Here is a 57,443-nt window from a genome sequence, read left to right on the forward strand (position 1 = left end):
TACGCGACGCTGCGGCGCAAGCTGTTCTGGAACGAAGGCACGGAATGACCCCCCCCCGTTGCGGCTTCGCCGCTCCCCCCCCGGGGGGCGCCGCTGGCGGCCCGGCAGAGCCGGATCCGCGGCGGCTGCTTGTGGGCCGCGGGATCGTGCGTCGCGGGTGCGGCCTTCGCGGCATGGTCGGCTGACATGCTGCGCCGCATTGCCCTGCGCGACTTCGTCATCGTCGAGTCGCTCGACCTCGACTGGCACGCCGGCTTCACCGCGCTGACCGGCGAGACCGGCGCCGGCAAGTCGATCCTGATCGACGCGCTGCAGCTCGCGCTCGGCCAGCGCGCCGATGCCGCGGTGGTGCGCGAAGGCGCGGTGCGCGCCGAGATCGCCGCCGAGTTCGATGCGCCCGCCTCGCTGCAGGCCTGGCTGGCCGACGCCGGCTTCACCGAGCCCGACGAGACCGCCGACGCGCTGCTGCTGCGCCGCAACGTCGATGCGCATGGCAAGAGCCGCGCATGGATCCAGGGCCGCCCGGCGACGCTGGCGCAGTTGCGCGAGGCGGCCGATCACCTGGTCGACATCCACGGCCAGCATGCGTGGCAGAGCCTGACGCGGCCCGACGCGGTGCGCGCGCTGCTCGACGGCTACGCGGGCATCGACACCGGCGCCTTGGCGCAGGCCTGGGCCGGCTGGCGCGACGCACTCGCCGCGCTGAACGACGCGCGCTCGCGGCAATCGGGACTCGATGCCGAACGCGAGCGACTGCAATGGCAGATCGGCGAGCTCGACAAGCTCGCGCCTGGCGATCAGGAGTGGCCCGAGCTGAACGCGGAGCAGCGCCGACTCAGCCACGCGCAGGCGATCCTCGATGCGGTGCATCGCGCGCGACGCAGCTTGAGCGATGCCGATGGCGACGCCGATGGAAGCGGCCAAGGCGCGGCCGATGCGCAGCTGGCCGAGGCGATCGAGGCGCTCGACGCGGTCGTCGAGCACGACGCCGAACTGGCCGCGCCGCTCGAGGTGCTGCGCAGCGCGCAGGCGCAGATCGAGGACGCCGCGCACACCCTTGCCCTGCGGCTGCGCGGCGACGGGCCCGACCCGGCCCGGCTCGCCGCGCTCGATGAACGGCTCGCGACCTGGCTCGCTCTCGCGCGGCGCTTCCGGCGCACGCCGGAAGAGCTGCCGGCGCTGCTCGGCGCCTGGCGCGCCGAGCTGGCGCAACTGGAGGCCGCGACCGATCTCGACGCGCTCGAAGGCGCCGAGCGCAAGCAACGCAAGCTCTTCGAGGCCGCCGCGCGCGCCGTGTCCTCGCAGCGCCGCGGCGCGGCACCCAAGCTCGCCGCCGCGGTGACGGCCGCGATGCAGCAACTCGGCATGGCCGGCGGGCGCTTCGAGATCGCGCTCGACGCGCTGGCCGAGCCGCAACGCCATGGCCTCGAGGCGATCGAGTTCCGCGTCGCCGGCCACGCCGGCAGCACGCCGCGCGCGCTGGCGAAGGTGGCGTCGGGCGGCGAGCTGTCGCGCATCGCGCTCGCGATCGCGGTCACCACCAGCCAGCGCAAGACGGCCACCGACGAGGTCGCCGCCTCGACGCTGATCTTCGACGAGATCGATGCCGGCGTCGGCGGCCAGGTCGCCGATGCCGTCGGCCGGCTGATGCGCCGCCTCGGCCGCGAGCGGCAGGTGCTGTGCGTGACCCACCTGCCGCAGGTCGCCGCCTGCGCCGACCACCACTGCCGCGTGCGCAAGCTCACCACGGCCGGTCGCACGACGAGCGGTGTCGAGACGCTCGACGCCGACGCGCGCGCCGAGGAAGTCGCGCGCATGCTCGGCGGCGACGCCAGCCGCGACACCAGCCTTGCGCATGCGCGCGCACTGATCGAGGCCGCGGCCCGTGGCGGTGGCGACACGGCGGCGGCGCCTGCCGAGCCACGCCGACGCCGCGCCTGAAGTGGCACGCGCGCCCCACGAGAGCCGACCATGACCGCAACCGTCGCAGCCACGCCGCGCGAGGTCGTGCTCGTCACCGGCATCTCCGGCTCGGGCAAGTCGGTCGCGCTGCATGCGCTCGAGGACGCCGGCTTCTACTGCGTGGACAACCTGCCACCCGAGCTGCTGCTCGAGTTCCTGCGGCTCGAACGGCTGCGCGAGGACGGCGCGGCGCGCCGCATCGCGGTCGCGGTCGATGTGCGCTCGGCCGGCTCGCTGCCGCATCTGCTGCCCCTGATGTCGCAGCTCGGCGCCGAAGGCGTGCGGGTGCGCTCGATCTTTCTCGACGCGAGCACCGAGGCGCTGCAGCGCCGCTTCTCCGAAACGCGGCGCCGCCATCCCCTGAGCGCGCAGGCGCTGCAGTCGCGCCCCGGTGTGCTCGACGAAGGCGACGCGCGCCGCGCGCTGACCGATGCGATCGAGCTGGAACGCGAGCTGCTGGCCGACCTGCGCGAGGCCTCGACGCTGATCGACACCAGCGAGCTGCGTCCCGCGCAACTGCGCGTGTGGGTACGCCAGCTCGTGCGCGCGCCCGGCGGCTCGCTGACGCTGGTGTTCGAGAGCTTCGCGTTCAAGCACGGCGTGCCGCTCGACGCCGACCTGGTGTTCGACGTGCGCGTGCTGCCGAATCCGCACTACGTGCCCGAGCTGCGCCCGCTGAACGGCCGCGACGCGCCGGTGATGGCCTACCTCGAGCAGCAGCCCGAGGTGCTGGAAATGCTCGGCCAGATCGAGGCCTTCCTCGCACGCTGGTTGCCCGCCTACGAGCAGGATCAGCGCGCCTACCTGACGGTGGCGATCGGCTGCACCGGCGGGCAGCACCGCTCGGTGTACTTCGTCGAGCAGCTGGCGCGGCGTTTCGGCGCTCGCGCGGCGGCGCTGGTGCGTCACCGGGAACTCGACGAGCGCTGAATGACGACCATCCCGTTGCGGTTTTGCCGCTTCGCCCTCCAGGGGCGCCGCTGGCGGACCGGCAGAGCCGGATCCGCGGCGGCTGCTCGCTTGGGCCTGGGCTGGGCTCGCGGCTAGCCAGGCTGTCATGAACCCTGCCGTCCACGCCTTCGACGCGCCCAGCTTCGAGCTGCCGCTGTTCCCGCTGCAGTCGGTGCTGTTCCCTGGCGGACTGCTGGGCCTGAAGGTCTTCGAGGCACGCTACCTCGACCTGGTCGGCCGCTGCCTGCGCGAGAGCGAGCCCTTCGGGGTCGTGGCGCTGAAGTCGGGCTCGGAGGTCAAGGGCGGCTCGAACACGGCCGAGCGGCTCGAGACGATCGGCTGCCTCGCCGAGCTGATCGACGTCGACGGCGACCAGCCCGGCATCCTGCAGGTGCGCTGCCGCGGCACGCAGCGCTTCTCGATCGCGCAGCTGCGCCAGGAGCCGAACCACCTGTGGGTCGCCGAAGCCAGGCTCCTCGCGGCCGACGAGCCGGCGCTGCCGAGCGAGGAGCTGACCGGCTCCGCCCGCGGCCTCGCCAACGCGATCGCCACCTTGAAGCAGCAGGGCTCGACGCCCTTCCTGGAGCCCTACCGCTTCGACGACGCCGGCTGGCTCGCGAACCGCTGGTGCGAGATCCTGCCGATCCCGCTGGCGGCCAAGCAGAAGCTGATGGAGCTGCCCGACGCGCTGGTGCGGCTGAAGCTGGTCGACGACTTCCTGCGCAGCAAGGGCGTCGTCGCCTAGGCGTCGGCCCCGGCGGGGGCCCGCTGCGCGACTTCGGGCACGGCCGGCCGTTGCAGCGCGTGCTTGGGCCTACAGCGGCGGCGCGGGCGGTCGATAAGCTGCCGCGGACCCCCGCGTGCGCCTCCCATGACCGCCGCCCAGCCCCTTCCTTCCCCGTCGGACGACGATGCCGAGCGCGCGCTGCGCGTGGCGCGCCATCGCGTCGCCACGGTGCTCGAAGCCACCGGCGCCGGCCTGTGGCAGTGGAACGCGAGCACCGGCGAGGTCGGCTTCAACGAAGCGCTCGCGGCCATCCTCGGCTACACGCTGGCGGAGCTGCTGCCGCAGGGCCTCGCCGGCATCGTCAAGCTCACGCATCCCGACGATCGGGCGGTGGCCCGCCAAGCGCTGCTGCGGCATTTCAAGAGCGGCGGGCCGCACGCGCAGGTCGATCTGCGCATGCTCCACAAGCGCGGGCACTGGGTGTGGGTGCTGCTGCACGGCCGCGTGATGAGCCACAGCGCCGACGGCCGGGCGGAGTGGGTCTACGGCGTGCAGCTGGACATCACCGAGCGCGTCGAGCAGCGCCGCGCGCTCGAAGCGGCGCGCGAGCGGCTCGCGAGCGCCGCGGCCAGCGGCGGCATCGGCATCTGGGGCTACGACATCGCGACCCGGGTGTTCGAGTTCGACCGCTGGGTCTGCCGCGCCTACGGCCTGGAGGGAGAGTCGGCGCGCATGCCGCTCGACGCCTGGCTGAGCCACGTGCATCCGGACGACCGCGAGCGCCTGCGGCACGGCTCGCGCAGCGGCATCACCGAGGGCCGCGATTACGAGACCGAATTCCGCATCGTCCGGGCCGACGGCCGCGTGCGCCACCTGCGTGCGACCGGCCGCTTGCAGTACGACGCCGCCGGCCGGCCCGAGCGCATCGACGGCGCGAACTGGGACGTGACCGAGGTGCGCGAACTGACCGCGCAGCTGAACCACCAGAACGAGCTGCTGCGGGTGACGCTGCATTCGATCGGCGACGCCGTCGTCACCACCGACGCCGAAGGCCGCATCAACTGGCTCAACCCGACCGCCGAGCGCATGACCGGCTGGTCCGCCGCCGACGCGCGGCAGCGCCCGCTGTTCGAGGTGGTGCGGCTGATCGACGAAGGCAGCGGCCGGCTCGTCACCGCGCTGCAGGCCGAGCCCGGCGAATCCGGCGAGCCCGAGACCACGGCCGCCGCCGGACGCCGGCCGCTGCAGCTGGTCTCGCGCGACGGTCGCGAGTACGGCATCAAGGAAACCGCTTCCTCGATCCGCGACGCGGCCGGCGCCTCGATCGGCATGGTGCTCGTGCTGCACGACGTGACCGAGCAGCGCCGGCTCGCCAACGAGATGATCCACCGCGCCTCCCACGACGCGCTGACCGGCCTCATCAACCGCACCGAGTTCGAGGCCCGGCTCGCGCGGGTGCTGCAGCGGCGCAGCGAGCCGCAGGAGCACGCGCTGCTGTTCCTCGACCTCGACCAGTTCAAGCTGGTCAACGACGCCTGCGGCCACGCGGTGGGCGACGAGCTGCTGCGCCAGGTGAGCCGCATGCTGAAGCAGGCGATCCGCTCGCGCGACACGCTCGCGCGCCTGGGCGGCGACGAGTTCGGCATCCTGCTCGAGCACTGCACCGTGGAGCAGGCGCAGCGCGTCGCGCAGAAGATCTGCGACCGCATGGACGACTTCCGCTTCGTGCACGAGCAGCGGCGCTTCCGCCTCGGCACCAGCATCGGCCTCGTGCCGCTGACCGCGCACGACTGGGCCACGCCCGACGCGCTGCTGCAGGCCGCCGACACCTCCTGTTACGCCGCCAAGGAAGCCGGCCGCAACCGCGTGCACCTGTGGTTCGACGCCGACCGTCAGGTGCGCCTGCGCCGCGGCGACACCAACTGGGCGACGCGGCTCGAGCAGGCCGTCGACGAAGACCAGTTCGTGCTGTACGCGCAGCGCATCGGCGCGGCCTGCTCGTCGCCGCGCGGCGTCTATGCCGAAGCGCTGATCCGGCTGCGCGACGGCGACGGCGGCCTGATCGCGCCGGGCGCCTTCCTCGGCGCGGCCGAGCGCTTCCGGCTTTCGGCGCGCATCGATCGCTGGGTGCTCGGCCGCTCGCTGGAGCACCTGGCGGGCTTGCCGACGCTCGAAGGCATCGACACGCTGAGCATCAACCTCTCGGGCCAGTCGGTCGGCGACCGCGCCTTCCACCGCCATGCGCAGGCACTGCTCAGCGCGGCCGGGCCGGCGGTGTGCCGGCGCGTGTGCCTCGAGATCACCGAGACCGCGGCCGTCACCAACCTCGCCGACGCCTCGCAATTCATCGAGGAGGTGCGCGCCTTGGGCGTGCGCATCGCGCTCGACGACTTCGGCGCCGGCGCCTCGTCGTTCGGCTACCTCAAGTCGCTGAAGATCGACCTGCTGAAGATCGACGGCCAGTTCATCCGCGACCTGCTCGACGATCCGCTCGACGACGTGGCGGTGCGCTGCTTCGTCGACGTGGCGCGCGTGGTGGGCGTCAAGACCGTGGCGGAATTCGTCGACCGCCGCGAGGTGCTCGACCGGCTCTACGACCTGGGCGTCGACTACGCGCAGGGCTTCCTGCTGCACAAGCCGGAGCCGATCGAGAACGTGCTCGGTCGCGCGCTGGACACCGCGCAGCGCCCCGCCTGGGCCGCCGTGCAGACGCCGTCCGTCGAGGAGCCCGACGACCGGCCGGCCACCGACCTCGCGCCGCTCGACGAGCAGGACGGCGACGGGCCGCTGTCGCCGTCGTTCACGATGCTGTCGCTGGGCCGGGACTAGGCAGCTCGCTCCGGCGCAACCTCGTCGCCGGCCACTGGCCTGGCCTCAGCTGACAGGCCGTGCCGCCCCGACGAAGCACAGCACGAACCGCACCAGTGGTCCGGCTTGACGTCGCCAAGACACAGGACAACTACGGCTGTTGACGCCATTCACGATGCTGTCGCCGGCTCGAGTCGAGATGCCGTAACCAGCACCGGAGAGCATTAGGTGCCCCGTCCTGCGCACACGGTGGAACGCGCGTCAGCTTCACTTCGAGCATCAGGCGATTCCGGAAGATCCGAACGCGCATCCCCGTGCAGCGTCGTGCCGGCGCGCTCGAAGGCCACAGCTCGCTGCTGCCTCACGTCAAAAATCGCAATGTGCGAGGTGGTGCTGCTGACCACAAAGCCTCTTGCCAAGCACTCCTCACCCTTGCGCAACTCGACGCATCCGGCGGCGATCGAGGGCTGTTTGCAACCGCCGAGGAACATCGCGGTATCGCGCAGTGCGGCGTCGCGCCCCGCCGTTATGCCTAGCGCGGCCGGTGGTTTCAGCAAAGCCAACGCCGCGTACAGAAAAAGCGGAATGGCCGCGGATACGGCCAAGATGATCATTCCCGCCTGCACGAGTCGACGCAAAGCTGCGTTACCCAACGGCCGCCACTCCTTCTTGGAAAGAGATCGATCCAGATACTCGACAAGCTCGCGGACAAGGAAGGCGTATAGCCAGAGCGCCACGATGGCCGGCACGATGAACCAAAGGTTGGTTTTCAATGAGTCCAAGCCAACGCTGAATCGCCCCATCAACGTGAAGTAGCCATTGATGACCAGCGCGTCCACTGTCTGTGGGAACAATCCGGCATCGAGTCGAAGCGTCTGCAGATAGACGCGATGTGAGACGTCTCCCAAGAAATGAAGCAACAGCCCGCCCAACGTCACCAGAGCGGCGGCGGCAAGCTTCAACCAAGTTCCTTGCGAACGATCCGACACCGCCGGTGCCGAGACCTCACGTCGCATCCGCCTCCGTGCCCGCTTGGCACTCAACAGGGCCGTTCCTTGTTGTTGCAAAGGGCGCATGCTGCCTGTCTTCATCTCGACAGCACCGGCGCAAGCGCCGCGCCGGTGTGCGTGCCGGCCGAAACGATCTGCTCGGGCGTGCCGGCGCCGACCACCCGGCCGCCGCCGGCGCCGCCTTCCGGCCCGAGGTCGATGACCCAGTCGGCCTCGGCGATCACGTCGAGGTCGTGTTCGATCACGACGACGCTGTGGCCGCCGTCGACCAGCCGGTGCAGCACGCGGATCAGCCGCTCGACGTCGGCCATGTGCAGACCGACCGTCGGCTCGTCGAGCACGTAGAGCGTGTGCGGCGGCTTCTGGCCGCGGCGCGTCACGTCGTCGCGGACCTTGCTGAGCTCGGTGACGAGCTTGATGCGCTGCGCTTCGCCGCCGCTCAAGGTCGGCGAAGGCTGGCCGAGCGTGAGGTAGCCCAGCCCCACGTCCTTCAGCAGCTGCAGCGGATGCGCGATGGAGGGCATCGACGCGAAGAACTCGACCGCCTCGTCCACTTCCATCTGCAGCACGTCGCCGATGCTCCTGCCGCGCCAGGTGACGGCAAGCGTCTCGGGGTTGAAGCGGGCGCCGTGGCAGAGGTCGCAGGGCACCTTCACGTCGGGCAGGAAGGCCATCTCGATCGTGCGGACCCCTTGGCCCTCGCAGCCGGGGCAGCGGCCCTCGCCGGTGTTGAACGAGAAGCGCGCTGCGGCGTAGCCGCGCGCCTTGGCTTCGAGCGTCTCGGTGTAGAGCCGCCGGATCGCGTCCCAGAAGCCGATGTAGGTGGCGGGGCAGGAGCGCGGCGTCTTGCCGATCGGCGTCTGATCGACTTCGAGCACGCGGTCGATCGCCGCGAAGCCTTCAACCGCTTCGCAGCCGGTCCACGGCAACGCCTTCTTGCCGGCCAGCTGATCGCGGCCGGCCTTCGTCTGCTTCAGCGCCGCGGCCGTCTGCACGTTGGCGAGCAGCACGTCGCGCGCCAGCGTGCTCTTGCCGGAGCCGCTGACGCCGGTCACCGCGACCAAACGCTGCAGCGGCAGGCCCACGTCGAGGCCGCGCAGGTTGTGCAGCCTGGCGCCGCGCAGGGTGAGCCAGTTGCCGGCGCCCTCGCCGTCGTCGCGCGCGCGCTTGAAGCTCACCGCGCGCCGCGGTTGCAGCGGGTGCAGCAGCGGCTTGTCAAGGAAGCGGCCGGTCAGCGAATCGGGGTTCGCGCGCAGCACCTCGGCCGTGCCCTCGGCGACCAGCCGGCCGCCGCGCTTGCCGGCGCCGGGACCGATGTCGATGATGTGGTCGGCGCGGCGGATGGTGTCCTCGTCGTGCTCGACGACCACCAGCGTGTTGCCCTGCGCGCCCAGCGTCTCGAGCGCGTCGAGCAGCACGCGGTTGTCGCGCGGGTGCAGGCCGATCGTCGGCTCGTCGAGCACGTAGCAGACGCCCTGCAGGTTCGAGCCGAGCTGGGCGGCGAGGCGGATGCGCTGGGCCTCGCCGCCGGACAGCGTCGGCGCGGCGCGGTCGAGCGTCAGGTAGCCGAGGCCCACCTGTTCGAGGAAGGCGAGGCGCGACTTGATCTCGGCGATCACGTCGCGCGCGATGGTCGCCTCGCGGCCGTCGAGCTTCTGGCTTTCGATCCAGCGGCGCGCTTCGTTCACCGGGCGCGCGGCCACCGCCGCGATCGACTGCTCGCCGGACATGGGCTCTCCCGCCGTCGCCGCCCGACCACCGTGACCGCCGAAACGGACCGCGAGCGACACCGGATTCAGCCGCGCGCCGCAGCAGGTCGTGCACGGCGCGCCTTCGTCGACGTCCTCGACCTCCGGCTCGGCGAAGCTGCGCTCGCGCCCGCCGTTGTCCTCGGCCGGGCCGGAATCGTCGAGCGCGCGGCGCTGCTCGCGCGTGAGCGTGAGGCCGGTGCCGACGCAGTCCGTGCACCAGCCGTGCTTGCTGTTGTACGAGAACATGCGTGGATCGAGCTCGGGATAGCTGGTGCCGCACTGCGGGCAGGCGCGCTTGGTCGAGAACACCTTGACGCGGCCGATGCGGTGCGTCGCGGCGCCGCTGGCCATCGCGCCTTCAAGGCCGTCGAGCGGCGCGAGCAGGTGCACGACGCCCTTGCCGGCCTCGAGCGCCCTCGCGAGCAGCTCGCGCAGCTCGGCCTCGCGTTCGGGCGCGACGACCAGGTCGCCGACCGGCAGCTCCAGCGTGTGCTCCTTGAAGCGGTCCAGCCGCGGCCAGGGCGCGACCTTGACGAACTCGCCGTCGACGCGCAGGTGCGTGTGCCCGCGCTGCGCGGCCCACTTGGCGAGGTCGGTGTAGACGCCCTTGCGGTTGACCACCAGCGGCGCGAGCAGGCCGATGTGCCGGCCCTTGTAGTCGGCGATCAGCTGCGCGGCGATCGACTCCGGCGTCTGCGGCTTCACCGCGACGCTCGCGTCGGGCGTGCACTTCGGGCAGTACTGCGTGCCGAGCTTGACGTAGAGCAGGCGCAGGAAGTGGTAGACCTCGGTGGTGGTCGCGACCGTGCTCTTGCGGCCGCCGCGCGACAGCCGCTGCTCGATCGCGACCGTCGGCGGGATGCCGTAGACCGCGTCGACCTCCGGCCGGCCCGCCGGCTGCACGATGCTGCGGGCGTAGGCGTTGAGGCTTTCGAGGTAGCGGCGCTGGCCCTCGTTGAACAGGATGTCGAAGGCGAGCGTGCTCTTGCCCGAGCCCGAGACGCCGGTGACGACGCTGAACTTGCCGCGCGGGATGTCCACGCTCAGGCCCTTCAGGTTGTGCTCGTGCGCGTTGACGATGCGGATCGACTCGTCGACCGCCGTGCGCTCGCGGCGTGCCTTGACCAGGACGGACTGCAGCGGCGCGCCTTCTTCCACCCGCAGGCCGCCCTCGCCCAGCGAACGTTCGTAGTCGCGCAGCGCCGCGCCGGTGTGCGAGGTGGGATGGCTCTTCACGTCGTCCGGCGTGCCGTCGCACACCAGCTCGCCGCCGGCGTCGCCGCCCTCGGGGCCGAGGTCGACGATCCAGTCGCTCGCGCGGATCACGTCGAGGTTGTGCTCGATCACGACGATCGAGTGGCCCGCTTCGAGCAGCCAGCGGAAGGCGCGCATCAGCTTGGCGATGTCGTCGAAGTGCAGGCCGGTGGTCGGCTCGTCGAACAGGAACAGCGTGCCCTTCTTCGCGACCGCCTGCCGCATCGTCGCCGCGCTGCGCCCGGCATCGGCGAGGAAACCGGCGAGCTTGAGCCGCTGCGCCTCGCCGCCGGAGAGCGTCGGCACCGGCTGGCCGAGCTTGACGTAGTCGAGCCCAACGTCGGCCAGCGGCTGCAGCGCACGCACCACCTCGCGGTCGTCGGCGAACAGGCGCACCGCGTCGGCGATGGTCAGCTCGAGCACGTCGTTCACGTCGAGCTGCCGGCCGCCGCGCGGGATCTTCACTTCGAGCAGCTCGGCGCGAAAGCGCTTGCCGTCGCAGTCGGGGCAGCGCAGGTACACGTCGGAGAGGAACTGCATCTCGACGTGCTCGAAGCCCGAGCCGCCGCAGGTCGGGCAGCGGCCGTCGCCGGCGTTGAAGCTGAACATGCCGGCGCCGTAGCCGCGCTGCCTCGCCAGGGCCGAGTCCGCGAAGATCGCGCGCAGCGCGTCGAAGGCGCCGACGTAGCTCGCCGGGTTCGAGCGCGCGGTCTTGCCGATCGGGGACTGATCGACGAACACCGCATCGCTCAGCCAGTCGGCACCGAGCAGGCGGTCGTGCGCGCCCGGCGTCTCGGTCGCCTTGCCGAAGTGGCGCGACAAGGCCGGGAACAGCAGGTCCTGCATCAGCGTGCTCTTGCCGGAGCCCGAGACGCCGGTCACGCACACCAGCCGCTGCAGCGGGAACTCGACCGTCACGTTCTTCAGGTTGTGCTCGCGGGCGCCTTCGACGATGAGGCGCGGCGTGCCGTCGGTCACCGGGCGCTTCATGCCCAGGCCGATCGAGCGGCGCGCGCCGAGGTAGGCGCCGGTCATCGTGTCGGCGCGCTTGAGCTCTTCCGGCGTGCCGTCGAAGACGATGCGCCCGCCCTGCGTGCCGGGGCCGGGGCCCATGTCGATCACGCGGTCGGCGCCCAGCATCACCGCCGGGTCGTGCTCGACGACGACCAGCGTGTTGCCCGCGTCGCGCAGCCGGTGCATCGCGCGGTTGATGCGGTCCATGTCGCGCGGGTGCAGCCCGATGCTGGGCTCGTCGAGCACGAACAGCGTGTTGACCAGCGAGGTGCCGAGCGCGGTCGTCAGGTTGATGCGCTGCACCTCGCCGCCGCTGAGCGTGCGGCTCTGGCGGTCGAGCGTCAGGTAGCCGATGCCGACGTCGCACAGGTACCGAAGCCGCGTGCGCACCTCGTCGAGCAGCAGCTGCAGCGCGTCGTCGAGCATCGTGCTCGGCAGCGTCAGCGCATCGAGAAAGCGGCGCAGCTTGTCGATCGGCAGCAGCATCAGGTCGTGCAGGCTGAGGCCGGGCAGCGCTTCGAGCCGCTCGCGCGACCAGCCCGCGCCGGCGGGCATGAAGCGCTTGGAAGCAGGCAGCACGTCGTCGGCGCCCTGCTTCGTGCCGATGCGCCACAGCATCGATTCGAGCTTCAGCCGCGCGCCGCCGCACACGGTGCAGGGCGTGTAGCTGCGGTACTTGGACAAGAGCACGCGGATGTGCATCTTGTAGGCCTTGCTCTCCAGGTATTCGAAGAAGCGCCGGATGCCGTACCACTGCTCGTTCCACTTCCCCTTCCAGTTCGGCGTGCCGTCGATCACCCACGCGCGCTGCGCCTCGGTGAGCTGGCTCCAGGCGGTGTCGCGCGGGATGCCGGCTTCGCCGCCGTACTTGATCAGGTCGTCCTGGCACTCCTTCCACGCGGGCGTCTGCAGCGGCTTGATCGCGCCGCCGCGCAGCGTCTTGCGAACATCGGGGATCACGAGGCCCCAGTCGACGCCGATCACGCGGCCGAAACCGCGGCAGGTCTCGCAGGCGCCGTAGGCGGAGTTGAAGCTGAACATCGACGGCGTCGGGTGCGCGTAGCGCAGTTCGCTGTCGGGGCTGTGCAGGCCCTGGCTGTAGCGCCACAGCTGCGGCTCGTTCTCGTCCTGCAGCGCGTAGACGTTGACGCGCCCGCCGCCGCGCTTGAAGGCGACTTCGAGCGCCTCGATCACGCGCGCCTTGTCGGTGCCTTCGAAGCGGAAGCGGTCGGCCACCACGTCGAGCAGCGCGCGCGGCCCTGTCGGCGTCGCCACTTCGCGCTTGGCCTGCACCCGCGTGTAGCCGCTCGCGGCGAGCCACTGCTCGATCTGCTCGTCGCTCGTGTTGGCGGGCAGCTCGACCGGGAAGGTCACGACGAGGCGCGGGCCGCCTTCGGCCACGCTGCGATCGGCGAGGTCGCGGTAGACCGTCTCGGGATCGTCCTCGCGCACCGGCTTGCCGGTCTCGCGGTCGAACAGCTGCGCGGCGCGCGCGAACAGCAGCTTCAGGTGATCGTTCAGCTCGGTCATCGTGCCGACCGTGCTGCGCGAAGTGCGCACCGGGTTGGTCTGGTCGATCGCGATGGCCGGCGGCACACCTTCGACGTGATCGACCTGCGGGCGGTCCATCCGGTCGAGGAACTGGCGCGCGTAGGCGCTGAAGGTCTCGACGTAGCGGCGCTGGCCTTCCGCGTAAAGCGTGTCGAACACGAGGCTCGACTTGCCCGAGCCGCTCGGCCCGGTCACCACCGTCAGCTCTCCGGTGTACAGGTCGAGGTCGAGGTTCTTGAGGTTGTGCTGGCGTGCGCCGCGGATGCGGATCGCACCGCGACCGCGCGGGCCGTGCTGCATGGAAGGTGTCCCCGGGGTGAGGGCGAAGATTCTGGCAGCGCGCCGGGCGCGAGCATGAAAAAAGGGCACCGGCCTTCGCAGGCGGGTGCCCCCGTGAACGGCCGGCCGGCGCCGGCTCGAGGCGGCCTACTGCGAGGCCGCCGAAGCCGGTGCCGAGGCCGCTGCCGAGGCGGGCGCCGCCGCCGCGGGCGCGCTGGCCCCGTGGGACGTCATGTCACCGTGCTTCTCGCCGGACAGGTCGGCCTTGTCGCCGGCCTTGAAGATCACGAACAGGGAGATCGCGGCGAACACGGCGAACGCGATGATCAGCTTCAGCATGCTGGCTCAGTCCTTTGCATAGATGTCGACGTCCTTCGTCTCGCGGATGAACAGCATCCCGATGACGAAGGTGCCGGCGGCGACGATGACCGGGTACCACAGGCCGTAGAAGATGTCGCCCGTGGCCGCGACCATCGCGAAGGCCGTCGTCGGCAGCAGGCCGCCGAACCAGCCGTTGCCAATGTGGTACGGCAGGCTCATCGAGGTGTAGCGGATGCGCGTCGGGAACAGCTCGACCAGCATCGCCGCGATCGGGCCGTAGACCATCGTCACCAGGATGACGAGGAACACGAGGATCGCGAGCACGAGCGGCTTGTTGAGCCCCTCGTCGGTCGCCTTCACCGTGAGGTTGGCGGCCTTGGCGGTGTCGCCGACTTGCTTCTTGAAGTCGGCGATGGCCTTCGCCGATTCAGGCGCGAAGGCGTTCTTCTTCTCGTTGAGCATCGCGTTGGGCGGGATGATCTCCGTCGTGCCCATCGTGACCTTGGTCGGCGTACCGGCCGGTGCCGCGACGTTCTCGTACGGGATGTACAGCTGCGTCAGCGCGCGCTTGGCCTGGTCGCACGAGGTGGTGAAGTTGATCTCGCGCGCGATCGGGCTGCCCTGGAACGAGCAGGTCGCCGGATCGGCCGTCACGACGACCTTGGTCGCCTGCTGCGCCGAGACCAGCGCCGGGTTCGCGGCCTTCAGCAGCATCGGGAACGCCGTGAAGTAGGTCAGCGCGGCGATCAGGCAGCCGGCCATGATGATCGGCTTGCGGCCGATCTTGTCCGACAGCGCGCCGAACACGATGAAGAACGGCGTGCCGATGATCAGCGAGGCCGCGATCAGCAGGTTGGCCGTGGTCGTGTCGACCTTCGCGATCGTGGTCAGGAAGAACAGCGCGTAGAACTGGCCCGTGTACCAGACCACCGCCTGGCCGGCCGTGAGGCCGAGCAGCGCGAGGATCACGATCTTCAGGTTCTTCCACTGGCCGAAGCTCTCGGTCAGCGGCGCCTTCGAGGTCTTGCCCTCGGCCTTCATGCGCTGGAACGCCGGCGATTCGTTCAGCGACAGCCGGATCCACACCGAGATGCCGAGCAGCACGATCGACAGCAGGAAGGGGATGCGCCAGCCCCAGTCGCCGAAGGCGGCCTCGCCGATGCTCAGGCGCACGCCCAGGATCACCAGCAGCGACAGGAACAGGCCGAGCGTCGCGGTGGTCTGGATCCACGCGGTGTACGCGCCGCGCTTGCCGTGCGGCGCATGCTCGGCGACATAGGTCGCGGCGCCGCCGTACTCGCCGCCGAGCGCGAGGCCCTGCAGGATGCGCAGGCTCACCAGGATGATCGGCGCGGCGATGCCGATCGATGCGTAGTTGGGCAGCAGGCCGACGATGAACGTCGCCAAGCCCATGATCAGGATCGTGACCAGGAAGGTGTACTTGCGGCCGATCATGTCGCCGAGCCGGCCGAACACGATGGCGCCGAACGGTCGCACCAGGAAGCCGGCCGCGAAGGCCAGCAACGCGAAGATGTAGGCCGAGGTCGGGTCGAGCCCCGCGAAGAACTGCTTGGCGATGATCGCGGCGAGCGATCCGTACAAGTAGAAGTCGTACCACTCGAAGACGGTTCCGAGCGACGAGGCGAAGATGACCTTCTTCTCCTCGCCGGTCATCGGGCGCACTGCCTCGTTTGCGTGCGCCGGCATCGTTGCAGCCATGGGCTCTCCTCTTTGAACGCGGGTTCACGGCGCCCTCGCGCCGCCGGAGCGAACGGTGACGACTCGCGCTGACTCGCCGCTGACGACCGCGGGCTTGCGAACCTAGTGGCAACCCTTAAGGCCGGGCGACACCGCGCGGCGGATTTCGATGCGAGTCCAGACCTCACGCCGCGCCGCGTCGTCGAGCTTGGACCAGGCGGCGATCTCGTCGATCGTGCGCTGGCAGCCCAGGCACAGGCCGCTGGCCGCATCCATCCGGCAGACGTCGACGCAGGGCGAGGCGACGCCTCGCGGCGCTGGCGGCCGGACGGGCCCGGCGTCGCTCATGCCGCCGCGGCCGGTTCGGCCGCGCGTCGCTTCGCGAGCACCGCGTTCGAAACGCGCGAAATCGGCTTGCGCCCGAGCACGCCGCCGATGAAGGCGGCCGCGTCGACGAGCGCGTCGAGATCGACGCCGCTTTCGATGCCCAGGCCGTCGAGCATGAAGACGAGGTCCTCGGTCGCGACGTTGCCGGTCGCGCCCTTCGCGTAAGGGCAGCCGCCGAGGCCGCCGACGCTGGCGTCGAACACCTGCACGCCCATCTCGAGGCTGGCGTAGACGTTGGCCAGCGCCTGGCCGTAGGTGTCGTGGAAATGGCCGCTCACCTCCGCGAGCGGGAAGTGCGCGAGCGCCGCCTCCATCGCCGCCTGCACGCGCCTCGGCGTGCCGACGCCGATGGTGTCGGCGACGCCGACGTGCTGCACGCCGATGCCGCGCATCGCCTGCGCGACGCGGCCGACCCGCTCGGGCGCGATCTCGCCTTCGTAGGGGCAGCCGAGCGCGCAGGAGATCGAACCGCGCACCTTCAGCCCTGCCGCGCGCGCCGCCTGCACCACCGGCGCGAAGCGCTCGATCGATTCGTCGATGCCGCAGTTGATGTTGCGCCGGCTGAAGGCCTCGCTCGCGGCGCCGAACACGACGATCTCGGCCGGACGCTCGTGCAGCGGCAAGGCCAGCACCGCCTGCAGCCCCTTCAGGTTCGGCACCAGCGCGCCGTGCACCACGCCGGCCGGCCGGGCGATGCCGCGCAGCACCTGGGCGCCGTCGGCCATCTGCGGCACCCACTTCGCGCTGACGAAGCTGGCAACCTCGATCGCCCGCAGCCCGGCCGCCTGCAGCCGGCGCACCAGTTCGATCTTGTGCGCGGTCGACACCTGCGCCGCTTCGTTCTGCAGGCCGTCGCGCGGGCCCACGTCGACCAGGCTGACCTTGCTCGGGATCATCGTTTGCCCTTGGATGAAGTCACGCGATGCGCGTCGGCATCGCCGCGTCGCGACCGGCATCCCCCGAGGGCGGGAAGACCGGCCCGGCACGCCGCTTCGATGATGCCGCCGCACGAAAGGGCTCGCCATGCTGTCCGCCATCCACCGCCTGCAACTCGCCGCCCGCATCCACCTCGCGCTGCGGCAGCGGCGCGGCGAGCGCATCGAGGTGCCGAGGATGCTGCGCGAGCCCGGCTATGCGCGCGAGGTGATCGAGCGCTGCCACGACTGCGCCGACTTCCCGCTCGCCGCCCTGGCCGACGCCTTCGGCGACACGCTGGCCGCCGGGGACGCGCAGCGCGAACTGGATCGCGCCGCCGTCGCCACCCGCGCGGCGCTCGCCTGCATCGAGCCCGGCCGCGAAGGCGCGGTGATCGTGCGCGGCGACGCGCGCCCGCCGGCCGCCGCCTGACGAGCCGCGGTTCACGGCGCGATCTCGAACTCGATCAGCGCCTCGCCCTCGCCGACCTGTTCGCCCGGCGCGAAGCGCAGCGCCTTCACCGTGCCGTCGCCGGGCGCGGCGAGGGTGTGCTCCATCTTCATCGCCTCCATCACCGCGAGCGGCTGGCCGCGCTTGACGGCCTCGCCGGCCTCCGCCAGGTAGGCGACGAGCTTGCCGGGCATCGGCGCGGTGACACCGCCGCCGTGCGCGGCGTGCTCGACCTCGGCGGCGAGCGGGTCGATCGCCTGCACCTGCATGGCCGCGCCGTCGGCAAACACCGCCAGGCCGCCTTCGACCGGATGGACGGCGATCGTGCTCGCGCGGCCGTCGAGGCGCAGCGCGTGGCGGCCGTCGCCGAGCGAAGCGACTTCGAAGCGATGGTGGAGCGCGGGCTGCCCCTGCGGCGCGAGCTGCAGGCTCATCGAGCCGTCGCGTCGCTGCTGCAGCGCCGCGTCGACGGCATGGCCGCCGATCGCCAGGCGCACCCGCCGCGTTGCCGCGCCGTGCAGACGGAAGCCGTCGCTGCGCGACCACGGGTCGGCGCCGCCCGCATCGCTGCGCTCGCCGGCTAGCGCCTGCGCGAACCAGGCTGCCGCGCCGAGCACCGGCGAGGCGGCCGGCGCGGCGAACAGGGCGTCGCGCTCGCGTTCGATCAGGCCGGTGTCGAGGTCGGCGCCGGCGAACGACGCGCTGTTCACGACGCGGCGCAGGAACGCCACGTTGGTGTGCGGGCCGGCGACGCGGGTGGCCGCCAGCGCCGCGTCGAGCCGCGCCAGCGCCTGCGCGCGGTTCTCGCCCCAGACGATCAGCTTGGCGATCATCGGGTCGTAGTGCGGCGTGATCGCGTCGCCTTCCTCGACGCCGGCGTCGACCCGGACCGGCGCGGGCGCCGGCACGGCTTGTCGATACGGCACCGGCGCGGCGTCGTGCAAGCCCTCGCCGCCGGCGTGGCGCGCGAACGCGACATGCGCCGGCCAGCGCAGCAGCTGCAGCGTGCCGGTCGAAGGCAGGAAGCCGGCCTCGGGATGCTCGGCACAGACGCGCGCCTCGATCGCGTGGCCGCGCATTGCCGGCGGCTCGTCGCCCAGCGGCAGCGGCTCGCCGGAAGCGACGCGCAACTGCCACTCGACCAGATCGAGCCCGGTGATCGCCTCGGTGACCGGGTGCTCCACCTGAAGCCGGGTGTTCATCTCCATGAAGTAGAAGCGCCCGTCCTGCTCCGCGATGAACTCGACGGTGCCCGCGCCGACGTAGCCGACCGCCCGCGCGGCCGCGACCGCCGCGGCGCCCATCTCGCGGCGCCGCGCCTCGGTCATCCCGGGTGCGGGCGCTTCCTCGAGCACTTTCTGGTGCCGCCGCTGCACCGAGCAGTCGCGCTCGAACAGGTGGACGCAGCGACCGTGGCTGTCGGCGAACACCTGGATCTCGATGTGCCGCGGGCGCTTCACGTAGCGCTCGACCAGCACCGCGTCGTTGCCGAAGCTCGCGGCGGCCTCGCGCCGGCAGGAAGCGAGCGCGGCGGCGAAATCGCCGGCGGCCTCGACCACCCGCATGCCCTTGCCGCCGCCGCCGGCGCTGGCCTTGATGAGCACCGGGTAGCCGATGCGCGCGGCCTCGCTCGCGAGCAGCGCGTCGTCCTGCGCGGCGCCGTGGTAGCCGGGCACCAGCGGCACGCCGGCGGCCTGCATCAGCCGCTTCGACTCGGCCTTCAGGCCCATCGCGCGGATCGCGCCCGGCGGCGGGCCGACGAAGACGATGCCGGCCTCGGCGCAGGCCTGCGCGAAGCCGTCGTTCTCGCTGAGGAAGCCGTAGCCGGGGTGCACCGCCTGCGCGCCGCTGGCACGCGCGGCTTCGAGGATCGCGTCGGCGCGCAGGTAGCTCTCGCGCGGCGACGCGGGGCCGATGCGCAGCGCCTCGTCGCACAGGCGCACGTGCCGCGCGTTCGCATCGGCGTCCGAGAACACCGCGACGGTCGCGATGCCGAGCCGGCGCGCGGTGGTGGCGACGCGGCAGGCGATCTCGCCGCGGTTCGCGATCAACAACTTCCTGAACATTCAGACTCCCGCAGGCGACGTGCCGCCGAACATCATGCGCAGCCGCGCAAGCACGCGCCTGAGGAACTTCGCGAGCAGCCAGATCAGCAGCAGCATCGCGACGAAGCCGAGGCTCACCGCCGCGATCGCGGCGACCGGGTGCTCCCAGGCCAGCCACAGCATCGAAGGCACCGCCAGGTCGCCGGCGAGCGACAGCCCGACGTTCGACAGCGGCTCCGGCGAGGTGTTGGCCGCCGCGCGCGTGGTCGCCTTCGCGGCGTGGCTGGTGGCGGCCAGCGTGCCGCCGAGCAGCGCCGCGACCGTCGCGGCCGTCGCGTGGTCGGCCCCGAACACCGCCGCGGCGAGCGCCGCGCCGGCGGGAATGCGCACCACCGTGTGCACCAGGTCCCACAGCGAATCGAGGCCGGGGATCTTGTCGGCGAAGAACTCGACGAACAGCATGAAGCCGCTGGCGACCAGCATCGCCGGGTGCTGCAGCACTTCCAGCCCCGCCGGCAGATCGACCCAGCCGGCGTAGCCCGCGAGGCCGGTGATCGCGAGCACCGCGTACAGCCGCAGGCCGCTGGCCCAGCCGAGCGCGGCGGCCAGCGCGATCAGCTGGGTGGTGTCGAGCGGCTGCAGCGGATCCATCGGTGGCTCAAGCCGTCCAGCGCGGCTTCGTCTTGCCGAGGAAGGCCTGCACGCCGTGGCGGCCGTCGTCCGAGGCGCGCGCGTCGGCGATGGATTCGGCGGTGCGCCCGATCAAGGCCTCGTCGATCGGCGCCTGGCCCACGTCGTCCAGCAGGCGCTTGCAGGCGGCGAGCGCCTCGGGGCTCGCGGCGAGGAAGTGATCGACGAAGCCCTGCACGACGGCATCCAGCCGCTCGGGCCTGGCCGTCTCGTGCACGAGGCCGATGCGCAGCGCCGTGGCCGCGTCGAAGCGCTCGGCGGTCAGCACGTAGCGCTGCGCCGCATGCCGGCCCATCGCGCGCACGACGTAGGGCGCGATCGTCGCGGGGACCAGGCCGAGCTTGACCTCGCTCAGGCAGAACCGCGCACCCTCGGCCGCGACCGCGATGTCGCAGGCCGCGAGCAGCCCCATGCCCCCGGCGTAGGCGTCGCCCTGGACGCGGGCGATCGTCGGCTTGCGGCAGGTGGCGACGCTGCGCAGCATCTCGGCGAGCGCGGCGGCGTCGGCGAGGTTCTCTTCGCGCGAGTAGCCGGCCATGCGGCGCATCCAGTTCAGGTCGGCGCCGGCGCAGAAGGCCGGGCCGTCGGCAGCCAGCACGACCACACGCACCGAGGGCTCGGTGTCGAGCGCGCGGAAGGTGCCGGCGAGCTCGACGATCAAGGCGTCGTCGAAGGCGTTGCGCAGCTCGGGCCGCGCGAGCGTCACGCGGGCGACGGGCCCGGCTGTCTCGACGCGAAGCAGGGTCGTCGTTGCCATCCGCGGGTGCTCCTCAGGCTTCGATGGCGCTGCGGCGCACGGCGCCAGCGGCGCGCGCCGGGCAAATCGCAGCCGGCAGCCGCGACGGATCCGGCTCTGCCGGCCCGTTCGGGGCGCCTCCTGGAGAGGGAGCGGCGAAGCCGCAATGGGGGTGGTGCATATCAATACCGCTTCGCGGCCTCGTCGAGCATCACTTCGGTCGCGCCGCCGCCGATGGCGAGGATGCGCGCGTCGCGCCAGAGCCGTTCGATCGCGGTGCCGCGCACGTACCCGCTGCCGCCGTGGAACTGCTGGCAGGCCTGCACGACCTCGCCCACGAGTTCGCCGGTCAGGGCCTTGAGCATCGAGACGTCCTGCACCACGTCGCGGCCCCGGGCCGCAAGCCAGGCGCAGTGGTAGAGGTAGGCGCGCGCGGCGCGGGTCTTCGCGTCGAGCATCGCGAGGCGCTGGCGGATCGCCTGCTTGTCCCACAGCGTCGCGCCGAAAGCCTGGCGCGCGCGGACCCAGTCGAGCGTCAGGCGCAGCGCCTGCTGCGCGTGGCCGATGGCCATCGCGCCGAGCGCGATGCGCTCGGTCTGGAAGTTCTGCATCACCGCGCGGAAGCCGTGGCCTTCCTCGCCCAGCAGGTTGGCCGCCGGGATGCGGCAGCCTTCGAAGGCGAGCTCGGCGGTGTCGGAGCACAACCAGCCGGTCTTCTCCAGCGCACGATCGACCTGGAAGCCCGGCGTGCCCTTCTCGACGATGAACATCGAGATCGCATGCCGCGCGGCCCCGGTGCGCGCGGCGACGAAATACAGATCGCCATGCACGCCGTTGGTGATGAAGAGCTTGCGGCCGTCGAGCACCCAGTGCTCGCCGTCGCGGCGGGCGGTGGTGCGCAGGCCGGCGACGTCGGAGCCGGCGCCCGGCTCGGTGATCGCGACCGCGGTGATCGTCTCGCCGCGCGTGATGCCGGGCATGTACCGGGCCCGCTGCGCCGGCGTGCCGGCGTGCTGCAAGTGCGGGCTCGCCATGTCGGTGTGCACGAGCACGGTGATGACGAAGCCGCCGTAGGTCGACTGGCTCAGCGCTTCGGCGAACACCAGGTTCGTCAGCGCATCGGCGCCTGCGCCGCCGTGCTCGCTCGCGTGCATCAGCCCGAGCAGGCCGGCCGCGCCCATCTTCCGCAGCACCTCGCGCGGCACCTTGCCCTCGCGCTCCCAGGCTTCGGCATGCGGCTCGACCTCGCGCGCGAGGAAGCGCGCGACCTGCTCGCGCAGCAGCTCGTGCTCGGGCGTGAGGTAGATCGACTCGGCGCCCATCACATGCGAAACACGCCGAAGCGCGGGCTCTCGGGGATCGGTGCGTTGAGGCTCGCGCTGATCGCGAGCGCGAGCACGCGCCGCGTGTCGGCCGGGTCGATCACGCCGTCGTCCCACAGGCGCGCGCTGGCGTAGTACGGATGCGCCTGGTGCGCGAACTGATCGAGGATGGGCTGTTTGAACGCCGCCTCCTGCTCGGCGCTCCACGTGCCGCCCCGGGCCTCGATGCCGTCGCGCCGCACGGTGGCGAGCACGCTCGCGGCCTGCTCGCCGCCCATCACGCCGATGCGGGCGTTCGGCCACATCCACAGGAAGCGCGGGCTGTAGGCGCGGCCGCACATGCCGTAGTTCCCGGCGCCGAAGCTGCCGCCGAGGATCACGGTGAACTTGGGCACCGTCGCGGTGGCCACGGCCGTCACCATCTTGGCGCCGTGCTTCGCGATGCCCTCGCTCTCGACCTTGCGGCCGACCATGAAGCCGGTGATGTTCTGCAGGAAGACGAGCGGCACGCGGCGCTGGCAGCACAGCTCGATGAAGTGCGCGCCCTTCATCGCCGAGTCGGAGAACAGGATGCCGTTGTTCGCGACGATGCCCACCGGCTGGCCCTCGATGTGCGCGAAGCCGGTCACCAGCGTCGGCCCGAAGCGGGCTTTGAACTCGTCGAAGTCGGAGCCGTCGACGATGCGCGCGATGACCTCGCGCACGTCGTAGGGCTTGCGGGTGTCAGTCGGGATCACGCCATGCAGCTCGGCCGGGTCGTACACCGGCGGCCGGCTCTCGCGCAGCGCGAGCGGCTGCGGCTTGCGCCGGTTCAGGTGGCCGACGATCTGCCGCGCGATCGCGAGCGCATGGCCGTCGTCGCGCGCGAGGTGGTCGGCCACGCCCGACAGCCGCGTGTGCACGTCGCCGCCGCCGAGGTCTTCGGCGCTCACCACCTCGCCGGTCGCGGCCTTCACCAGCGGCGGGCCGCCCAGGAAGATGGTGCCCTGCCTGGCGACGATCACCGTCTCGTCGCTCATCGCCGGCACGTAGGCGCCGCCGGCGGTGCACGAACCCATCACCACCGCGATCTGCGGGATGCCCTGCGCGGACATGTTGGCCTGGTTGAAGAAGATCCGGCCGAAGTGGTCGCGGTCGGGGAACACCTCGTCCTGGTTCGGCAGGTTGGCGCCGCCCGAGTCGACGAGGTAGACGCAGGGCAGGCGGTTCTGCTCGGCGATCTCCTGCGCACGCAGGTGCTTCTTCACCGTGAGGGGGTAGTAGGTGCCGCCCTTCACCGTCGCGTCGTTGCACACGACCATGCATTCGACGCCGGCGATGCGGCCGATGCCTGCGATCACGCCGGCCGAGGGCGCGGTGTCGCTGCCGTCGGCCTCGGTGTAGACGCCGAGCGCGGCGAGCGGCGCGATCTCGAGAAACGCCGAGCCGGGATCGAGCAGGCCTTCGACGCGGTCACGCGGCAGCAGCTTGCCGCGCGCGAGGTGCCTGGCGCGGGCCGACTCGCCGCCGCCTTGGGCGATCTTGGCGAGGCGAGCGTGCAGGTCGTCGACCATCGCGCGCATCGCGGCGGCGCTGGCCTTGAAGTCGTCGGTGCGGGCGTCGAGCTTGGTGGCCAGCGTGGGCATCGTGTCTCCGTGTCGGGACCGCTGAACGAACGCCGATGCGCAGCCGCTTGTGACGGCATGATCGGGCGCGGAATTCTAGGAGCCGCGCCCGGCCCGGCATCTGCGCGATGACCCGAAGGCGCGGCGGCCGACGACGCAAGAAGAAGGGTGCCGGCGGCACCCCTCGTTGCCCGAGTCTGCGCGTTTCAGTGCGGCACGGCCTCGACGGCGGAAGCCATCGGCGCGAGCGGCCACGGCCCGACTTCGAGCGCCGCGCCCGCGGCCTTGCGCCGCTCGATCTCCAGCTCGAGCAGCTGGTTCTCCAGGCACAGCCGCTGCGCCTGCAGCCGCAGCCGCTCGACGCGCACGCTCTCCTCGGCCATGCGCCCGGGCTCGCACGAAGCGCAGTGCGCGAGTTCGGCCTCGTAGACCGTGCCGTCGGTCGGCACCGTGATCTGGCGGCCGTCGCGCACGTCCTTGCCGTCCTTCAGCAGATCCTTCAGCAGCGCGAGCAGCTGCTTGCGCAGCGCCTCGGGCAGGCCGGCGGTGTCGGCCACGTCGCGCCAGGGTCCGGCGTCGCCGAGGCGCCATTCGGTCGACACGATGCGCGAATGCGCCTCGTAGACCTCGTTGACCCGGCGCACGTAGTAGGTGACCGCGTAGCAGTGGTTGTGGTTGCTCAGCTCGCGTGCGGTGGTGTTGAGGTGCTCCTGTTCCTCGAAGCTGCTGACGACGAGCGAGCGCTCCGCCTCCATCGCCTGCGACGCGGTGATCGCGAGCTGCGAGAACTGCTCGGACGCGGTGCGCACCGAGCCGCCGCTCGCGACGGTGGTTTCCGACTCGACGCCGGACTCGCCCTTGACCGTCGGCGCGCCGAGGAAGCCGGCCAGCCCGCCGCCGGCCGCGATGGAGGTGTCCGCATGCGCGCGGATCTCGACGAGCGTGTCCATGTAGGCCGAGCTCGCCGTCGAGCGGCGGCTTTGCGACAGCGCCGACAGCGTCTGGCGCATCGAGGTGTGCACCGACACGCGCTGCGTCTCGGCGCGCGTGCGGCGGAAGCGGTCGTACTCGTAGAGCTTGACCTTCTCGCCGGGCAGCAGCGTCGTCGTGTAGAGCAGCGGCCCCTGCTGGCGGCCGACGAGTCTCAGGCAGTGCTCGTAGCTCACGCGCAGGCGCAGGCGCTGGCGATCGTTGGCGGCGGTGTTGGCCGCCGGGACGGCGCTGCCGCCGTCGAAGATGCGCGCCTCGTAGAAGACCATGCAGCGGTCGAAGGCCAGCCAGGGCACCGGCGCCGGGCCGCGGCATGCGGCGGGCGTCTCTTGCTCGCACCGGCCGCCGCAGCCGCCGCAGGCGGCGTCGTCGCATGCGCAGCCGGTCTTGCAGGCTTCGAGCAGCGTGCGCTCGACATTGACGCGGCCGTAGCCGACCTCTTCATGCCAGGTGCCGCTGGGCTTGCCGGCGACGCTGGCATACGGGTAGAGCGCCGGCGAGATCTTGTCGCAGCTGCGCTCGATCAGGCTGCGCGCTTCGACGGCGTCCATCGAAGGCCGCAGCGACAGCAGCAGTGCGCCCAGTCCCGCGACCAGCGGCGTGGCCGACGAAGTGCCGTTGAAGCGCGTGGTGTAGTCGTCGGCGGTGTAGCCGGCGGCGCCGAGCCGGTCGGTCGCGACGATCTCGAGGCAAGGCGCGACCACGTCGACGTCCGGCCCGAAGCTCGCGCCCCAGAACGGCTCGAGCGAAGCGTCGCCGGAGCGCTTGCGCTCGTCGGCGCGGTTGCTGCCGCCGACGCACAGCGTGCGCGCGTCGCTGCCCGGAAAGCGCGAGAGGTTCCAGTCCTCGTTGCCGGAGGCGGCCACCAGCAGCAGCCCGCGGTCGTGCGCGTACTGCAGCGCGTCGCGGATCAGGTCGAAGTCCCAGGCGTTCCAGAAGTCGTAGACGCCGAAGCTCATGCTGACGACGCGGGCGCCCTGGTCCGCGGCGAAGTACAGGCCCTCGGCGATGTCGGCGTCGGCCCAGGTGCTGGTGGCGATCGCCATCACGCGCACGCCGGGCGCGACGCCGGCACCGCCGAGCCCGTTGTCCATGCGCGCGCCGATGATCCCGGCGCAGGGCGTGCCGTGGTCGCCGACCGGGCCGCCGTCGGGCAGGTCGCTCGAGGCGTTCCACGACATCGGATGCAGCAGCAAGTCGGGATGGCCCAGCTCGACGCCTTGGTCGATCACCGCGACCGTCACCTCGGGCGAGCCGCGCGCGATCTGCCAGCCGCGCGGCACGCCGATGCGCTGCAGGCCCCACTGCTGCGCGAACAGCGGATCGTCGGGCTCGTAGGCCGAGATCGGCGGGCGGCAGCTCAGCTCGCCCTGGGGGCTCGCCCGACCGCCACCGTGTTGGCCGCCACCCGGGTGCGCCGGTTGCGCATGCGCGTGCGCGGCCGGCGACAGCAAGGGAATCGTCTCGTAGCGCACCGCGCCCGCCGCGGCGCCGGCCGCGAGGTTCAGCGCCTGCAAGGCCGGCGCGGCGAGTTGCGGCGCGGTGCGCCCGGCCGTGAAGCTGGCCGCGTCGACCTGCACCGTGACCCAGCCGCGCAGCCGCTGCGCGCCGCTCGCGCCGCTGGCGCCGACCGACAAGCCCGGCGCGAGCGCGGCCGCACCGCCGGCCTGGTCGATCGCCGCTTCGCGCAGGTAGAAGCGCGTCGGATTGACGGTGAACAGCGCGTGCGCCGCCACGTCGTCGGCCAGCCGGGCTTGGCTGCGCGCGGCCGCCGGGCGCAGCGCCGGCATCACCCACTCGACGGCCTCGCTGCGTTCGAGCCGGGCGATCGCCTCCAGCGCGATCGAGGCGCCGTCCTTCGCATGCACCCATGACAGGCCTTCGGTCTGGTTGGCCTGCACGAGCGGCGCGCGATCGGGCGAGCCGATGCGCAGCAGCTGCACGCCGGCCGCATCGAGCAGCTTGTGCCTGGTCTCGGCTGCGATGCCGTCGCGCCATCGGATCGCGAGGATCGACGGATCGGCGCGGCTCGTGCCCGCGGAAGGATGTTCGAAGGTGAGCGCCGCAGCGTCGCTCTTGCTCGTCGTGGCCATGTCGCTGATCTCCCTGAGTGTTCAGATTGCCGGGCCCGCGAACCGGGCTTTGGCGTGGTCACTCTAGAAGTTCGGCGCTGCGCGCGCGCCCCTAGCCTTGCGCGGTATGAACCCTCTCGACGAAGGAGGAACTCGAGCGAAGGAAGGAGCCGCTGCGGCGTTCGCGCAGCGGCTCAGAACGGCCCGCTCGCGAGCCAGCGCTCGATCTGCGGCTTGCGGTCGTTGCCCCAGAAGAGCTCGCCGTCGATCTGGAACGCGGGCGCGCCGAAGATGCCGGCGGCGATCGCCGCCTCGTTCGCCTGCTTGAGACGCAGCTTCCATACGGGTTCGTTCCAGACGGCCTCGCAGGCTTCGGCGTCGAGCCCGGCCTCGGTGCAGAGCGCCTTCAACGAAGCGGTGTCGTCGAGCGCGATGTCACGCGCGAACATGGCGCGCAAGCCGGCGTGCGCCCAGGCGGCGGCGCGTGCTTCGTCCTCGGCCGCGAGCCACCAGAACACGCGCGCGGCGTTCTGCGTCGCGAGCGGGAACTTCGACGGCGGCCGGTAGGGCACGCCCTCGAAGCGCGCCGAGCGCGCGAAGTCGGCGTAGGAGTACTCGCGCTTCAGCGGGTAGGCGATCGGCGGCTTCAGCTCGGCGGCCTGCATCGTCGCGCCGAGCAGGAAGGCGTGCCAGCGCACGCGCCGCCCGTGCCGCGCGGCCACCGCCTCGATCCACTCGCTCGCGATGTACGAGTACGGCGACGAGAAGTCGAACCAGAACTCGATCGGCGGCTTGGTGTTCATCGCGCGAAGCCGGGCCGCATCACTTGTAGAGCACCTGCGGCAGCCACAGGCCGATTTCAGGGAACACGTACAGCAGCACGATCGCGACGATCTGGATGCCCATGAAGGGCAGCATGCCCGCGAAGATCTGGTTCAGCGTCACGTGCCGCGGTGCCACGCCCTTCAGATAGAACGCGCTCATCGCGACGGGCGGGCTCAGGAAGGCCGTCTGCAGGTTGAGCGCGACCAGCAGCCCGAAGAACAGCGGATCGACGCCGAAGTTGTCGAGCAGCGGGATGAAGATCGGCATGAAGATCACGATGATCTCGGTCCACTCGAGCGGCCAGCCGAGGATGAAGATGATCACCTGGCTGAGGATCAAGAACTCGGTCTTGGTGAGGTTCATGCCGAGCACCCAGCGCTCGACCAGTTCCTGCCCGCCCAGCAGCGCGAAAGCCGCCGAGAAGATCGCCGAGCCGACGAACAGCCAGCACACCATCGCGCTCGTCTTCGCGGTGAGGAAGACGCTCTCCTTGACGATGCCGAAGTTCAGCTGCTTGTAGGCCGCGGCGAGCACGAAGCCGCCGAAGGCACCCACCGCCGCCGCCTCGGTGGGCGTGGCGAGGCCGAAGACGATGGAGCCGAGCACCGCGAGGATCAGGATCAGCAGGGGGAAGAAGCTGGCGAGCAGCATCTTGAAGATCTCGAAGCGCGCGAAGCTGAGCAGCGCATAGAAGCCGAGCAGCGCGACGAGGCCGACGCCGGTGCCGATCCACCAGCCGCGCGGGGCTTCGCCCGGCTTAGCGGCCGGCGCGTTGCCGGCACCGGCCGAGGGTGCGCCGGCGCCGGGCGGCTCGGCCAGACCGCCGCCGGACGGCGCCGCGCTCGAAGTGCCTGACGATCCCGGCGGCTCGGCCAGACCGCCGGTGGCTGGCGCCGCTGCCCCCGGCGGCTCCTTCAAGCCATCGGCACTCGGCGGCTCCTGCAGGCCCCCGGCCGACGGGGGCTCCTGCAGACCGCCGCGCTCGGCCGGCGCGGCCGCGCCGATCGGCTGCAGCGCGGGCGGCGCGGCCGTGGCCGTCGCCCCACCGGGATAGCTCATCCACGCGACCGCCGCGAACAGCAGCGCCGGCAGCAGCATCAGCCCGAGCTGGCCGAGCAGGTAGCCGCTGGACACCCCCGCGTTGCTGCGTCCCTTCAGCGCGCCGAGCACCGCCGGCAGCGCGCGCTTCGCATGCGTCGCGCCCACGTCGAGCAGCGGCTTGGGCAGCGGCACGAAGCGTTGCTCGGCGGTCAGCGGCGGCATCAGCGCCGGCTTCAGCTTCGCGAGCACGATCACGTAGACGATGTAGAGCCCGGCGAGCATCAGCCCGGGGAAGAAGGCGCCCGCGTAGAGCTTGACCACCGAGACGCCCGCGGTCGCGCCGTAGACGATCAGCAGTACCGACGGCGGGATCAGGATGCCCAGGCAGCCGCCGGCGGTGATCGCGCCCGACGAGACGCGCACGTCGTAGCCGCCGCGCAGCATCTGCGGCAGCGCGAGCAGCCCCATCAGCGTGACCACCGCGCCGACGATGCCGGTGGCGGTGGCGAACACGGCGCAGGTGACTAGCGTCGCGACCGCGAGCGAGCCCGGCACGCGCGCGAGCGAAAGATGGAGGCTCTTGAACAGCTTCTCGATCAGGTTCGCGCGCTCGACCAGGTAGCCCATGAAGACGAACAGCGGGATCGAGATCAGCACATCGTTGGCCATCACCGAGAACGCACGCTGCACCATCAGGTCGAGCGTCTGCGTCACCGCGCCGCCGACGCTCTGCCCGCCCGAGTGGTAGGCGAAGAACGCGAACAGCATGCCCATGCCCATCAGCGTGAACGCGGTGGGGAAGCCCAGCATGATCGCGACGACCACCAGCGAGAGCATCAGCAGACCGTAGTGGCCGTTGGTCATCACCGGCACCGAGACGACCATGCCGAGCACGGCCGCGACGATCAGCCCCATCAACGTGAAGCCGAACCACAATTCCTTGCGCAGCGCGATCACTTGGTGCCTTCCTTGCTGACGACCAGGCGGTCGAGCGCTTCGATGTCGGCGTCCTTCACGTGGACCATCTCCTTGAGCTTGTCCACGTCCACCTCCTCCACGTCGCCCTCGCGCGCCGGCCACGCGCCCGCGCGCAGGCAGATCACGCAGCGCGCGATCTCCACCAGCCCCTGCAACAGCAGGATCGCGCCGGCGAAGGGGATCACGAACTTGAACGGGTAGACCGGGATCGGGTCGGCGTTGAAGGTCTGCTCGCGGATCGCGAGCGACTCGTTCGCGTAGGTCCAGCCGGCCCAGGTGAGTGCGACGATGCCGGGCAGGAAGAACACGATGTACAGCGCCAGGTCGATCGCGGCCTGCGTGCGCGGCCTGAAGAAGCCGTAGAGCACGTCGCCGCGCACATGGCCCGACTTGGAAAGCGTGTACGCGCCGGCCGTCATGAACAGCGTGCCGTACAGCATGATCTGCGCATCGAGCACCCAGGCGTGCGGCTTGTTCAGCGCATAGCGGGAGAACACCTCCCAGGTGATCAGCAGCGTGAGGCCGACCACCGTCCACGCGCACGCCTTGCCGATCCAGGTGGAGAAACGGTCCACCGCCAGCAGCCAGTTCTGCATCGCTCCTCCCTCAACGAAGAGGGCGCCTCGCGGCGCCCTGCTCCTCACAACACCCCGGTCATTCGCACTGTCGCCGCCCACCAGGCAGCTGCCGCGGACCCGGCTTCGCCGGGCCGCTGACGCCACGGGGCGGTCAGCTCTTGCGGAAGTAGTGGTTCCAGGCCATCTTGAAGTCGACCAGGTAGTCGTTCTGCCACTGGCCGGCGCGCTGCGCGAAGGCCTTCTGCGAATCGAGCACCTTCTTGAAGAGCGGGTTCTCGCCCGACTTCTTCGCGACCGTCTTGTCCCAGGCCTCGAGCTGCGCGCGCAGCACCGCGTCGGGCGTCTTGTAGAAGGAGACGCCGGCCTTCTTGAGCTCGGCGTAGTCCTTCGAGTTGCGGTCGATCGCCTTCCAGCTCATGTCGGCGCTGGCCGCCTGCACCGCGTAGTCGATGATCTTCTTCAGCTCGGGCGCGAGCGCGTTGTACTTGCCCTTGTTGAACAGGATCTCGAACTGCTCGGTGCTCTGGTGGAAGCTCTGCAGCATGCAGTTCTTGACCACGTCGGGGAAGCCGAGCAGCTTGTCGGAGCTGGCGTTGTTGAACTCGGCGCCGTCGATCAACCCGCGGTCGAGCGCAGGCACGATCTCCCCGCCGGGCAGCGGGTTCACCGCGGCGCCCATCTCGGTGTAGATGTCCACGGCCAGGCCGACGGTGCGGAACTTCTGGCCCTTCAGGTCGTCGGTCTTGGCGATCGGCTTCTTGAACCAGCCGAAGGGCTGCGTGGGCATCGGGCCGTAGAGGAACGACACCACGTCGAAGCTCAGCGACTTGTAGATCTCCTCGAGCAGCTGCTCGCCGCCGCCGTAGTTGTGCCAGGCCAGCAGCATGTTCGGATCCATGCCGTAGCCCGGGCCCGAGCCCCACAGCGCGAGCGCCGAGTTCTTGCCGTAGTGGTAGGCCACGACGCCGTGGCCGCCGTCGAGCGTGCCCTTGTTGACCGCCTCGAGCAGCTGGAAGGCCGGCACCACTGAACCCGCCGGCAGCACCTCGATCTTCAGGCGGCTGCCCGCCATGTCGTTCACCTTCTTGGCGAAGTCGTTCGCGTACTCGTGGAAGATGTCCTTCGCCGGCCAGGTGCTCTGGAACCGCAGCGAAGTCGTCTGCGCCACCGAGACCATCGGCGCGGCCATCGCGGTGGCGCCGACCGCGCCGGCCGAGGCGGTCTTCAGAAAGCGGCGGCGCTGCTGAGCCGTCTTGAGGGCCTTGGGTGTCTTCGCGGTCATGCCTGTCTCCTGTGAATGCTTGAAGGACTGCGCGTGCGTGCGTGGCCGCGCCTTGTTGCGAAATCTTAGGGAGACGGGTTCCGCGGTCAGGCTGTCGTAAACCCGGGGCGGTTCGGTCAGGCTCGGGTAAGCGCCGTGGGCATCGACGCCCGGCGCAGAGGGTTTGCGCGGAGCCGAGGACGCCTGCGCGACACCGCGCGCGCACCGTCAGGCCAGCGCCCGCGCGATGAGGATCTTCTGCACGTCGGACGTGCCTTCGTAGATCTGGCAGACGCGCACGTCGCGCCAGATCCGTTCGACCGGGAAGTCGCTGACGTAGCCGTAGCCGCCGTGCACCTGGATGGCTTCGCTGCAGACGCGCTCGGCCATCTCGCTCGCGAACAGCTTCGCCATGGCCGCTTCCTTCAGGCAGGGCCGGCCCGCGTCCTTCAGGCTCGCCGCGTGATGGATCAGCGAGCGCGCCGCTTCGATCTTCGTGGCCATCTCGGCCAGCCGGAACTGCAGCGCCTGGTGCTCGAAGATGGGCCGGCCGAAGGCGACGCGCTCCTTGCTGTAGGCGAGCGCGGCCTCGAACGCCGCGCGCGCCATGCCGACCGCCTGTGAGGCGATGCCGATGCGCCCGCCCTCCAGCCCCGACAGCGCGATCTTCAGGCCCTGCCCTTCCTCACCGAGCCGGTTCGCGGCGGGGACGCGCACGCCCTGGAAGACGACCTGCGCCGTGTCGCTCGCGTGCTGGCCGGCCTTGTCCTCGAGGCGGGCGACGGTGTAGCCCGGCGTGCCTGTCGGCACGACGAAGGCGCTGATGCCGCGCTTGCCCGCCGACTTGTCCGTCACGGCCATCACGATCGCGACGTCGCCGTGCTTGCCGCTGGTGATGAACTGCTTGACGCCGTCGAGCACGTAGTCGTCGCCCTCGCGCACGGCGGTCGTCCGCAGGCCGTCGGCCTGCGAGCCGACGTGCGGCTCGGTCAGGCAAAACGCGCCCAGCATCTCGCCGCGGGCCAGCGGCCTGAGCCAGCGCTCCTTCTGCGCATCGTCGCCCCACGCCAGCAGGATCGAGCAGACCGGGCAGTTGTTGACGCTGACGATCGTGCTGGTGGCGCCGTCGCCGGCGGCGATCTCCTCGAGGATCAGCGAAAGGCTCAGGTGGTCGAGCCCCGCGCCGCCCCAGGCCTCGGGCACCGCGACGCCGTAGCAGCCGAGCGCGGCGAGGCCCCGCAGCGCTTCGGCAGGGAAGTGATGGCTCTTGTCCCAGGCCGCGGCGTTCGGCGCGATCTCGGCGCGCACGTAGTCGCGCACCGCGTCCTGGATCGCATGGTGGTGTTCGCTCAGCAGCATCGCGAACTCGCGGCGCGCGTCACCACGCGATCGGCGAGCCGTCGTGGTTGAGGAAGCGGCCGTGCTCGCCGGGCGTGAGCGCGGCCAGCGTGCGGCGCAGGCTGCTCACGCTCTCCTCGACGCTCAGGTCGGCGCCCGCGCCGCCCATGTCGGTGCGCACCCAGCCGGGATGGAAGGCGACGCAGGTCGCGCGGCCGGCGTAGTCGATCGAAACGTCCTTCAGCACCGAATTCACCGCGGCCTTCGACGCGCGATAGAGCCAGCCGAAATTGGCGGCGCGCTCGCCAATGGAGCCCATGCGCGACGAGATCACCGCGAGCTTCGCGCCGGGCGCGAGCGCCTCGCGCAGCGACGGCAGCACGCGCATCGCGCCGAGCACGTTGGCATGCATCGTCGCGTCGAACACCGACTGCTCCGGCGGTTGCAGGCCGCGGCTGTCCTGGCCGTAGACGCCGGCGTTGTAGACCGCGACGTCGAAGCGGGCGCCGTCGATCGGCCAGGCGAGCCGCGCACAGGATGCGGCGTCGGTCACGTCGAGCGCCAGCGCCTCGGCCCCGAGCGCGCGCAGCCTGGCGAGGCCCGCCTCGTCGCGCGCGGTCGCGGTGACCCGCGCGCCTGCGGCGCGGTATTGCCGCACGAACTCGAAACCGATGCCGCGCGAAGCGCCGACGATGAGCACGTTCATGAAAGCTCCTTCGATCAAGCGCCGGGCCGGCTCGCCGCCGCGAGGCGCAAGGCCAGCGCGGCAAACAGCGCGCCGCCGATCGCCTGCAGCACGCGCGCCGCCCGCGCCGAGCCGAAGCGGCGCAGCCGGGTCGCGACCGCCACCACGCCCACGAGGAAGACCGCGCCCTGCGCGATCCCGATCAGGCCCAGCAAGACGAAGGCGAGCCCCTTGTTCGGCGCGTCGGCGGCGATGAACTGCGGCAGGAAGGCGAGGAAGAACAACGCGACCTTCGGGTTCAGCACATTGGTCAGCAGGCCGGCGCGGAAATCGGCCCACCCCGACCGCGGCGCGGCGGCTTCCGGCGCCGCCGCCGCGTCGCCGCCCGCCCACGCGCGGCGCAGCATGCCGATCGCAAGCCACAGCAGGTAGGCCGCGCCGATCCAGCGCAGCGTCTCGAAGGCCAGGGCGGAAACGGCGAGCAGCGCCGCGAGCCCGAGCGCCGCCGCCAAGGTGTGCACGAGACAGCCGGCGCTGATGCCGGCCGCCGCGGCAAGCCCGGCGCGCGCGCCGCCTTGCAGGGTGCGCGTCAGCGTCAACAGCAGGTCCGCACCGGGCGTCGCGTTGAGCACGAACACCGCGACGAAAAAGAGCGGCAGATCCTGCAGCCCCATGAAGGCAAGCTGGCTCATCGCTTCAAGCCACCCCGCCAAGGGAGCGGCCGAGCCGCGACGGCTCGGTCGACATCACGGCGCCGCGCGCACCAGCAACGCGGTGCGCGCGACCAGCGCCGGCTGCGGCGCGAAACGCGCCGTGTGCACGTCGCCGCTCAGCACCAGCACATGCCCGGCCTGGCGCTGGTTCCACGAGACCTCGTCGACGCGCCAGCGCAGCTCGGCCTCTTCCTCGGCGAACACCGGATGCTTGAACGCGAAGTTGACGTGCAGCACGAGCACCTCGGTGGGCCGCACGCTCTCGCGCGGGCGCGAGAAGTAGCTGGTCGCCAGGCTCAGCAGCATCGCGCTGGTGTGCTGGCCGCTGGCGATCACCTCGCGGAAGCTGAACTGCGCGGCGCGTTCGTCGTGCAGCGGGTTGGTGTCGCCGCAGGCGCGCGCGAAGGCGGCGATGTCGGCGCTGCGGTAGCGGTCGGTGCGGCGGAACTCGAGGCCGACGGACGCGGGCGTCGCCGGCCAGGCTTCGCGGCCCTCGGCCGGGGCGGAGCGGGTGGGAGCGTTCAAGCGGCGCTCAGACCAGTTCCACCGCCATCGCGGTCGCCTCGCCGCCGCCGATGCACAGCGCGGCGACGCCCTTCGTCCTGCCCAGCTTCCGGAGCGCGCCGAGCAGCGTGACGACGATGCGCGCGCCGCTTGCGCCGATCGGGTGGCCCAGCGCGCAGGCACCGCCGTGCACGTTGACGATGCCATGCGGCAGCTCGAACTCGTGCATCGCCGCCATCGTCACCGCGGCGAAGGCTTCGTTGATCTCCCAGAGATCGACCTCCTTCGCGGCCCAGCCCGTCTTCTTCAAGACCTTCTCGATCGCACCGACCGGCGCGGTGGTGAACCACTCGGGCGCGTTCGCATGCACGGCGTGCGCGCGGATGCGCGCGATCGGCCGCAGGCCGCGCTGCCCGGCGGTGGACTCGCGCATCAGCACCAGCGCCGCGGCGCCGTCGGAGATGCTCGACGAGGTGGCGGCGGTGATCGCACCATCCTTCGTGAACGCGGCCTTCAGGCCGGGGATCTTGTCCGGCTTGGCCTTGAAGGGCTGCTCGTCCTTCGCGATCGTCAGCTCGCCGGTCTTGCCGGACAGCACGACCGGAGCCATCTCCCAGTCGAAGCTGCCGTCGCGGTTGGCCGCGATCGCGCGCTCGGTCGAGGCGATCGCGAAGGCGTCCATCGCCTCGCGGGTGAAGCCGTACTTGCCGACGCACTGCTCGGCGAACACGCCCATCGCCTTGCCACCCCCGTTGGGCAACTTTTCGTAGGCATCTTCGAGGCCATCCAGCGCCATGTGGTCGTACAGCGGCGTCGAGCCGTACTTCACGCCCTTGCGCGCGAAGCCGAGGTGCGGCGCGTTGGTCATGCTCTCCATGCCGCCGGCGACGATGGCGTTCGCGCTTCCGGCCGTGAGCATGTCGGCGCCGAACATCATCGCGCGCATCCCCGAGCCGCACATCTTGCTGAGGGTGACGGCGCCGGTCGAATCGGGCAGGCCGGCGCGGCGCATCGCCTGGCGTGCCGGCGCCTGGCCCTGGCCGGCCATCAGGCAGTTGCCGAACAGCACCTCGTCGATCGCGTCGCCCGGCACGCCGGCGCGCTCGACCGCCGCCTTGATCGCGACCGCGCCCAGCTCCCAGGCCGCGAGCGCCGCGAAGTCGCCGAGCAGGCCGCCGATCGGCGTGCGCGCGGCGGAGACGATGACGATGGGGTCGCGGGTCGACATGGCGGACTCCTTGACTTAAACAAGCGGATCGATCCGTGAACGGCACCGATCCCACGAGCGGCCGCCGCGGATCCGGCTATGCCGGGACGCCAGCGGCGCCCCTCGAGGGGAGCGGCGAAGCCGCAACGGGGTGGTCGACATCAGATCGGGTTGTGGCCCAGTTGGCCGTCGGCGTGGAGGAAGGCGCTCTCCGCATCGAGGCTGCCGAGGCCCAGGCCCGGGGGCTTGTGGAAGCGCTTGTGGGGATCGTAGGGGAACACGTCGTGCACGTAGCCGGCCTGGATGCGGTCCTTGCGGCGCTGCCAGTACTCGGCGTCGAGCAGGTCGGCGTGGTGCTGCATGAAGACCTCGCGCACGCGGCGGTCGCCGAGCAGGAAGGGACCGAAGGTCTCGGGGAACACGTCTTTCGGGCCAACCGGGTACCAGACCTCGCCCGACATTTCCTCTTCCTCGTTGCGCGCTGGCGGCACGCGGCGGAAATGGCAGTCGGTGATGTATTCGATCTCGTCGTAGTCGTAGAAGACCACCTTGCCGTGGCGGGTGACGCCGAAGTTCTTCCACAGCATGTCGCCCGGGAAGATGTTCGCGGCGACGAGGTCCTTGATCGCGTTGCCGTACTCGATCACCGCATGCTGCAGCTGCTCGGGCGTGCATTCCTGCAGGTAGATGTTGAGCGGGATCATGCGGCGCTCGATGTACAGGTGCTTGAGGATCAGCGTGTCGCCGTCTTCCTCGAGGATGCTGGGGCAGTAGTGGCGGATCTCCTCGATCAGCGCTTCCTCGAAGCGTGCGCGCGGGAAGGCGACGACGCTGAACTCGAGCGAATCGGCCATGCGGCCGACGCGGTCGTGCGTCTTGACCAGCTGGTACTTGCTCTTGATCAGCTCGCGCGAGGTGTCCTTCTGCGGCGGGTAGAAGTCCTTGATCACCTTGAAGACGAACGGGAAGCTCGGCAGGTCGAACACGAGCATCACCATGCCCTTGATGCCCGGCGCGATGCGGAAGCGATCCGAGCTGTGGCGCAGGTGATAGAGGAAGTCCCGGTAGAACTGGTTCTTGCCCTGCTTCTGCAGGCCCAGCGCGTTGTAGAGCTCCCAGCGCGGCTTGCGCGGCATCAGCGAGCGCAGGAACTGCACGAAGGCGCTGGGGATCTGCATGTCCACCATGAAGTAGGCGCGCGCGAAGCTGAACAGCATCAGCAGGTCGTCCTCGCCGAGCAGCACCGTGTCGATCGCCAGCTTGCCGTGCCGCGCGTGCAGCAGCGGCAGCGCGAAGCCGGTCTCGCGGAAGCCGTTGATCACCTTGCCGACGAGGTAGGCGCCCTTGTTGCGGAAGAACAGGCTGGTCAGCACCTGGATCTGGAAATTGGCGAGCAGCTTCGCGTCGCCGAAGGGGCGCTGCAGCGCGTCGAGCACCAGATCGAGGTCGCGATCGAGGTCCTCGAACTCGCAGGCGAGCTGGTAATTCAGGACGATCTCGCGCAGCGTGTCGCGCAGGTTCGCGCGCGTCGGGTAGTAGGCGCGGTAGGTCGGCTGCGACGCGGCCTCGTCGTTCTCGATGTATTCCGTGCTGACCGCCGGGCGCACGAAGATGAACTCGTTGCGGAAGTAGCTGCGGTGCAGGATCTTGGTCGTCACCGAGTTGAAGAAGGTCTCGGCGAGTTCGGGCTGGTGGTGCTCGATCAGCATGCCGATGTAGTGCAGCTTGACCTGCTGCCAGGTCTCGCGGCTGAGTTCGCCCGCTTTCCATTCCTGGTCGAGCCTCGTTGCCGCCTCGTCGACCCGCAGGTCGTAGAACTCGATGCGCTCGCGCTGCGCGCGCTGCTGGCCGTGCCAGTCGGCGGCCTCGAAGCGCTGCTTGGCCTGCGCGCTGGTCTGGCGGAACAGCCGGTAGTGGCGGTCGAAGCCTTCGAGCAAGGCCCGGGCGATGTCGAAGGCGCGCGGGTCGGTCAAGGCGAAGCTGCCGCCGGCCGCCACCGCGAGCGCGGCGCCTTCGGCGGCGAGCGTAGTGGCCGCCGCTTCGGTCGGCGAGGCGCTGACCGGCCGCGCGGCCATCACAACGCCCCCGGCGTCGTCGGCGCCGATTCGCCCGGCGCGTAGCGCTGCTTGACCGCGTCGATCGCCGCGCGGTGGGCGCGGCTCACGTCGTCGGCCGACCGCACCGTCATGCGCAGGTCGTGCAGCAGGCCGTCGCGCAGCGCGTAGAACCACCCGTGGACCACCAGCTCCTGGCCGCGGGCCCAGGCGTCCTGCACGACGGTCGTCCGGCAGACGTTGGTCGCCTGCTCGACGACGTTGAGTTCGCACAGCGCATCGAGCCGCTGGTCCTCGGGCACCGATGCCAGCCAGTTCGCGTACCAGTTGCGCACGTCCTGCACGTGCCGCAGCCAGTTGTCGACGATGCCGGCGCGCCGGTCGTGCAGCACCGCGGCGACGCCGCCGCAGCCCGAGTGCCCGACCACGATGATGTGGCGCACCTTCAGCACGTCGGTCGCGTACTGCACGACCGACAGGCAGTTCAGGTCCGAGTGCACCACCACGTTAGCGACGTTGCGGTGCACGAACAGATCGCCCGGCGCCAGATCGACCAGCTCGTTGGCCGGCACGCGGCTGTCGGCGCAACCGATCCACATGTACTGCGGCGTCTGCTGCGTGAGCAGGCGCGTGAAGAAGCCGGCGTCGCGCCGGACCTGGCGATCGGCCCAGGCGCGGTTGTTGGCGAGGAGCTCGTCGAGGGCGGTGGTCATGGGCCCGAGTCTAGGAGTCGTCGACCGCCGAACCGGCTGCAGGCCTCACATCGTCCGGCTGTGACCCGCGCCGGCACGGGCCTTCGCCGCCGGTGCGCCGCGAGGCGGCTTGCCGTCGGTCGCCCCGGCCACTACATGGTCTCGGCGAACAGCTCGCGGCCGATCAGCATCCTGCGGATCTCGCTGGTGCCCGCGCCGATCTCGTAGAGCTTCGCGTCGCGCCAGAGCCGCCCCAGCGGGTACTCGCTGATGTAGCCGTTGCCGCCGAAGACCTGGATGCCCTCGCCGGCCATCCACGTCGCGCGCTCGGCGCACCAGAGGATGACGCTCGCGCAGTCCTTGCGCACCTGCCGGACGTGTTCCGCGCCGAGCTTGTCGAGGTTCTTGCCGACCGTGTAGCAGAAGGCGCGCGCCGCCTGCAGCACGGTGTACATGTCCGCGACCTTGCCCTGGATCAGCTGGAACTCGCCGATGCTCCGGCCGAACTGCTTGCGGTCGTGCGTGTAGGGCACGACGTTGTCCAGCACCGCGGCCATGATCCCGATCGGCCCGGCCGCGAGCACCGCGCGCTCGTAGTCGAGCCCGCTCATCAGCACCTTCGCGCCGCCGTTGAGCGAGCCGAGCACGTTCTCGGCCGGCACCTCGACGTTGGAGAACACCATCTCGCCGGTGTGCGAGCCGCGCATGCCGAGCTTGTCGAGCTTCTGCGCGGTGCTGAAGCCCGGCATGCCCTTCTCCACGATGAAGGCGGTGACGCCCCGCGCGCCGAGCTCGGGCTCGGTCTTCGCGTAGACCACCATCGTGTCGGCGTCGGGGCCGTTGGTGATCCACATCTTCGTGCCGTTGAGCACGTAGACGCCGCCACGCTCCTCGGCCTTCAGCTTCATCGAGATGACGTCGGAGCCCGCGCCCGGCTCGCTCATCGCCAGCGCGCCGACGTGTTCGCCGCTCACGAGCTTCGGCAGGTACTTCCGCTTCTGCGCCTCGCTGCCGTTGCGCTTGATCTGGTTGACGCAGAGGTTCGAATGCGCGCCGTAGCTCAGGCCGACCGAGGCGCTCGCGCGGCTGATCTCCTCCATCGCGACCATGTGCGCGAGGTAGCCCATGCCGGCGCCGCCGTAGTCGTCGCCGACGGTGATGCCGAGCACGCCGAGCTCGCCCATCTTTCGCCACAGGTCCATCGGGAACCGGTCGCTTCGATCGATCTCGGCGGCGCGCGGCGCGATCTCGCTTTCGGCGAAGCCGCGCACCGCGTCGCGCAGCGCGTCGACGTCCTCGCCGAGCATGAAGTCGAGGCCGGGAAGGTCCATGGCAGTCTCCGGGTTCGTCACGCCGCTTTCGCGACGCGGTTCGCGGGCTTGGGCCGCGGCTTGTCCTTCGGTGCGCCCTTCGCCTGGCCCAGGGCCAGCAGCCGCCTCGCTTCCTTCTCGTGCGCGCGCACCTCGTCGAGCGTCGCCTGCAGGTCGGCCATCTGCTGCTCGACCTGGCCGCGGTGCTCGACCAGCACCGCGAGGAAGCGGCGCAGCTGCGCGGCCGAATCGCGCGGCGATTCGTACATGTCCACGAGATCCTTGATCTCGGCGAGGCTCAGGCCGAGCCGCTTGCCGCGCAGGGTCAGCTTGAGCCGGGTGCGGTCGCGCGCGGTGTAGACGCGCTGGCGGCCGCCGGCGCCGCCGCGCTGCGGCGCGAGCAGGCCGCAGTCCCCGTAGAAGCGGATCGCGCGGGTCGTCAGGTCGAACTCGCGCGCGAGCTCGCCGATGCTGTAGCGATGGGACGCATGCGGGACATCGGCGCTGGCCATGCTGCCTAGAATCGATCGGGATCGATTGACGTTGACGTTAACGGCAAGTCTAGCGGCCGACCTCGCGGCCCATCCCGCGCACTGCGCGCGCCGCCTCCTCCCCACCATGAACCCACTCGAACAGCAGCTCGCCTATCCCCACGGCCAGGCGGTGCCGGCGCCGGGCCGTGCGGTCGAGGTCGCGCCCGGCGTGAGGTGGCTGCGCATGGGGCTGCCGTTCGCGCTCGACCACATCAACCTCTGGTTGCTGCGCGATCGGCAGGGCGGCATCGACGGCTGGACGATCGTCGATTGCGGCATCGCCGACGCGAGCACGCGCGCCGCCTGGGAGCAGGTGTTCGAGCAGGAGCTCGAGGGCTTGCCGGTGCTGCGCGTGATCGTCACGCACATGCACCCCGACCACATCGGGCTCGCGCAATGGCTCACCGAACGCTGGCCGCAGGGCGGCGTGCCCTGCCGGCTTTGGATCAGCGCGACCGACTGGAACGCCGCGCGCATGGCGGTGCAGTCGACCACCGGCTTCGGCGGCGCGGCGGCCGCCACGCACTTCGGCACGCACGGCGTGCGCGACGCCGCGACGCTCGACAAGGTGCGCAGGCGCTCGAACTACTTCGCCTCGATGGTGCCGGCGGTGCCGCCGAGCCACCGCCGGCTCATGGACGGCATGGTCTTCGACATCGGCGGGCGCGCGTGGCGCTGCATCGCCGGTTTCGGTCATGCGCCGGAGCACATCTCGCTGTATTGCGAAGACCTCGGCACGCTCGGCGCCGGGGCGCTGCCCGCGTCGCGCGCCGCGATCGAGCGCCAGGCGATGCTCGGCGCCCCCGCCGACGGCCGCGGCACCGACGTGCCCGCCGGCCGCGCGGTGCTGATCTCCGGCGACATGCTGCTGCCCAAGATCACGACCAACGTCAGCGTGATCGACCTCGAGCCCGAGGCCGACCCGCTGCGGCTCTACCTCGACAGCATCGAGCGCCTGCGCGCGCTGGCGCCCGACACGCTGGTGCTGCCCTCGCACGGCCGGCCCTTCGTCGGCGTGCCGACGCGCATCGCGCAGATCCGCGCGCACCACGACGAGCGGCTCGCCGAGGTGATGGAAGCCTGCGGCCGCGCGCCCTGCTCGGCCTTCGAGTTGCTGCCGGTGCTGTTCAAGCGTTCGCTCGATCTGCATCAGACCACCTTCGCGCTCGGCGAGGCGATCGCGCACCTGCACGCGCTGTGGTTCGCCGGCAGGCTGGTGCGCACGCAGGACGCCGAGGGCGTCTATCGCTTCGCGCCCGCCTGAGGCGCGCGCCTCACCGATTCCCGCCCGCCTGAGCCTCGCGGCGCTGATCGGCGAGGAAGTCGCGGTCGATCTGCAGCGTGAGTTCGTCGATGTCGCGCGGCGTCACTCCAGCGGCGGCGAAGTGGTCCTTCCAGCCTGCAACCACCTCCGCCACGCTTGCCGCGTTCGCACGCGCACGCTCTTCGGTCAGTCCGAAGGCGCGATGCTCGGAAATAGCGTTCTCCAAGGTGGCGTCCGCTCCGTTGCGACCGACGCGCATCTGCTGATAGCCGAGCGCTTGGCCCGCAGGCAGCACGTCGAAGATCGGAGAGAGCCGATAGTGCTGCCGCTCATCGACGAGCAACACGTGGTTCTTCTCGTGATCGTCGGTGTTGTCGATCAGGATGTTGAACAGCATCCGGCGAAACAGCTCGGCCCCCAGCTTCTGGATATCGTCGGCGTGAGCGCGTCGGCGCAGCAGGAGGGCCAGTTCGGGGTAGCCGTATTCCTGGCCGGCCGCCCGCAAGGCGACGTGGGCCGAGAGGGCGTGCCGGCGCCGCCTCGCCTCTCCGGCGCCGGGCCCGCGATCGAAACGCCGGATGGCCATCGCGTGGCCCGTGCCGGCAGGTCCGAGCGGTATCGCCCAGCTCATGCTGGCTTGGATGCCCGCTTGCGCCGCGAGCGTCATCGTCGCGTGCTCGACCAGCGGTGTGTCGATCAGGTCGCCCGCTTCGGCGAACTTCACGAGCCGTTGATCGCCGTCGATCGTGATCAGCGCCTTCGGCCGCGCGCCACCGAGCGAGGTGCCCGGCATCACCAGCCGGCGCAGCGGCTCGGCAACCGGCTCGCCGGCCTCGAGCTTGTGCACCAGCTCGTGCATCGCGGCCAAGTCGGCGAGCTGCGGCGTCGGGCCGTGACGGCGCGGCAGGTACTCGCTGGCCGACAGCGAGACGCCGAGCGCGCCGAAGCGCTCATCGCCGGCGAAATACAGGAAGTCGAGCGTCGAAAGCCGCGGCGGGCGGTCGAGCAGCCGGATCACCCGCTCGCCCCAGCGGTCGGGCCGGGCGTCGTCGACGGCGCCGGCCGCGGCGTCGGCCTCCGTCGGCAGGAATTCGCCGCGCTGCAGCGGCAGGTCCTCGCTCAGCGCGAGCCCGTCGGCCAGCCAGGCTTCGGCATATTCGAGCGACACGCCCGGCGGCTGCCCGGCACCGCGGCGCTTGAGCCGCAGCGTGCCGACCCATCGCGGCGACTGCGGATCAGCGAGCCACCACAGATGCAGCAGTTCGCCGATCGCCGGCTGCGAAGCGCGCGTGCCCATCGTCACCCCGCCGCGCGCCGCGCAAGCCGATTGCGCGCGACGCGCAGGTCGAGTTCCAGAGCACCGCGGTCGAGCGCTGGATCGGCCAGCGCCGGCAGCGCGTCGCTGCGCCCTACCAGCCACAGCGCCGCCGCATACACGCCCATGCCGACACCGGGATCGCCGGCTTCGAGCCGCTGCACCGTGCGCACTGAGACCCCCAGGCGTTGGGCCCAGGCGCGCAGCGATTCCTTGCGTCGCACGCGGCCGAGTGCAAGGTTGGCGCCGAGCTGCCGCAAGGCGGCCAGGGCTTGCGCAGGCAACCAGTCGTGATGGGCAGAAGACTTCGGCATGCCATTCAATGCTACAAAACAGGCGGAATGTAGCTTTTAAAGACGTATCTGCCAAGCCGATTTGAAGCGTCCGCATCCGCATGCGCTCAGCGCACCTCTTCGGCGCGGCCAGGCCCGAGGCCTTGCCGACCAGGCGCGACAGCCGCCGCCGCATCGCGTCGGCTTTGTCGCCAGACGTAGCCGGCCCGGCCGGCGCGAACTGCGGCATCCGCACGCCGGCCGCGGCCAAGTCGGCGCCGCGACGCCGCCGTGGCGCCCGCATCCGCGGGTGGCGTGCGGTTTGCAAGGTCGCGCTCGACCGCGACGCCCAGCCTCCTCGATGCACGACCACCCGAACGCCTGCCGCCTCGCACGACGCCGCGGCCCTGCCTGCCGCGCCGGCGTCCTGGCCCTGATCGCCGCCTGCGCCGGCCTCGGCGGCTGCGGGACGGTCGCGCTGACCGCGCTGGGCATCGGCGCGTCGGCCGGCGTCAACCACACCGCCAACGGCAGCAGCAGCCGCACCTTCACCGCCAGCGCGCCGCAGGTGCGCACCGCGTCGCTGGTCGCGTTGCAGCGCATGAGCATCGCCGTCGAAAGCATCGAGCAGCGCGACGGCACCGAGGTGATCAAGGCGAAGTCGGCCGACCGGAAGATCGAGATCGAGCTCGAGGCGATGAACAAGTCGACGACGCAAATGCGCGCGACCGCGAAGCACAACCTCTTCGTGCACGACGCGGCCACGGCGAAGGAGATCGTCGAGCAGACCCAGCAGGCGCTGCAGACGCGCCTGGGCGGCCGCGGCGGCAACCCGGCGCCCGAACTGGTGCGGGCCTCGAGCCGGCTCTGAGCCCGGCCCGGTGGTTCAGCCGCCCAGGCTCTCGCGCAGCCGGATGGCCTGGTGGCCCACGTCGAGCGCGTGGCGCACCGCGAGCGCCGCGGCCTCGAAGCGGTGGCCGCCCGAGACGCGCTCGCTGCTGAAGATCACCTCGGCCGCGTCGTCGTCGCGGCCGATGCGGTGGACCTCGACCGCGGCGGTGTAGCCGCCTTCCGGCGCGTCCAGCGCCCCGGCGTAGATGCGGAAGTCGCCGACCTGTCGTTGCTGAACGTCCATCCAACGCCTCCGATCGACATCGCCTCCGGCCCAGGCCGTCCAGCCGCTGCGCCGCAGCGCGCCCTGCGCGGCGGCGGGGGACGAGGAGCGGGTCACGAAGGCGGCGGCTTGCATGCACGGAGTCTGCAAAGCGCTGCTCCGGCGGGCATCCCCCGGTCACGGGAGGGCGGGCTCCGCGCGACGAGCCGGCACCGTGCCGGCGGGAAAAAGTCGCATCGCGTGAGCCGCATGCTTTTAGTTGACAACTAAACGATCAACCTCCAAACTGGCTTCGTTGCCAGTGTCTTTGGAGCGCCCATGAAGATCGTCTGCATCGGCGGCGGCCCGGCCGGCCTGTATGCCGCGCTGCTGATGAAGAAGTTGCGCCCCGAGCACGACGTGACCGTCGTCGAGCGCAACAAGCCCTACGACACCTTCGGCTGGGGCGTCGTGTTCTCCGACGCGACGCTCGCGAACATGCGCGAGTGGGACGCCGAGACCGCCGCCGACATCGAGCGCGCCTTCAACCACTGGGACGACATCGAGCTCGAATTCCGGGGCCGGCGCATCCGCAGCGGCGGCCACGGCTTCGTCGGCATCGGCCGCAAGAAGCTTTTGAACCTGTTGCAGGCGCGCTGCGAGGCGCTGGGCGTCAGGCTGGTCTTCGAGAGCGAAGCGGAGTCGGACGCCGACTTCCCCGAGGCCGACCTCGTCATCGCCTCCGACGGCGTGAACTCGAAGGTGCGCCGCCGGCATGCCGAAGTCTTCAAGCCGGACATCGTGACCCGCCCGAACCGCTTCATCTGGCTGGGCACGACCAAGCTGTACGACGCCTTCAACTTCAGCTTCGTGCGCACCGAGCACGGCTGGTTCCAGGCACACGTCTACCAGTTCGACGAGAAGACCACGACCTTCATCGTCGAAACGACCGAGACCACCTGGCTCGCGCACGGGCTGGACAAGCTCGACAGCGACGCCTCGGTCGCCTTCTGCGAGCGGCTGTTCGCCGACCACCTGCGAATTGAGGCCCCCAGGCCGGCTTCGCCGTCCGTCCCCCAAGGGGATCTGCCCGGCCCGGCAGAGCCGGAGCTGCGCAGCCACAAGCTGATGACGAACGCGCGCCACCTGCGCGGCTCGGCGTGGCTCGCCTTCCAGCACGTCGCCTGCGAGCACTGGTCCTTCTTCAACGGCCGCAGCCACGTCGTGCTGATGGGCGACGCGGTGCACACCGCGCATTTCGCGATCGGCTCGGGCACCAAGCTCGCGATCGAGGACGCGATCGAGCTCGCGCGCCAGTTCGAGCGCTTCGGCCACGCGCCCGAACGCATCCCGCAGGTGCTCGCCGAGTACGAAGCGCTGCGGCGCGTCGACGTGCTGCGCCTGCAGAACGCGGCCTGGAACGCGATGGAGTGGTTCGAGGTGGTCGGCGCGCGCTATGCCGAGACGCTGCCGCCCGAGCAGTTCATGTACTCGATGCTGACGCGCTCGCAGCGCATCTCGCACGAGAACCTGCGGCTGCGCGATGCGGCCTGGCTCGAAGGCTTCGAGCGCTGGTTCGCCGAGCGCGCGGGGCTCGAGCTTCCCGCCGGCAGCAAGCCGCCGCCGCCGATGTTCACGCCGTTCACGCTGCGCGGCACGCGGCTCGCGAACCGCGTGGTGGTCTCGCCGATGGCGCAATACCGCGCGCAGGACGGCGTCGCCGGCGACTACCACCTGGCGCACCTGGGCGCGCGTGCGATGGGCGGCGCGGGCCTCGTGTTCGCCGAGATGACCTGCCCGAGCCCCGACGCCCGCATCACGCCCAGCTGCCCCGGCTTGTGGAACGACGCGCAGCGCGATGCCTGGAAGCGCATCGTCGACTTCGTCCATGCGAATTCCGACGCGCGGATCGCGCTCCAGCTGGGCCACGCCGGCCCGAAGGGCTCGACCAACGAGCCGTGGAACGGGCGCGGCGCCGACCAGCCGCTGGCCGAGGCCAACTGGCCGCTGCTCGCGGCCTCGGCCCTGCCCTACCAGAGCGGCGTGACGGCCGTGCCGCGCGCGATGGACCGCGCCGACATGGACCGCGTGCGCGACGATTTCGTCGCCGCCACCCGCCGTGCCGCCGAGGCCGGCTTCGACTGGCTGGAGCTGCACTGCGCGCACGGCTACCTGCTGTCGAGCTTCATCTCGCCGCTGACCAACCGCCGCGCCGACGAGTACGGCGGCTCGCTCGCGAACCGGCTGCGCTGGCCGCTCGAAGTGTTCGCGGCGATGCGCGCGGCGTGGCCCCGGCAGCGGCCGATGTCGGTGCGGATCTCGGCGCACGACTGGGTCGAGGGCGGCATCACGCCGGCCGATGCGGTGGAGATCGCGCGCGCCTTCAAGGCCGCCGGCTGCGATCTGATCGACTGCTCGTCGGGCCAGGTCAGCCCGCTGCAGAAGCCGGTCTACGGCCGCATGTACCAGACGCCGTTCGCCGATCGCATCCGCAACGAAGCCGGCATCGCCACGATGGCGGTCGGCGCGATCAGCGAGGCCGATCACGTCAACAGCATCGTCGCGGCGGGACGCGCGGATCTGTGCGCCGTCGCGCGGCCGCATCTGGCGAACCCGGCGTGGACGCTGACCGAGGCCGCGAGGATCGGCTGGACCGGCATCGCGTGGCCGAAGCCGTATGCATCGGGCAAGGCGCAGATGGAGACCTTGTTCGCACGCGAGAAGGCCGCGCGGGCCGCAGCCCCGGCCGGGCCGGCCGAGCGGGAGCCGGTGTGAGCGGGCCGGCGCTCGAAGGCCGCCACGCGGTCGTCACCGGCGCGGCGCAGGGGATCGGCGCGGCCATCGCGCGCCGGCTCGCGTCGCAGGGTGCGCGCCTGAGCCTGATGGGCCGGCGCCTGGACGCGCTGCGCGCGCTGGCGGCCGAGCTGCCGGGCGCGGCCTGCATCGCCGTCGACGTCGCCGACGAGGCCGCGGTGCAGCGCGCCTTCGCCGCGGCGCGCGCGGCGCACGGTGCCATCGCGATCCTCGTCAACAACGCCGGCCAGGCCGAAAGCGCGCCCTTCGGCAAGACCTCGCTGGACCTCTGGCAACGCATGCTCGACGTGAACCTCACCGGCACCTTCCTCTGCACGCAGCAGGCGCTGCCCGACATGCTCGGCACGGGCCGCGGCCGCATCGTCAACGTCGCGAGTACGGCGGGCCAGCGCGGCTACGCCTACGTCGCGGCCTACTGCGCGGCCAAGCACGGCGTCGTCGGCCTGACCCGCGCGCTGGCGCTGGAAGTCGCGAAGAAGGGCGTCACCGTCAACGCAGTCTGCCCCGGCTACACCGACACCGAGATCCTGCGCACGGGCATCGACAGGCTGGTCGCCGGGACCGGGCGCAGCGAGGCCGAGGCGCGCGCCGCCTTCGAGCAGGCGAGCCCGCAAGGCCGCGTGATGCAGCCCGGCGAAGTCGCCGACGCGGTGGCCTTCCTGTGCGGCGACGGCGCCGCGGCCGTCACCGGCCAGTGCCTTTCGGTCAGCGGCGGCGAGGTGATGGCATGAAGCGCGCGACGAAGCTGGAGCTCGCCCCGCTGCTCGACGACGGGAGCATCGGCCTCGAAGGCCGGCTCGCCGCCGACGACCATCAATCGCTGAAGGTGTGGCTGCGGCTGCTTTCGTGCAGCACGCAGATCGAGACCGAAATCAAGAAGCGCCTGCGCGCCGAGTTCGGCATGACGCTCGCCCGCTTCGACTACCTCGCGCAGCTGCAGCGCCACCCCGACGGGCTGCGGATGAACGCGCTGTCGCGCTATCTGATGGTGACCGGCGGCAACGTCACCGGGCTGACCGACGAGCTGGTCAAGGAGGGCCTGGTCGAGCGCCGCGACGAGCCGGAGGACCGCCGCTCCTGGCGCGTCGCGCTCACCGCGAAGGGGCACCAGGTGTTCGCACGGATCGCCGCGGTGCACGAGTCCTGGGTCGTGGACATCTTCGCGGGCATGGGCGCCCCGCAGAAGGCGCAGTTGCACGAGCTGCTCGGCGGCCTGCGCGTGCACCTCAACGCGCTGCAAGCCGGCGACACGAAGGAGACCGAGCGATGAAGCGCGACAAGCCCCTCGATCCGGTGCTGGCCGCCGGCAACCGCACGCGGCTCGCGGGCCACCGCGCCGCGCACTTCGGCTGGCAGCTGCGCGACCGCGTCGGCACAGTCACGCTCGATCGCCCCGAGCGCAAGAACCCGCTGAGCTTCGCGAGCTACGCCGAGCTGCGCGACCTGTTCGCGACGCTGCGGCACGCCGAGGACGTGAAGGCGATCGTGATCGCCGGTGCCGGCGGCAACTTCTGCTCGGGCGGCGACGTGCACGAGATCATCGGCCCGCTGATCGGCCTGCCCGCGCCGGAGCTGCTGATGTTCACGCGCATGACCGGCGCGCTCGTCAGCGAGATGCGGCACTGCCCGCAGCCGATCGTCGCGGCGATCGACGGCGTGTGCGCCGGCGCCGGCGCGATCGTCGCGATGGCGTCCGACCTGCGCCTGGGCACCGCGCGCAGCAAGACGGCCTTCCTGTTCAACCGCGTCGGCCTCGCCGGCTGCGACATGGGCGCCTGCGCGATGCTGCCGAGGATCGTCGGGCAGGGCCGCGCGAGCGAGCTGCTCTACACCGGCCGCGCGCTCGGCGGCGAAGAGGCCGAGCGCTGGGGCTTCCTCAACCGGCTCTGCACACCCGAGGCCCTGCTGGCCGAGGCGCAGGCGCTCGCGCACGAGCTCGCGCACGGGCCCAGCTTCGCCAACGGCATCACCAAGACGATGCTGCATCAGGAGTGGGCGATGACGATCGACCAGGCGATCGAGGCCGAGGCGCAGGCGCAGGCGCTGTGCATGCTGACCGAGGACTTCCGGCGGGCCTACGACGCCTTCGCCGCGAAGGCCAAGCCGGTGTTCGAGGGCAACTAGATGGACGTGCCGAGCCACCTCGACTGGCCTTTCTTCGAGGCGCGGCATCGCGAGCTGGCGCACGCGCTCGATGCGTGGGCGCGCGAGCACGCCGCCCATGTGGACCACGGCGATGTCGATGCCGCCTGCCGGCAGCTCGTGCGTTCGCTCGGCGCGGGGGGCTGGCTGCGCCATGCGATCGCCGGCAGCGCGCACGGCGGCGCGGCCGAGGCGATCGACACGCGCAGCCTGTGCCTGATCCGCGAGACGCTCGCGCGCCACGAGGGCCTGGCCGACTTCGCCTTCGCGATGCAGGGGCTGGGCTCGGGCGCCATCAGCCTGGCGGGCACGCCCGCGCAGCAGGCCGCGTGGCTGCCGAAGGTGGCGCGCGGCGAGGCGATCGCGGCCTTCGCGCTGTCGGAGCCGGACGCCGGCTCGGACGTCGCGGCGATGCGGTGCGCCGCGCGCGTCGAAGGCGGGCACGCGGTGCTCGACGGCGAGAAGACCTGGATCTCCAACGGCGGCATCGCCGACTTCTATGTCGTGTTCGCCCGGGAAGCAGCAGAGCCCCCCGCTTCGCAGGCCGCGGGCGAAGCGCGCAGCTCGCGCGGCATCTCGGCCTTCATCGTCGAGGCGGGCACGCCCGGCCTGGAGATCGCCGAGCGCATCGAGGTCATCGCGCCGCACCCGCTCGCGCGGCTGCGCTTCGTCGGCTGCCGCGTGCCGCTCACGCAGCGCATCGGCGCGGCCGGCGAAGGCTTCAAGGTCGCGATGCGCACCCTCGACGTGTTCCGCACCTCGGTCGCGGCCGCGGCCCTCGGCTTCGCGCGGCATGCCCTGGCCGAGGCGCTGCGACGCGCGACGACGCGAAAGATGTTCGACGGCGTGCTGGCCGACTTCCAGCTCACGCAGGCCCGCCTCGCGACGATGGCCACCACGATCGACGCGGCCGCGCTGCTGACCTACCGCGCGGCATGGCTGCGCGACCAGGGCCGAAGCGTCACGAAGGAAGCCGCGATGGCCAAGCTGGCGGCGACCGAAGGGGCCCAGCAGGTGATCGACGCCGCGGTGCAGATCTGCGGCGGGCTCGGCGTGAAGCGCGGCGAGCCGGTCGAGCGGCTGTACCGCGAGATCCGCTCGCTGCGCATCTACGAAGGCGCCAGCGAGGTGCAGCAACTGATCATCGGCCGCGAGCTGCTGCGGGCTTGAAGCCAGGAGGTCCGCCATGGCCACCGCCCACCTCGACACCTTCGCGCGCGACCACCTGCCGCCGCCCGAGCAGCAGCCGGACTTCCTGTTCACGCTGCCGGAGCTGCAGTTCCCCGAGCGGCTGAACTGCGCGGCCGAGCTGCTCGATCGCGCGGTGCGCGAGGGCCGCGGCGAGCGGCCGTGCATCGTGGCGCCCGGCGGCCTGCACTGGAGCTATGCGGCATTGCAGGCGCATGCGAACCGCATCGCCAACGTGCTCCTCGAGCAGATGGGCCTGGTGCCCGGCAACCGCGTGCTGCTGCGCGCGCCGAACAACCCGATGATGGCGGCCTGCTGGTTCGGCGTGATCAAGGCCGGCGGCATCGCGGTCGCGACGATGCCAATGCTGCGCGCGAAGGAGCTGGTGCCGATCGTCGCGAAGGCGCGCGTCACGCACGCGCTGTGCGACGCGGCGCTGGCCGACGCGCTGCTCGAAGCGCAGCGCGAGTGCCCGACGCTCGCGCGCATCAAGCTTTTCAACACCGGCGCGCCCGACGGGCTCGAAGCCGCGATGGCCGCCGCGAGCCCGCGCTTCGACACGCTTGCGACCGCCGCCGACGACTGCTGCCTGATCGCCTTCACCTCCGGCACCACCGGCGTGCCCAAGGGCACGATGCACTTCCATCGCGACGTGATGGCGATCTGCGCCTGCTGGCCGCGCAGCGTGCTGCGCGCCGAGGCCGACGACGTGTTCGTCGGCAGCCCGCCGCTGGCCTTCACCTTCGGCCTCGGCGGGCTGCTGCTGTTCCCGATGAGCGTCGGCGCCTCGGCGCTGCTGCTGGAGAAGGCAACGCCCGCGCATCTGGTCGAAGCGATCCGCGCGTTCGGCGCGACGGTGCTGTTCACCGCGCCGACCTCGTACCGCGCGATGGCGGCGCAAGGCGAGCTGCTGCGTGCGAGCCGGCTGCGCAAGTGCGTCTCGGCCGGCGAGGCGCTGCCGGCGGCGACGCGCGTGCTGTGGAAGGAAGCCACCGGCATCGAGCTGATCGACGGCATCGGCGCGACCGAGCTGCTGCACATCTTCATCTCGGCCGACGAGGCGAACGCGCGGCCCGGCGCCACCGGCAAGGCAGTGCCCGGCTACGAGGCGCGCGTCGTCGACGACGCCGGCCGGCCGCTTGCGCCGGGCACGATCGGCAAGCTCGCGGTGCGCGGGCCCACCGGCTGCCGCTACCTCGACGACCCGCGCCAGGCCGACTACGTGCAAGGCGGCTGGAATCTGACCGGCGACGCCTACCTGATGGATGCGGACGGCTACTTCCACTATCAGTCGCGCACCGACGACATGATCGTCTCGGCCGGCTACAACATCGCGGCGCCCGAGGTGGAGAGCGCGCTGATGCTGCATCCCGGCGTGGCCGACTGCGCGGTGGTCGGCGTGGCCGACGAAGAGCGCGGCCAGATCGTCAAGGCCTTCGTGGTGCTGCGCGAAGGCGGCGTCGCGGGGCCGACGACCGCGAAGGCGCTGCAGGATTTCGTCAAGCAGACGGTCGCGCCCTACAAGTACCCGCGCGCGGTCGAGTTCCGCAGCGCATTGCCGCGCACCGAGACCGGCAAGCTGCAGCGCTTCAAACTCCGCGAGCCGACGTGAACCCAGGAGATCCTTCGATGCCGCAAGTCCTGCTCCCCCCCGGCTGGCCGCGCCCGCGCGGCTATGCGAACGGCGTCGCGGCGCGCGGGCGCATGGTGTTCGTCGCCGGCATGGTCGGCTGGGACGCCGAGGGCCGGTTCGTCAGCGACACGCTCGCCGGCCAGGCGCGGCAGGCGCTGGCCAACGTGGTCGCGGTGCTGGCCGAAGGCGGCGCGAAGCCGGAGCACATCGTGCGCATGACCTGGTACGTCACCGACAAGCGCGAGTACGTCGCGTCCTACCCCGAGATCGGCCGCGCCTTCCGCGAGCTGATCGCGAGCTTCAACGCCGCGATGACCGCGGTCGAGGTCACGGCGCTGATCGAGGATCAGGCCAAGGTCGAGATCGAAGTCACCGCGGTCGTCCCTGATTGAGGAGTTTTCCGATGAGCAAGCCCAGCTTCGACCGCGACGATCCCTTCCTGCTCGAGCAGCAGCTGAGCGCCGACGAGCGCGCCGTGCGCGATGCCGCGCGCGACTACGCGCAAGGCCGGCTCGCGCCGCGCGTGCTGAACGCCTTCCGCGAGGGCAGCAGCGATGCGTCGATCTTTCGAGAGATGGGCGAGCTGGGCCTGCTCGGCCCCACGGTCGCCGAGGCCTACGGCGGCGCCGGCATGAATTACGTCTGCTACGGGCTCGTCGCGCGCGAGGTCGAGCGCGTCGACTCGGGCTACCGCTCGATGATGAGCGTGCAGAGCTCGCTGGTGATGGTGCCGATCGAAGCCTTCGGCACCGAGGCGCAGAAGCAGAAGTACCTGCCCAGGCTCGCGCGCGGCGAATGGATCGGCTGCTTCGGCCTGACCGAGCCCGACCACGGCTCCGACCCCGGCAGCATGGTCACCCGCGCGAAGAAGGTGCCGGGGGGCTACAGCCTGAGCGGCGCCAAGACGTGGATCACCAACAGCCCCTTCGCCGACGTCTTCGTCGTCTGGGCCAAGGAGGACGAAGGCCACGGACCAGGAGACATACGCGGCTTCATCCTCGACAAGGGCATGAAGGGCCTGAGCGCCCCGGCCATCCACGGCAAGGTCGGCCTGCGCGCGAGCCTCACCGGCGAGATCGTGATGGATCAGGTGTTCGTTCCCGAGGAGAACGCCTTCCCCGAAGTGCGCGGCCTGAAGGGCCCGTTCACCTGCCTGAACAGCGCGCGCTACGGCATCGCCTGGGGCGCGCTCGGCGCGGCCGAGTTCTGCTACGAGACCGCGCGCAGCTACACGCTGGAGCGCAAGCAGTTCGGCCGGCCGCTGGCGGCGAACCAGCTGGTGCAGAAGAAGCTGGCCGACATGCTCACCGACATCGCGCTCGGGCTGCAGGGCTGCCTGCGGCTGGGGCGGATGAAGGACGAAGGCACGGCCGCCCCGGAGGTCACGTCCATCCTGAAGCGCAACTCCTGCGGCAAGGCGCTGGAGATCGCCCGCACCGCGCGCGACATGCTCGGCGGCAACGGCATCAGCGACGAGTTCGGCGTGGCGCGGCACCTGGTCAACCTGGAGGTGGTGAACACCTACGAAGGGACGCATGACGTGCATGCGCTGATCCTCGGACGCGCGATCACCGGGATCGCGGCGTTCGCGAACTGACGCCGCGCCCGCGGCACACCGTTTGCCATTGCCCGCCCTGGCGGAGCACCGCCAGGGAGAACGGGCATGGATGCACGCGGCGGTGGCGAGGTTGCAAGGAGCTGGGCCTTCGTGATGGCCGGCGGTGCCGGCTCGCGGCTGGCGCCGCTGACGGCGGAGCGCTGCAAGCCGGCGCTGCCCTTCGGCGGGCGCCACCGGGTCGTCGACTTCGCGATCTCCAACCTGTTGAACGCCGGCCTGCCGTCGCTCGACCTGCTGGTGCAGCACCGGCCGGAGGCGCTGCTGCGCCACGTCGAGCGCGCCTGGCCGGCGCGGCCGGCGCTCGGCGCGCCGGTGCAGGTGCTGGCCGCGACGCTCGACCGGCCCTACCGCGGCACCGCCGACGCGGTGCGCCAGCACCTGGCGCGCGTGCGCGCCTCGGGCGCCCGGCAGGTGGCGATCTTCGGCGCCGACCACATCTACCGGATGGACGTGGCGGCGATGCTCGAGGCGCATGCGGCGAGCGGCGCCGACGTGACCATCGCGGTGCTGCCGGTGCCGCTGCGCGAGGCGAGCGGCTTCGGCGTCGTCGAGGTCGACGCCGCGCGGCGCATCCTCGCCTTCCACGAGAAGCCGGCGCGCCCCGAGCCGGCCGCCGATCACCCCGGCCACGCGCTCGCCTCGATGGGCAACTACGTCTTCTCGACCGAGGTGCTGTGCGATGCGCTGGCGCGCGCGCAGGCCGAAGGCGGCACCGACTTCGGCCACGACGTGCTGCCGGCGCTGCTCGCAGGCGGCCACCGTTTGATGGCCTACGACTTCCAGCACAGCCCGGCGCCCGGGGCCTGCGCCGAGCCGCGGCGCTACTGGCGCGACATCGGCACGCTCGACGCCTACTTCGCCGCCCACATGGACACGCTCGGCGCCGAAGCGCCGTTCGCGCTGGACGACGCGCTCTGGCCGATCGGCGCGCTGCAGCCGCCGGCGCGAGCGCGCATCGACGCGCATGCCGAGGTGACCGACTGCCGGCTCGGCGACGGCGCGATCGTCGAATGCGCCCTGCTCGACCGCACGGTCGCCGGCGACTCGGTGCGCATCGGCCGGCATGCGCAGCTCGACCATGCGGTGCTGATGGACGGCGTGCGCGTCGGCGCGGGAGCGCGGCTGCAACGGGTGATCGTCGACGAAGGCAACGCGATCCCGGGCGGCGAGGTGATCGGCTTCGACGCGCGGCGCGACCGCGCGCGCTTCCCGGTCAGCGCCGGCGGCATCGTGGTCGTGCCGCGCGGGCATTTCGCCGGCGAGTCCCAGCCCGCCGCACAGGCCTTCGGCCCCGGGCGCCATGCCTGGGCCTGAGGCACGGCGCGAGGCGCGCTGAACGATGCCCAAGCTGCGCGTTCGCAGCGGCCGCCCCTACCCGCTCGGCGCCACCTGGGACGGTCGCGGCGTGAACTTCGCGTTGCACAGCGGCGCCGCCCGCGCGGTGCAGCTGTGCGTGTTCGACGACACGGGCACGCACGAGATCCAGCGCCTGGAGATGACGCGCCACGGCCGCGGCGCCGTCTGGTACGGCTACGTGCCCGATCTGCAGCCCGGCGCGCGCTACGCCTGGCGCGTCGAAGGCCCGACCGAGCCCGCCGCCGGCCAGCGGTGCAACAAGCACAAGCTGCTGCTCGACCCCTACGCCCGCTCGATCGTCGGCGAGCCGCAGTGGAGCAGCGCGCACTACGGCTACCTGCCGGGCGAAGAGGCCGAGGAAGGCTACGAGGGCCTGAACTGCAGCATCGAGGACAGCGCCGCGGTGATGCCCAAGTGCGAGGTGGTCAACGACGCGTTCGACTGGGGCGACAGCACGCCGCCGAACACGCCCTGGGACCGCACGGTGTTCTACGAGGTGCACGTCAAGGGCTTCACCAAGCAGCACCCGGGCGTGCCCGAGGCGCTGCGCGGCACCTACGCCGGGCTCGCGTCGCCCGCGGCGATCGACCACTTGAAGCAGCTCGGCGTCACCGCGGTCGAGCTGCTGCCGGTGCAGGCCTTCTTCGACGATCACCGGCTCGTCGACCTGGGACTGCGCAACTACTGGGGCTACAACTCGATCGGCTTCTTCGCGCCGGCCGCGCGCTACGCGGCCGACCAGAGCACCGGCGGGCCGGTGCGCGAGTTCAAGCAGATGGTGCGCGCGCTGCACGAGGCCGGCCTCGAGGTGATCCTCGACGTGGTCTACAACCACACCGCCGAAGGCAACCACCTCGGGCCGACCCTGTCGTTCAAGGGCATCGACCACTACACCTACTACCGGCTGAGCCCGCCCGACCGCCGCTACAACTTCGATTTCACCGGCACCGGCAACACGCTCGACACCACGGTGCCGGTGGTCAACCGGCTGATCGTCGACAGCCTGCGCTATTGGGTCACGGAGATGGGCGTCGACGGCTTCCGCTTCGACCTCGCGGTGACGCTGGGCCGCGGCAAGGTGGACTTCAGCCACGACAGCGCCTTCTTCCATGCGATCGCGCTGGACCCGGTGGTCTCGCAGGTCAAGCTGATCGCCGAGCCCTGGGACCTGGGCCCCGACGGCTACCGCGTCGGCGGCTTCCCGAAGCCCTGGGCCGAATGGAACGGCACCTACCGCGACACGGTGCGCAGCTTCTGGTGCCAGAAGGAAGGCGCGCTCAACACGCTGGCGCAGCGGATGTGGGGCTCGTCCGATCTGTACGAGCACGCCGGCCGCACGCCGAACGCGAGCGTCAACCTCGTCACGGTGCACGACGGCTTCACGCTGCACGACCTCGTCTCCTACAACGGCAAGCACAACGAGGCCAACGGCGAAGACAACCGCGACGGCGAGAGCCACAACCGCAGCTGGAACTGCGGTGCCGAGGGCGACACCTGCGACGAAGTCGTGCTGGTGCAGCGCGAACGGCTCAAGCGCAACCTGCTCGCGACGCTGCTGCTGTCGCAGGGCACGCCGCTGCTGCTGGGCGGCGACGAGATGGGCCGCACCCAGCGCGGCAACAACAACGGCTACTGCCAGGACAACGAGATCAGCTGGTTCGACTGGCGGATGACGCCCGAGCGCAGCCGGCTGCTCGACTTCACCCGCCGCCTCGTCTGGCTGCGCCGCGAACTGCCGCTGCTGCGCCTGCCACGCTGGTTCAGGGCCGATGAAGGCGACGGCGTGAACGAGGTGCGCTGGCGCCTGCCCGACGGCAGCGAAGCGACCGCGGCGCACTGGACCGACGCGGGCTTCCGCGCGGTCGCGGCGCTCATGTGCAGCGCCGACGACGACGCGCTCGGCGCGGCGGTGCTGTTGATCCTCAACGGCGGCGACGACCCGGCCGATTTCGTGCTGCCGGAGGTGAACGGCCGCGCCTGGTTCCCGCGCATCGACACCAGCACGCGCACCGGATTCCCGGTGGCCGACGGCCAGCCGCTCGAAGGCAGCGCGCGCTGCGCCGGGCGCGCGCTGTTCCTGCTGACCCAGCCGCGGGTGTGAAGCGATGCGGCATGCCCACGCGATGCGCTTCGGCGCGACTCTCGACGCCAGCGGTCGCGGTGCGCGGTTTCGCCTGTGGGCGCCCGGCGCCCGGCACGCCGAGCTGCTGCTGCACGGCGATGGCCTGCGCAGCGCGGCGGCCACACGGGATGCCGGCGGCTGGTGCGAGGCCGTCGTGGCCGATGCCGCCGCGGGCCAGCGCTACCAATGGCGCATCGACGGCGAACTGGCCGTGCCCGATCCCGCCTCGCGCTTCAACCCCGACGGCCCGCACGGCCCGAGCGAACTGCTCGATCCGCATGCCTTCACCTGGGATGACGCCGGCTGGCGCGGCCGGCCCTGGCACGAGGCGGTGATCTACGAGCTGCACGTCGGCACGTTCACCGACGAG

46 protein-coding genes (1 of these 46 running past the window's edge) are annotated in these 57,443 nt (G+C 71.3%); 18 read left to right on the forward strand and 28 right to left on the reverse strand.

Features of this window, described 5'->3' with window-relative positions; all coding sequences use genetic code 11:
* Positions 1-186: 186 nt before the first annotated feature.
* The 4 genes from recN to VFR90_RS16860 all read left to right on the forward strand — a co-directional run bounded on the left by recN (position 187) and on the right by VFR90_RS16860 (position 6,469).
* Positions 187-1,941 carry a DNA repair protein RecN gene (gene recN / locus VFR90_RS16845; protein WP_326407322.1) on the forward strand — a complete coding sequence of 585 codons (1,755 nt, stop codon included), beginning with the start codon at positions 187-189 and terminating at the stop codon, positions 1,939-1,941.
* A 30-nt stretch (positions 1,942-1,971) separates the two neighbouring features.
* A complete protein-coding gene (rapZ, locus tag VFR90_RS16850; protein ID WP_326407323.1) occupies positions 1,972-2,892 on the forward strand; it encodes an RNase adapter RapZ in 921 nt (306 codons plus the stop codon).
* 127 nt (positions 2,893-3,019) lie between these two features.
* Positions 3,020-3,658: an LON peptidase substrate-binding domain-containing protein gene (locus tag VFR90_RS16855; protein WP_326407324.1), complete on the forward strand. Its 639-nt coding sequence runs from the start codon at positions 3,020-3,022 to the stop codon at positions 3,656-3,658.
* Positions 3,659-3,784: 126 nt separating this feature from the next.
* Positions 3,785-6,469, forward strand: coding sequence for an EAL domain-containing protein (locus tag VFR90_RS16860; protein ID WP_326407325.1), 2,685 nt, complete (start codon positions 3,785-3,787; stop codon positions 6,467-6,469).
* Between the two features lie 203 nt (positions 6,470-6,672).
* Here the strand turns inward: VFR90_RS16860 and VFR90_RS16865 are convergent, their stop codons facing one another.
* The 6 genes from VFR90_RS16865 to VFR90_RS16890 all read right to left on the reverse strand — a co-directional run bounded on the left by VFR90_RS16865 (position 6,673) and on the right by VFR90_RS16890 (position 16,609).
* Positions 6,673-7,410: a hypothetical protein gene (locus tag VFR90_RS16865; RefSeq protein WP_326407326.1), complete on the reverse strand. Its 738-nt coding sequence runs from the start codon at positions 7,408-7,410 to the stop codon at positions 6,673-6,675.
* 125 nt (positions 7,411-7,535) lie between these two features.
* Complete coding sequence (gene uvrA, locus VFR90_RS16870) at positions 7,536-13,328, reverse strand: excinuclease ABC subunit UvrA (protein ID WP_326407327.1); 5,793 nt, start codon at positions 13,326-13,328, stop codon at positions 7,536-7,538.
* 126 nt (positions 13,329-13,454) lie between these two features.
* A complete protein-coding gene (locus VFR90_RS16875) occupies positions 13,455-13,646 on the reverse strand; it encodes a hypothetical protein (RefSeq protein ID WP_326407328.1) in 192 nt (63 codons plus the stop codon).
* A 6-nt stretch (positions 13,647-13,652) separates the two neighbouring features.
* A complete protein-coding gene (locus VFR90_RS16880; protein WP_326407329.1) occupies positions 13,653-15,347 on the reverse strand; it encodes an MFS transporter in 1,695 nt (564 codons plus the stop codon).
* Between the two features lie 102 nt (positions 15,348-15,449).
* The gene (locus VFR90_RS16885) at positions 15,450-15,674 is read right to left on the reverse strand and encodes a DUF1289 domain-containing protein (RefSeq protein ID WP_326407330.1); all 225 of its coding nucleotides are present in this window, start codon (positions 15,672-15,674) and stop codon (positions 15,450-15,452) included.
* A complete protein-coding gene (locus tag VFR90_RS16890) occupies positions 15,671-16,609 on the reverse strand; it encodes a hydroxymethylglutaryl-CoA lyase (protein ID WP_326407331.1) in 939 nt (312 codons plus the stop codon). The genes VFR90_RS16885 and VFR90_RS16890 overlap by 4 nt, the downstream gene beginning before the upstream one ends.
* Before the next feature lie 127 nt (positions 16,610-16,736).
* Between VFR90_RS16890 and VFR90_RS16895 the strand changes: the two genes are divergently transcribed.
* Positions 16,737-17,060 (forward strand): hypothetical protein, encoded by a 324-nt coding sequence (locus VFR90_RS16895; protein ID WP_326407332.1) that lies wholly within the window; start codon positions 16,737-16,739, stop codon positions 17,058-17,060.
* An 11-nt stretch (positions 17,061-17,071) separates the two neighbouring features.
* Here the strand turns inward: VFR90_RS16895 and VFR90_RS16900 are convergent, their stop codons facing one another.
* The 19 genes from VFR90_RS16900 to VFR90_RS16990 form a co-directional block, all read right to left on the reverse strand.
* Positions 17,072-19,144 carry an ATP-binding protein gene (locus tag VFR90_RS16900; RefSeq protein ID WP_326407333.1) on the reverse strand — a complete coding sequence of 691 codons (2,073 nt, stop codon included), beginning with the start codon at positions 19,142-19,144 and terminating at the stop codon, positions 17,072-17,074.
* The gene (locus VFR90_RS16905; protein WP_326407334.1) at positions 19,145-19,774 is read right to left on the reverse strand and encodes a DUF4126 domain-containing protein; all 630 of its coding nucleotides are present in this window, start codon (positions 19,772-19,774) and stop codon (positions 19,145-19,147) included.
* Between the two features lie 7 nt (positions 19,775-19,781).
* Positions 19,782-20,570, reverse strand: coding sequence for an enoyl-CoA hydratase/isomerase family protein (locus tag VFR90_RS16910; protein WP_326407335.1), 789 nt, complete (start codon positions 20,568-20,570; stop codon positions 19,782-19,784).
* A 161-nt stretch (positions 20,571-20,731) separates the two neighbouring features.
* On the reverse strand, positions 20,732-21,871 hold the full coding sequence (locus VFR90_RS16915; protein ID WP_326407336.1) for an acyl-CoA dehydrogenase family protein: 1,140 nt from the start codon (positions 21,869-21,871) through the stop codon (positions 20,732-20,734).
* The gene (locus VFR90_RS16920; protein WP_326407337.1) at positions 21,871-23,496 is read right to left on the reverse strand and encodes a carboxyl transferase domain-containing protein; all 1,626 of its coding nucleotides are present in this window, start codon (positions 23,494-23,496) and stop codon (positions 21,871-21,873) included. Before VFR90_RS16920 ends, VFR90_RS16915 begins: the two co-directional genes overlap by 1 nt.
* Before the next feature lie 185 nt (positions 23,497-23,681).
* The gene (locus VFR90_RS16925) at positions 23,682-26,558 is read right to left on the reverse strand and encodes a S8 family serine peptidase (protein WP_326407338.1); all 2,877 of its coding nucleotides are present in this window, start codon (positions 26,556-26,558) and stop codon (positions 23,682-23,684) included.
* Positions 26,559-26,731: 173 nt separating this feature from the next.
* The gene (locus VFR90_RS16930; protein ID WP_326407339.1) at positions 26,732-27,340 is read right to left on the reverse strand and encodes a 2-hydroxychromene-2-carboxylate isomerase; all 609 of its coding nucleotides are present in this window, start codon (positions 27,338-27,340) and stop codon (positions 26,732-26,734) included.
* 19 nt (positions 27,341-27,359) lie between these two features.
* Positions 27,360-29,357: a TRAP transporter large permease gene (locus VFR90_RS16935; RefSeq protein WP_326407475.1), complete on the reverse strand. Its 1,998-nt coding sequence runs from the start codon at positions 29,355-29,357 to the stop codon at positions 27,360-27,362.
* Positions 29,357-29,977 (reverse strand): TRAP transporter small permease subunit, encoded by a 621-nt coding sequence (locus VFR90_RS16940; RefSeq protein ID WP_326407340.1) that lies wholly within the window; start codon positions 29,975-29,977, stop codon positions 29,357-29,359. Before VFR90_RS16940 ends, VFR90_RS16935 begins: the two co-directional genes overlap by 1 nt.
* Positions 29,978-30,110: 133 nt before the next feature.
* Complete coding sequence (locus VFR90_RS16945; RefSeq protein WP_326407341.1) at positions 30,111-31,241, reverse strand: TRAP transporter substrate-binding protein; 1,131 nt, start codon at positions 31,239-31,241, stop codon at positions 30,111-30,113.
* A gap of 207 nt (positions 31,242-31,448) precedes the next feature.
* Positions 31,449-32,579, reverse strand: a complete 1,131-nt coding sequence (locus tag VFR90_RS16950) for an acyl-CoA dehydrogenase family protein (protein ID WP_326407342.1) — start codon at positions 32,577-32,579, stop codon at positions 31,449-31,451.
* 19 nt (positions 32,580-32,598) lie between these two features.
* Complete coding sequence (locus VFR90_RS16955) at positions 32,599-33,264, reverse strand: SDR family oxidoreductase (protein ID WP_326407343.1); 666 nt, start codon at positions 33,262-33,264, stop codon at positions 32,599-32,601.
* A gap of 14 nt (positions 33,265-33,278) precedes the next feature.
* Positions 33,279-33,935 carry a LysE family translocator gene (locus VFR90_RS16960; RefSeq protein ID WP_326407344.1) on the reverse strand — a complete coding sequence of 219 codons (657 nt, stop codon included), beginning with the start codon at positions 33,933-33,935 and terminating at the stop codon, positions 33,279-33,281.
* A gap of 54 nt (positions 33,936-33,989) precedes the next feature.
* The gene (locus VFR90_RS16965; protein WP_326407345.1) at positions 33,990-34,481 is read right to left on the reverse strand and encodes a MaoC/PaaZ C-terminal domain-containing protein; all 492 of its coding nucleotides are present in this window, start codon (positions 34,479-34,481) and stop codon (positions 33,990-33,992) included.
* A gap of 7 nt (positions 34,482-34,488) precedes the next feature.
* Positions 34,489-35,688, reverse strand: a complete 1,200-nt coding sequence (locus tag VFR90_RS16970; RefSeq protein ID WP_326407346.1) for an acetyl-CoA C-acyltransferase — start codon at positions 35,686-35,688, stop codon at positions 34,489-34,491.
* 140 nt (positions 35,689-35,828) lie between these two features.
* Entirely contained in the window at positions 35,829-37,742 is a 1,914-nt protein-coding gene (gene aceK / locus VFR90_RS16975; RefSeq protein ID WP_326407347.1) for a bifunctional isocitrate dehydrogenase kinase/phosphatase, read from the reverse strand.
* The gene (can, locus tag VFR90_RS16980; protein WP_326407348.1) at positions 37,742-38,434 is read right to left on the reverse strand and encodes a carbonate dehydratase; all 693 of its coding nucleotides are present in this window, start codon (positions 38,432-38,434) and stop codon (positions 37,742-37,744) included. The genes aceK and can overlap by 1 nt, the downstream gene beginning before the upstream one ends.
* Before the next feature lie 131 nt (positions 38,435-38,565).
* Positions 38,566-39,744, reverse strand: a complete 1,179-nt coding sequence (locus tag VFR90_RS16985; protein ID WP_326407349.1) for an isovaleryl-CoA dehydrogenase — start codon at positions 39,742-39,744, stop codon at positions 38,566-38,568.
* Between the two features lie 17 nt (positions 39,745-39,761).
* The gene (locus tag VFR90_RS16990; protein WP_326407350.1) at positions 39,762-40,235 is read right to left on the reverse strand and encodes a MerR family transcriptional regulator; all 474 of its coding nucleotides are present in this window, start codon (positions 40,233-40,235) and stop codon (positions 39,762-39,764) included.
* A gap of 106 nt (positions 40,236-40,341) precedes the next feature.
* Here VFR90_RS16990 and VFR90_RS16995 point away from each other — a divergent pair, with 106 nt between their 5' ends.
* Positions 40,342-41,520: an MBL fold metallo-hydrolase gene (locus tag VFR90_RS16995; protein ID WP_326407351.1), complete on the forward strand. Its 1,179-nt coding sequence runs from the start codon at positions 40,342-40,344 to the stop codon at positions 41,518-41,520.
* 10 nt (positions 41,521-41,530) lie between these two features.
* Here VFR90_RS16995 and VFR90_RS17000 read toward each other — a convergent pair whose 3' ends face one another.
* Both VFR90_RS17000 and VFR90_RS17005 read right to left on the reverse strand, forming a co-directional pair.
* Complete coding sequence (locus VFR90_RS17000; RefSeq protein ID WP_326407352.1) at positions 41,531-42,817, reverse strand: type II toxin-antitoxin system HipA family toxin; 1,287 nt, start codon at positions 42,815-42,817, stop codon at positions 41,531-41,533.
* Between the two features lie 2 nt (positions 42,818-42,819).
* Positions 42,820-43,149 (reverse strand): XRE family transcriptional regulator, encoded by a 330-nt coding sequence (locus VFR90_RS17005; protein ID WP_326407353.1) that lies wholly within the window; start codon positions 43,147-43,149, stop codon positions 42,820-42,822.
* Between the two features lie 319 nt (positions 43,150-43,468).
* Between VFR90_RS17005 and VFR90_RS17010 the strand changes: the two genes are divergently transcribed.
* Positions 43,469-43,978 (forward strand): DUF3568 family protein, encoded by a 510-nt coding sequence (locus VFR90_RS17010; protein ID WP_326407354.1) that lies wholly within the window; start codon positions 43,469-43,471, stop codon positions 43,976-43,978.
* A 15-nt stretch (positions 43,979-43,993) separates the two neighbouring features.
* On the opposite strand, the gene VFR90_RS17015 is transcribed toward VFR90_RS17010, so the two are convergent.
* Positions 43,994-44,356 carry a hypothetical protein gene (locus tag VFR90_RS17015; protein ID WP_326407355.1) on the reverse strand — a complete coding sequence of 121 codons (363 nt, stop codon included), beginning with the start codon at positions 44,354-44,356 and terminating at the stop codon, positions 43,994-43,996.
* 183 nt (positions 44,357-44,539) lie between these two features.
* Here VFR90_RS17015 and VFR90_RS17020 point away from each other — a divergent pair, with 183 nt between their 5' ends.
* From VFR90_RS17020 to treZ, 11 genes are all read left to right on the forward strand, one after another.
* Positions 44,540-46,975: an oxidoreductase gene (locus tag VFR90_RS17020; protein WP_326407356.1), complete on the forward strand. Its 2,436-nt coding sequence runs from the start codon at positions 44,540-44,542 to the stop codon at positions 46,973-46,975.
* A complete protein-coding gene (locus tag VFR90_RS17025; RefSeq protein ID WP_326407357.1) occupies positions 46,972-47,745 on the forward strand; it encodes an SDR family NAD(P)-dependent oxidoreductase in 774 nt (257 codons plus the stop codon). The genes VFR90_RS17020 and VFR90_RS17025 overlap by 4 nt, the downstream gene beginning before the upstream one ends.
* Positions 47,742-48,284: a MarR family winged helix-turn-helix transcriptional regulator gene (locus tag VFR90_RS17030; RefSeq protein WP_326407358.1), complete on the forward strand. Its 543-nt coding sequence runs from the start codon at positions 47,742-47,744 to the stop codon at positions 48,282-48,284. Before VFR90_RS17025 ends, VFR90_RS17030 begins: the two co-directional genes overlap by 4 nt.
* Positions 48,281-49,138 (forward strand): enoyl-CoA hydratase family protein, encoded by an 858-nt coding sequence (locus VFR90_RS17035; RefSeq protein ID WP_326407359.1) that lies wholly within the window; start codon positions 48,281-48,283, stop codon positions 49,136-49,138. Before VFR90_RS17030 ends, VFR90_RS17035 begins: the two co-directional genes overlap by 4 nt.
* Positions 49,139-50,326: an acyl-CoA dehydrogenase family protein gene (locus VFR90_RS17040; RefSeq protein ID WP_326407360.1), complete on the forward strand. Its 1,188-nt coding sequence runs from the start codon at positions 49,139-49,141 to the stop codon at positions 50,324-50,326.
* A gap of 16 nt (positions 50,327-50,342) precedes the next feature.
* Entirely contained in the window at positions 50,343-51,956 is a 1,614-nt protein-coding gene (locus VFR90_RS17045; RefSeq protein ID WP_326407361.1) for a benzoate-CoA ligase family protein, read from the forward strand.
* A gap of 17 nt (positions 51,957-51,973) precedes the next feature.
* Positions 51,974-52,369, forward strand: a complete 396-nt coding sequence (locus VFR90_RS17050; protein ID WP_326407362.1) for a RidA family protein — start codon at positions 51,974-51,976, stop codon at positions 52,367-52,369.
* 11 nt (positions 52,370-52,380) lie between these two features.
* Positions 52,381-53,574 (forward strand): acyl-CoA dehydrogenase, encoded by a 1,194-nt coding sequence (locus VFR90_RS17055; RefSeq protein WP_326407363.1) that lies wholly within the window; start codon positions 52,381-52,383, stop codon positions 53,572-53,574.
* A 66-nt stretch (positions 53,575-53,640) separates the two neighbouring features.
* A complete protein-coding gene (locus VFR90_RS17060; RefSeq protein ID WP_326407364.1) occupies positions 53,641-54,909 on the forward strand; it encodes a sugar phosphate nucleotidyltransferase in 1,269 nt (422 codons plus the stop codon).
* Between the two features lie 25 nt (positions 54,910-54,934).
* Entirely contained in the window at positions 54,935-57,052 is a 2,118-nt protein-coding gene (glgX, locus tag VFR90_RS17065; protein ID WP_326407365.1) for a glycogen debranching protein GlgX, read from the forward strand.
* A gap of 4 nt (positions 57,053-57,056) precedes the next feature.
* On the forward strand, positions 57,057-57,443 hold the start of the coding sequence (treZ, locus tag VFR90_RS17070) for a malto-oligosyltrehalose trehalohydrolase (RefSeq protein WP_326407366.1). 1,425 nt of this gene lie beyond the right edge of the window; the window shows 387 of its 1,812 coding nt (coding positions 1-387); it begins with the start codon at positions 57,057-57,059; its stop codon lies beyond the right edge, outside the window.

It is taken from the genome of Methylibium sp., assembly GCF_035762065.1.
Taxonomy (GTDB): Bacteria; Pseudomonadota; Gammaproteobacteria; order Burkholderiales; family Burkholderiaceae_C; genus Methylibium.

Coding starts and splice junctions, on each gene's coding strand:
- VFR90_RS16895 (WP_326407332.1), top strand. CDS start 16,737: ATGCTGTCCGCCATCCACCGCCTGCAACTCGCCGCCCGCATCCACCTC.
- VFR90_RS16955 (WP_326407343.1), bottom strand. CDS start 33,264: ATGAACGTGCTCATCGTCGGCGCTTCGCGCGGCATCGGTTTCGAGTTC.
- VFR90_RS16880 (WP_326407329.1), bottom strand. CDS start 15,347: ATGGCTGCAACGATGCCGGCGCACGCAAACGAGGCAGTGCGCCCGATG.
- VFR90_RS17020 (WP_326407356.1), top strand. CDS start 44,540: ATGAAGATCGTCTGCATCGGCGGCGGCCCGGCCGGCCTGTATGCCGCG.
- uvrA (WP_326407327.1), bottom strand. CDS start 13,328: ATGCAGCACGGCCCGCGCGGTCGCGGTGCGATCCGCATCCGCGGCGCA.
- VFR90_RS17015 (WP_326407355.1), bottom strand. CDS start 44,356: ATGCAAGCCGCCGCCTTCGTGACCCGCTCCTCGTCCCCCGCCGCCGCG.
- glgX (WP_326407365.1), top strand. CDS start 54,935: ATGCCCAAGCTGCGCGTTCGCAGCGGCCGCCCCTACCCGCTCGGCGCC.
- can (WP_326407348.1), bottom strand. CDS start 38,434: ATGACCACCGCCCTCGACGAGCTCCTCGCCAACAACCGCGCCTGGGCC.
- VFR90_RS16905 (WP_326407334.1), bottom strand. CDS start 19,774: ATGGATCCGCTGCAGCCGCTCGACACCACCCAGCTGATCGCGCTGGCC.
- VFR90_RS16890 (WP_326407331.1), bottom strand. CDS start 16,609: ATGATCCCGAGCAAGGTCAGCCTGGTCGACGTGGGCCCGCGCGACGGC.
- VFR90_RS16915 (WP_326407336.1), bottom strand. CDS start 21,871: ATGGGCGCCGAGTCGATCTACCTCACGCCCGAGCACGAGCTGCTGCGC.
- VFR90_RS16855 (WP_326407324.1), top strand. CDS start 3,020: ATGAACCCTGCCGTCCACGCCTTCGACGCGCCCAGCTTCGAGCTGCCG.
- VFR90_RS16930 (WP_326407339.1), bottom strand. CDS start 27,340: ATGAACACCAAGCCGCCGATCGAGTTCTGGTTCGACTTCTCGTCGCCG.
- VFR90_RS16960 (WP_326407344.1), bottom strand. CDS start 33,935: ATGAGCCAGCTTGCCTTCATGGGGCTGCAGGATCTGCCGCTCTTTTTC.
- VFR90_RS16990 (WP_326407350.1), bottom strand. CDS start 40,235: ATGGCCAGCGCCGATGTCCCGCATGCGTCCCATCGCTACAGCATCGGC.
- VFR90_RS16950 (WP_326407342.1), bottom strand. CDS start 32,579: ATGCTGCTGAGCGAACACCACCATGCGATCCAGGACGCGGTGCGCGAC.
- VFR90_RS16885 (WP_326407330.1), bottom strand. CDS start 15,674: ATGAGCGACGCCGGGCCCGTCCGGCCGCCAGCGCCGCGAGGCGTCGCC.
- VFR90_RS16860 (WP_326407325.1), top strand. CDS start 3,785: ATGACCGCCGCCCAGCCCCTTCCTTCCCCGTCGGACGACGATGCCGAG.
- VFR90_RS16900 (WP_326407333.1), bottom strand. CDS start 19,144: ATGTTCAGGAAGTTGTTGATCGCGAACCGCGGCGAGATCGCCTGCCGC.
- recN (WP_326407322.1), top strand. CDS start 187: ATGCTGCGCCGCATTGCCCTGCGCGACTTCGTCATCGTCGAGTCGCTC.
- VFR90_RS17030 (WP_326407358.1), top strand. CDS start 47,742: ATGAAGCGCGCGACGAAGCTGGAGCTCGCCCCGCTGCTCGACGACGGG.
- VFR90_RS17035 (WP_326407359.1), top strand. CDS start 48,281: ATGAAGCGCGACAAGCCCCTCGATCCGGTGCTGGCCGCCGGCAACCGC.
- VFR90_RS17040 (WP_326407360.1), top strand. CDS start 49,139: ATGGACGTGCCGAGCCACCTCGACTGGCCTTTCTTCGAGGCGCGGCAT.
- VFR90_RS17060 (WP_326407364.1), top strand. CDS start 53,641: ATGGATGCACGCGGCGGTGGCGAGGTTGCAAGGAGCTGGGCCTTCGTG.
- VFR90_RS17045 (WP_326407361.1), top strand. CDS start 50,343: ATGGCCACCGCCCACCTCGACACCTTCGCGCGCGACCACCTGCCGCCG.
- VFR90_RS16945 (WP_326407341.1), bottom strand. CDS start 31,241: ATGACCGCGAAGACACCCAAGGCCCTCAAGACGGCTCAGCAGCGCCGC.
- aceK (WP_326407347.1), bottom strand. CDS start 37,742: ATGGCCGCGCGGCCGGTCAGCGCCTCGCCGACCGAAGCGGCGGCCACT.
- VFR90_RS16875 (WP_326407328.1), bottom strand. CDS start 13,646: ATGCTGAAGCTGATCATCGCGTTCGCCGTGTTCGCCGCGATCTCCCTG.
- VFR90_RS16940 (WP_326407340.1), bottom strand. CDS start 29,977: ATGCAGAACTGGCTGCTGGCGGTGGACCGTTTCTCCACCTGGATCGGC.
- VFR90_RS16910 (WP_326407335.1), bottom strand. CDS start 20,570: ATGGCAACGACGACCCTGCTTCGCGTCGAGACAGCCGGGCCCGTCGCC.
- VFR90_RS16925 (WP_326407338.1), bottom strand. CDS start 26,558: ATGGCCACGACGAGCAAGAGCGACGCTGCGGCGCTCACCTTCGAACAT.
- VFR90_RS17055 (WP_326407363.1), top strand. CDS start 52,381: ATGAGCAAGCCCAGCTTCGACCGCGACGATCCCTTCCTGCTCGAGCAG.
- VFR90_RS17050 (WP_326407362.1), top strand. CDS start 51,974: ATGCCGCAAGTCCTGCTCCCCCCCGGCTGGCCGCGCCCGCGCGGCTAT.
- VFR90_RS16985 (WP_326407349.1), bottom strand. CDS start 39,744: ATGGACCTTCCCGGCCTCGACTTCATGCTCGGCGAGGACGTCGACGCG.
- rapZ (WP_326407323.1), top strand. CDS start 1,972: ATGACCGCAACCGTCGCAGCCACGCCGCGCGAGGTCGTGCTCGTCACC.
- VFR90_RS17000 (WP_326407352.1), bottom strand. CDS start 42,817: ATGGGCACGCGCGCTTCGCAGCCGGCGATCGGCGAACTGCTGCATCTG.
- VFR90_RS17010 (WP_326407354.1), top strand. CDS start 43,469: ATGCACGACCACCCGAACGCCTGCCGCCTCGCACGACGCCGCGGCCCT.
- VFR90_RS16995 (WP_326407351.1), top strand. CDS start 40,342: ATGAACCCACTCGAACAGCAGCTCGCCTATCCCCACGGCCAGGCGGTG.
- VFR90_RS17005 (WP_326407353.1), bottom strand. CDS start 43,149: ATGCCGAAGTCTTCTGCCCATCACGACTGGTTGCCTGCGCAAGCCCTG.
- VFR90_RS16920 (WP_326407337.1), bottom strand. CDS start 23,496: ATGCCCACGCTGGCCACCAAGCTCGACGCCCGCACCGACGACTTCAAG.
- VFR90_RS16970 (WP_326407346.1), bottom strand. CDS start 35,688: ATGTCGACCCGCGACCCCATCGTCATCGTCTCCGCCGCGCGCACGCCG.